Annotated in this window: 46 protein-coding genes, 2 tRNA genes and 1 riboswitch (2 of these 49 running past the window's edge); of the genes, 42 read left to right on the top strand and 6 right to left on the bottom strand. The window is 42.2% G+C overall.

Annotation, left to right across the window (positions count from 1 at the left end; genetic code table 11):
• The 7 genes from T541_RS0106665 to T541_RS19030 form a co-directional block, all read left to right on the top strand.
• Positions 1–508, top strand: the 3' portion of a protein-coding gene (locus tag T541_RS0106665; protein ID WP_034466312.1) for a hypothetical protein. It extends 131 nt beyond the left edge of the window; the window shows 508 of its 639 coding nt (coding positions 132–639); its start codon lies beyond the left edge, outside the window; its stop codon occupies positions 506–508.
• Between the two features lie 30 nt (positions 509–538).
• Positions 539–1,135, top strand: a complete 597-nt coding sequence (locus T541_RS0106660; RefSeq protein WP_026651960.1) for a hypothetical protein — start codon at positions 539–541, stop codon at positions 1,133–1,135.
• Between the two features lie 40 nt (positions 1,136–1,175).
• A complete protein-coding gene (locus T541_RS21090) occupies positions 1,176–1,970 on the top strand; it encodes a hypothetical protein (RefSeq protein ID WP_242840757.1) in 795 nt (264 codons plus the stop codon).
• A 108-nt stretch (positions 1,971–2,078) separates the two neighbouring features.
• On the top strand, positions 2,079–2,990 hold the full coding sequence (locus T541_RS0106650; protein WP_026651957.1) for a hypothetical protein: 912 nt from the start codon (positions 2,079–2,081) through the stop codon (positions 2,988–2,990).
• Positions 2,991–3,785: 795 nt separating this feature from the next.
• Positions 3,786–4,844: an SPFH domain-containing protein gene (locus T541_RS0106645; RefSeq protein WP_034466308.1), complete on the top strand. Its 1,059-nt coding sequence runs from the start codon at positions 3,786–3,788 to the stop codon at positions 4,842–4,844.
• 1 nt (position 4,845) lies between these two features.
• Entirely contained in the window at positions 4,846–5,043 is a 198-nt protein-coding gene (locus tag T541_RS0106640; RefSeq protein WP_026651955.1) for a PTS ascorbate transporter subunit IIC, read from the top strand.
• A 60-nt stretch (positions 5,044–5,103) separates the two neighbouring features.
• On the top strand, positions 5,104–6,099 hold the full coding sequence (locus T541_RS19030; protein ID WP_051538126.1) for a CPBP family intramembrane glutamic endopeptidase: 996 nt from the start codon (positions 5,104–5,106) through the stop codon (positions 6,097–6,099).
• 134 nt (positions 6,100–6,233) lie between these two features.
• On the opposite strand, the gene T541_RS19025 is transcribed toward T541_RS19030, so the two are convergent.
• Positions 6,234–6,728 carry a hypothetical protein gene (locus T541_RS19025; RefSeq protein ID WP_034466304.1) on the bottom strand — a complete coding sequence of 165 codons (495 nt, stop codon included), beginning with the start codon at positions 6,726–6,728 and terminating at the stop codon, positions 6,234–6,236.
• 98 nt (positions 6,729–6,826) lie between these two features.
• On the opposite strand from T541_RS19025, the gene T541_RS0106625 reads away from it, so the two are divergent.
• The 20 genes from T541_RS0106625 (at position 6,827) to T541_RS0106530 (ending at position 33,840) form a co-directional block, all read left to right on the top strand.
• Positions 6,827–7,813 carry a tRNA dihydrouridine synthase gene (locus tag T541_RS0106625; protein ID WP_026651954.1) on the top strand — a complete coding sequence of 329 codons (987 nt, stop codon included), beginning with the start codon at positions 6,827–6,829 and terminating at the stop codon, positions 7,811–7,813.
• 188 nt (positions 7,814–8,001) lie between these two features.
• Entirely contained in the window at positions 8,002–8,904 is a 903-nt protein-coding gene (epsC, locus tag T541_RS0106620) for a serine O-acetyltransferase EpsC (RefSeq protein ID WP_034466300.1), read from the top strand.
• A 245-nt stretch (positions 8,905–9,149) separates the two neighbouring features.
• Positions 9,150–10,451, top strand: coding sequence for a flagellar hook protein FlgE (locus T541_RS0106615; protein WP_026651952.1), 1,302 nt, complete (start codon positions 9,150–9,152; stop codon positions 10,449–10,451).
• 225 nt (positions 10,452–10,676) lie between these two features.
• Positions 10,677–10,769, top strand: a riboswitch (cyclic di-GMP riboswitch).
• A 272-nt stretch (positions 10,770–11,041) separates the two neighbouring features.
• Positions 11,042–11,809 carry a hypothetical protein gene (locus tag T541_RS21620; protein WP_051538125.1) on the top strand — a complete coding sequence of 256 codons (768 nt, stop codon included), beginning with the start codon at positions 11,042–11,044 and terminating at the stop codon, positions 11,807–11,809.
• Positions 11,802–12,380 carry a signal peptidase I gene (gene lepB / locus T541_RS0106605; protein WP_026651951.1) on the top strand — a complete coding sequence of 193 codons (579 nt, stop codon included), beginning with the start codon at positions 11,802–11,804 and terminating at the stop codon, positions 12,378–12,380. The genes T541_RS21620 and lepB overlap by 8 nt, the downstream gene beginning before the upstream one ends.
• A gap of 41 nt (positions 12,381–12,421) precedes the next feature.
• Positions 12,422–19,060, top strand: coding sequence for a SpaA isopeptide-forming pilin-related protein (locus T541_RS0106600; protein ID WP_026651950.1), 6,639 nt, complete (start codon positions 12,422–12,424; stop codon positions 19,058–19,060).
• A gap of 147 nt (positions 19,061–19,207) precedes the next feature.
• Complete coding sequence (locus tag T541_RS0106595) at positions 19,208–20,059, top strand: class C sortase (protein WP_026651949.1); 852 nt, start codon at positions 19,208–19,210, stop codon at positions 20,057–20,059.
• 41 nt (positions 20,060–20,100) lie between these two features.
• Positions 20,101–21,186: a Cna B-type domain-containing protein gene (locus T541_RS0106590; RefSeq protein ID WP_026651948.1), complete on the top strand. Its 1,086-nt coding sequence runs from the start codon at positions 20,101–20,103 to the stop codon at positions 21,184–21,186.
• Between the two features lie 57 nt (positions 21,187–21,243).
• A complete protein-coding gene (locus tag T541_RS20610; RefSeq protein WP_081779878.1) occupies positions 21,244–21,891 on the top strand; it encodes a sortase in 648 nt (215 codons plus the stop codon).
• 257 nt (positions 21,892–22,148) lie between these two features.
• Positions 22,149–22,922 carry an adaptor protein MecA gene (locus T541_RS0106580; protein ID WP_197025146.1) on the top strand — a complete coding sequence of 258 codons (774 nt, stop codon included), beginning with the start codon at positions 22,149–22,151 and terminating at the stop codon, positions 22,920–22,922.
• A gap of 146 nt (positions 22,923–23,068) precedes the next feature.
• Positions 23,069–23,770 carry an arginase family protein gene (locus tag T541_RS0106575; protein WP_197025145.1) on the top strand — a complete coding sequence of 234 codons (702 nt, stop codon included), beginning with the start codon at positions 23,069–23,071 and terminating at the stop codon, positions 23,768–23,770.
• Between the two features lie 32 nt (positions 23,771–23,802).
• Positions 23,803–24,135 carry a hypothetical protein gene (locus tag T541_RS0106570; protein WP_026651945.1) on the top strand — a complete coding sequence of 111 codons (333 nt, stop codon included), beginning with the start codon at positions 23,803–23,805 and terminating at the stop codon, positions 24,133–24,135.
• A gap of 60 nt (positions 24,136–24,195) precedes the next feature.
• Complete coding sequence (locus T541_RS0106565; protein ID WP_026651944.1) at positions 24,196–25,998, top strand: cache domain-containing sensor histidine kinase; 1,803 nt, start codon at positions 24,196–24,198, stop codon at positions 25,996–25,998.
• A 30-nt stretch (positions 25,999–26,028) separates the two neighbouring features.
• Positions 26,029–27,618: a response regulator transcription factor gene (locus T541_RS0106560; RefSeq protein ID WP_034466296.1), complete on the top strand. Its 1,590-nt coding sequence runs from the start codon at positions 26,029–26,031 to the stop codon at positions 27,616–27,618.
• Positions 27,619–28,448: 830 nt separating this feature from the next.
• Positions 28,449–28,898: a hypothetical protein gene (locus T541_RS0106555; protein WP_026651941.1), complete on the top strand. Its 450-nt coding sequence runs from the start codon at positions 28,449–28,451 to the stop codon at positions 28,896–28,898.
• A gap of 80 nt (positions 28,899–28,978) precedes the next feature.
• Positions 28,979–30,148 carry a sugar ABC transporter substrate-binding protein gene (locus tag T541_RS0106550; RefSeq protein WP_026651940.1) on the top strand — a complete coding sequence of 390 codons (1,170 nt, stop codon included), beginning with the start codon at positions 28,979–28,981 and terminating at the stop codon, positions 30,146–30,148.
• Between the two features lie 63 nt (positions 30,149–30,211).
• Positions 30,212–31,159 (top strand): ABC transporter permease, encoded by a 948-nt coding sequence (locus tag T541_RS0106545; RefSeq protein ID WP_026651939.1) that lies wholly within the window; start codon positions 30,212–30,214, stop codon positions 31,157–31,159.
• Between the two features lie 13 nt (positions 31,160–31,172).
• Positions 31,173–32,669 carry a sugar ABC transporter ATP-binding protein gene (locus tag T541_RS0106540; RefSeq protein ID WP_026651938.1) on the top strand — a complete coding sequence of 499 codons (1,497 nt, stop codon included), beginning with the start codon at positions 31,173–31,175 and terminating at the stop codon, positions 32,667–32,669.
• A 13-nt stretch (positions 32,670–32,682) separates the two neighbouring features.
• Positions 32,683–33,636 (top strand): ABC transporter permease, encoded by a 954-nt coding sequence (locus T541_RS0106535; RefSeq protein WP_026651937.1) that lies wholly within the window; start codon positions 32,683–32,685, stop codon positions 33,634–33,636.
• A 121-nt stretch (positions 33,637–33,757) separates the two neighbouring features.
• Positions 33,758–33,840 (top strand) — tRNA-Leu (locus T541_RS0106530).
• Between the two features lie 568 nt (positions 33,841–34,408).
• Here T541_RS0106530 and T541_RS0106520 read toward each other — a convergent pair.
• The 3 genes from T541_RS0106520 to T541_RS0106510 form a co-directional block, all read right to left on the bottom strand.
• Entirely contained in the window at positions 34,409–36,433 is a 2,025-nt protein-coding gene (locus tag T541_RS0106520; RefSeq protein WP_026651936.1) for a methyl-accepting chemotaxis protein, read from the bottom strand.
• Between the two features lie 157 nt (positions 36,434–36,590).
• On the bottom strand, positions 36,591–37,334 hold the full coding sequence (locus tag T541_RS0106515; RefSeq protein ID WP_026651935.1) for a transposase: 744 nt from the start codon (positions 37,332–37,334) through the stop codon (positions 36,591–36,593).
• Positions 37,335–37,551: 217 nt separating this feature from the next.
• Positions 37,552–37,636, bottom strand: a tRNA-Leu gene (locus tag T541_RS0106510).
• A gap of 294 nt (positions 37,637–37,930) precedes the next feature.
• Between T541_RS0106510 and rho the strand changes: the two genes are divergently transcribed.
• Positions 37,931–39,343 (top strand): transcription termination factor Rho, encoded by a 1,413-nt coding sequence (gene rho, locus T541_RS0106505; RefSeq protein WP_026651934.1) that lies wholly within the window; start codon positions 37,931–37,933, stop codon positions 39,341–39,343.
• 47 nt (positions 39,344–39,390) lie between these two features.
• Here rho and T541_RS0106500 read toward each other — a convergent pair whose 3' ends face one another.
• Positions 39,391–40,263, bottom strand: coding sequence for a PilZ domain-containing protein (locus T541_RS0106500; protein ID WP_026651933.1), 873 nt, complete (start codon positions 40,261–40,263; stop codon positions 39,391–39,393).
• A 138-nt stretch (positions 40,264–40,401) separates the two neighbouring features.
• Here T541_RS0106500 and T541_RS0106495 point away from each other — a divergent pair, with 138 nt between their 5' ends.
• The 9 genes from T541_RS0106495 (at position 40,402) to T541_RS0106450 (ending at position 51,743) form a co-directional block, all read left to right on the top strand.
• Positions 40,402–41,100, top strand: coding sequence for a YggS family pyridoxal phosphate-dependent enzyme (locus tag T541_RS0106495; protein WP_026651932.1), 699 nt, complete (start codon positions 40,402–40,404; stop codon positions 41,098–41,100).
• 90 nt (positions 41,101–41,190) lie between these two features.
• Positions 41,191–42,846 carry an EAL domain-containing protein gene (locus tag T541_RS0106490; protein WP_026651930.1) on the top strand — a complete coding sequence of 552 codons (1,656 nt, stop codon included), beginning with the start codon at positions 41,191–41,193 and terminating at the stop codon, positions 42,844–42,846.
• A 3-nt stretch (positions 42,847–42,849) separates the two neighbouring features.
• Complete coding sequence (locus T541_RS0106485; RefSeq protein ID WP_026651929.1) at positions 42,850–44,145, top strand: sensor domain-containing diguanylate cyclase; 1,296 nt, start codon at positions 42,850–42,852, stop codon at positions 44,143–44,145.
• Between the two features lie 23 nt (positions 44,146–44,168).
• A complete protein-coding gene (locus T541_RS0106480; RefSeq protein WP_026651928.1) occupies positions 44,169–44,441 on the top strand; it encodes a hypothetical protein in 273 nt (90 codons plus the stop codon).
• 113 nt (positions 44,442–44,554) lie between these two features.
• Positions 44,555–45,706: a GGDEF domain-containing protein gene (locus T541_RS0106475; RefSeq protein WP_026651927.1), complete on the top strand. Its 1,152-nt coding sequence runs from the start codon at positions 44,555–44,557 to the stop codon at positions 45,704–45,706.
• A 231-nt stretch (positions 45,707–45,937) separates the two neighbouring features.
• The gene (locus tag T541_RS19010; RefSeq protein WP_081779877.1) at positions 45,938–48,610 is read left to right on the top strand and encodes a right-handed parallel beta-helix repeat-containing protein; all 2,673 of its coding nucleotides are present in this window, start codon (positions 45,938–45,940) and stop codon (positions 48,608–48,610) included.
• A gap of 4 nt (positions 48,611–48,614) precedes the next feature.
• Positions 48,615–49,886, top strand: coding sequence for a hypothetical protein (locus T541_RS0106460; RefSeq protein ID WP_026651926.1), 1,272 nt, complete (start codon positions 48,615–48,617; stop codon positions 49,884–49,886).
• 1 nt (position 49,887) lies between these two features.
• Positions 49,888–50,553: a DUF6320 domain-containing protein gene (locus tag T541_RS0106455; protein ID WP_026651925.1), complete on the top strand. Its 666-nt coding sequence runs from the start codon at positions 49,888–49,890 to the stop codon at positions 50,551–50,553.
• On the top strand, positions 50,550–51,743 hold the full coding sequence (locus T541_RS0106450; RefSeq protein WP_026651924.1) for a pectin acetylesterase-family hydrolase: 1,194 nt from the start codon (positions 50,550–50,552) through the stop codon (positions 51,741–51,743). The genes T541_RS0106455 and T541_RS0106450 overlap by 4 nt, the downstream gene beginning before the upstream one ends.
• A gap of 36 nt (positions 51,744–51,779) precedes the next feature.
• On the opposite strand, the gene T541_RS21355 is transcribed toward T541_RS0106450, so the two are convergent.
• On the bottom strand, positions 51,780–51,950 hold the full coding sequence (locus tag T541_RS21355) for a hypothetical protein (protein ID WP_155839472.1): 171 nt from the start codon (positions 51,948–51,950) through the stop codon (positions 51,780–51,782).
• A 445-nt stretch (positions 51,951–52,395) separates the two neighbouring features.
• Between T541_RS21355 and T541_RS0106440 the strand changes: the two genes are divergently transcribed.
• The 5 genes from T541_RS0106440 to T541_RS0106420 form a co-directional block, all read left to right on the top strand.
• Complete coding sequence (locus tag T541_RS0106440; protein ID WP_026651923.1) at positions 52,396–53,283, top strand: hypothetical protein; 888 nt, start codon at positions 52,396–52,398, stop codon at positions 53,281–53,283.
• Positions 53,284–54,033: 750 nt separating this feature from the next.
• Complete coding sequence (locus T541_RS0106435; RefSeq protein ID WP_026651922.1) at positions 54,034–54,324, top strand: hypothetical protein; 291 nt, start codon at positions 54,034–54,036, stop codon at positions 54,322–54,324.
• Positions 54,325–54,566: 242 nt separating this feature from the next.
• On the top strand, positions 54,567–56,066 hold the full coding sequence (gene glpK / locus T541_RS0106430) for a glycerol kinase GlpK (RefSeq protein ID WP_026651921.1): 1,500 nt from the start codon (positions 54,567–54,569) through the stop codon (positions 56,064–56,066).
• A 60-nt stretch (positions 56,067–56,126) separates the two neighbouring features.
• A complete protein-coding gene (locus tag T541_RS0106425; RefSeq protein WP_026651920.1) occupies positions 56,127–57,575 on the top strand; it encodes an NAD(P)/FAD-dependent oxidoreductase in 1,449 nt (482 codons plus the stop codon).
• Positions 57,572–57,671: the beginning of an NAD(P)/FAD-dependent oxidoreductase gene (locus T541_RS0106420; RefSeq protein WP_026651918.1), read on the top strand. 1,169 nt of this gene lie beyond the right edge of the window; only the first 100 of its 1,269 coding nucleotides appear in the window; it begins with the start codon at positions 57,572–57,574; its stop codon lies beyond the right edge, outside the window. Before T541_RS0106425 ends, T541_RS0106420 begins: the two co-directional genes overlap by 4 nt.

Raw genomic sequence — 57,671 nt, 5'->3', positions numbered from 1 at the left:
TGTATACGAGAAGATGGCTGCCAAGGAGAACAGCAAGGAAGATGATTCTAAGGCAATCTATAAGAAATCAGCTACAGACAGAGCAGCTATTGTTCAGCAGATGAAAGCAGCGGAGGAACAGCAGAGAAAACAGTTGATGGCAATTGTTCAGAAGAGCCTGCAGGGACAGGTTGGGGCCTATGGCAAGGCTACAGGAAATAGCATGTGGCAGCAGCTCGCTGGCGGAAATATCAAGGTTGATGCAGCTACAAGAGCCCAAGCACAGAAAGATATTTCTGAAGACGGATACTACGGTGTAAAGCAGACATCCCAGAGACTGTTTGATTTTGCTGCAGCCCTTGCCGGAGATGATGTCGACAAGATGAAAGAGATGCAGAAAGCCATGGAAAAGGGATTCAAGCAGGCTACTAAGACCTGGGGACGTGAACTTCCGGCAATATGCAAAGAGACTATGAATGCGGCAAACAAGTTGTTTGAGGATTACTATCAGTCTAAAGAGATGGCTTGAGATGGCTTATTAGAATAATGGAGAACGCCTATGAATATAAACATGCAAGGGTTAAATCTTCTTAACAGACCTATGAGTAAAGCAACTCAGGACCGAATGGAAAGACAGGCCAAGCGTGATAATCAGATAGCTTTCTTTGAAAAACAGAAAGAAAACCTTAAGAATATGAAGACTAATTCTCTTGAGGATATCCAGAGAAAGCTCGATATGTTACAGCAGTATGATGATCAGATTGAAGCAGCTAAAGCCTCATATAACAACTCTCAGATGTTCCATATATTGGATGAGGCCAGAGAACGTGGTGAAAAGATTGCTGAAGAAGCTGAGAAGATGGCTCCAAAGACTCCGGAAGAACGTCGTGAAGAAATGATCGAGGAAGCAACCGGTATCGATAAGGATAAAGGTATTCTTTCTGAGGTCATGGATGAACTTGAGGATCAGATTGAAGAACTTACCGAAATGGCAGAGGACATGGCAGAGCTTAATGAAGAGAATCTTGAGGCGTTATCAGATGAAGAGCTTTCAGAAGCTGGCGCTGCTTCAATAGCACAGACAAAAGAACTAAATAACTTGCCAATTGACAAATCGGTGCCTGAAAAATACAGGCATGTTGATTACCACATATAAAGGGAAGGGATTCCGGGAAATAGCAAAGGAGGGTGGAAATATGTCAACGATCAGAGGATATTCACAGAGTAACTATTACGATAGCGCTGATAACGATTATAGCGCATATAACCAAAATGCCAGTTCATTTCTGGCTGGTTTAGGTATCAGTTCTGGAAATGGCAATAATAACGGCGTCATGGGAGGAATCAATCTTTTAGATTATGCAAGCATAAAGAACGGATCCTACAGAAAACTTGTTAAGGCCTATTATGCCAAGCAGAAAGCTGATGGTGCTTCATCAGGCAGGGATTCGTCTGCAAAACTCACTTCAATGGGAAGCATAGCAGGAACTCTGGCAAAGTCCGCAAGTGCTCTTATGAAGGACTCTCTTTGGGAAAAGAAACAGATCAAGACTAAAGATGAGAAGACGGGCGAAGAGACTACAAAAGAAGATATAGACCTGGATTCAATTACCAAGGCTGTAAAGTCATTTGTTGATAATTACAACAAAACTATTGAGAGTGCGGGTAATTCAAGCACCAAGGATGTTTTAAGAAATGCTGCATGGATGACCAAGACCACAAAGTCTACAGAAAGGCTTTTGGAACGAGTTGGTATATCTATAGGTGCTGATAATAAGCTGGAATTAGATGAAGATGCTCTTAAAAAGGCTGACATTAGCACTTTGAAGAGTGTATTTACAGGCTATAGCTCTTTTGCATCTAAGGTTTATGACAAGGCCCAGTCCATGACAAACGCAGCAGCAAGAGCAGGTGGCACGTATACTAGCACTGGAAACTACTCAGATGTATTGTCATCTATTTTGCCATCAAATATTGATAAAAAAGAGTGAGCGTGTATTGTGACAGGACTGTAAGGATATGTGTGATTTTAGCCGATATAATAATAGATAACTATTTTTGTAATTGATCATAGATCATGTACAAGGAGGTAGATGATTATGACAGGAATTAACACTACTTCTGCAAATAGACAGGTAAAAGACATTAGTCAGGAAATATATGCTGCAAAACTTCAGCGTGATGAGATACAGGCAAAGTCTGTAGATAAAGATGAAAACAGTGGCTTGCAGAATGCTATCGCGGAGAAACTAAGTGACAAATCTAACGTAAATACAGCTTTCTCTGATACGGCAGCAACCTTGTCTATTTCTGCTTTAGGTGCTGAAGAATTAGAAAGAATAAGAGATTCCTGGAATAACCATTCTGTCAGTGCTTTATATGAAGATGGCAAACCCGTAAGCAAAAATGCAGAAGGTATATATAAAATTGGCGGAGCAGCATTTAATGATGAGGAATTATCTGCTGCAAGAGATTTGATAACAGGTGTCGGAAGTCAGTTAAAGAATGGATATCTCAGTTACAGAGATTATGCAAAGATGGAAGTAGCGCAGAAGGTTGTTGATAAATATGCTTCCAATGGCTTTAATGAAGATCAGGCAAAAGCTATTAGCAAAGCCATGAAAGACTATAATAATAACCTGATCAGAACACAAGAGCGGCTACTGGCAAATAAGCAAACCAAGACTAATGATGATCCAGCATCCGGAAAGTACTTCGGCATTGAGGTTCATGTGCCAAATGAAGTTAGAAAATCATCTAATGAGTTTGCAAGCACAGATATAGCAACAAATCAGGAGCTTGTTGCTAGCATTCGTGACAACATCAGAAATACAGATTTTTCAGACAAAGAGGCGGTAAACAAATTAAAAGCCTCATATGATGAGTTGATGAGACCTGCTTATAGTTCACAATATCCAAAAAGCTATAAAGCTAATGTGGATGATGTGATATCAAAAGATATAAGCGATTTTCTTAAGCTTATTGAGTTTGAGGGTAAGTGGGAGAGATAACTAGGTTGACAATCAGACGGAAGATTTTCTATTAAGATATAGCTATTATTCAATATTCAAGATATAAAAGGGGCTGCAAGTAAAGCATAGCTTAAACTTGCAGCCATTCTATGTTGTTGACAATTATTTAGTGAGGCGTTTACTCATCAAGGTTTATATTCTCATGAATTCGCGTTTATGAATTCATGCGCGAGAATTCACATGTGACTTTTCGTCTTTATTTCTATTTTATTCAAAAAAGATGTTGTCAAATTCTATGACGACAGCCTGAATCCATTATTTCAGAAAAAAGCAGTAAGAATTAGCCCTGGCACGAGGGCGTGCTTGATTTCACGATGTTATTTTACGGCTAGATAGGTGAAATTAGAAATTAAGCAGTAAGCCGGCAAGTGGTCGATGGCCATTGAGTGAGAATCTATACTGCTAAAAATCGAAAAATCAAAATAGAGCCGTAGGGGAATTCTTTTTAGTACATCCCAAAATCTCAAAACGGAGAAAAAGCCGTAAACTTGAGGGGTATCCTGGAAATATGATTGGGAAGACAACCGGGAACGCGACAGCTAATAGAAAAACTAAATTCCACTTCTGATTGGTAAAGCCTCGGAAAGACTCATATTCTGCGGCTTTCTAGTGGATATTGACAAAATGATTATTAGTGATATCATAATGATATCAAATCAATTACACGCATGATAAAACCAAAAACAACAAACACACAACTAGCAATAGCGTGTAATCAAACACCAGGGCATAAGCCCATGGACATCACGGTTCAGTCAATGAGGAGGTATCATTATGAACGAGAACGTTAAAGAGAAAGTAATCAGTGGACATAAGAACGGTATGACAATGCTGCTTCTTGGAATAATACTTTATGTGGCAGCAACGCTGGGCGTTATATTTTCTGCAAGCATGATGGAGAGCGTAGATGGATTAGCGGGCACCATCATCTTTGTGCTTTGTCTCATCTACCTTTGCGTAGGCTGGCTCATCTTCCTTGGACTTAAGGTTCTTAAGCCAGGTGAAGCCCTTGTGCTTACTCTTTTTGGTAAATACATTGGAACCCTTAAGGGCGACGGATTCTTCTGGGTTAACCCATTCTGCACAGCCTTCAATCCAGCTGCAGAGACTAAGCTCGGACAGAGCGGAGACATTCACGAAGGCAAGAAGGGCGGCGTTTCATCCCTTCTTACAATCGAGGGAACAGGCGCGACTGCTAACCTTAAGGCTGGCGGCATTGATAAAAAGATCTCTCTTAAGGTAATGACACTTAGTAATTCCAAGCAGAAGGTCAATGATATCCTTGGAAATCCAGTAGAGATCGCAGTTGCAGTTATGTGGAAGGTTACAGACACAGCAAAGGCTGTATTTACAGTAGATAACTACAAAGAGTATCTTTCGCTTCAGTGTGACTCCGCAGTTAGAAACGTTGTTAAGCTTTATCCTTACGATGTAACTGAGAATGTGGATACAACAGGCGATGGCAAGGCAGATGACGGAAGCCTTCGCGGTTCAACAGAGACAGTTGCTAACAGGATCAAGGACGAGATTCAGTCTAAGGTTGAGAACGCAGGCATCGAGATTGTAGATGCAAGGATCACATATCTTGCCTACGCTCCAGAGATTGCAGCTGCTATGCTTCAGAGACAGCAGGCTTCAGCAGTTGTTGATGCTAGAAAGCTCATCGTAGACGGCGCTGTAGGAATGGTTGAAATGGCCCTTGAAAGACTTAATGAGAAGCAGCTTGTGGAACTAGATGAGGAGCGAAAGGCAGCTATGGTATCTAATCTCCTCGTAGTTCTTTGCGGTAATCACGACGCGCAGCCAATAGTTAACTCAGGAAGTCTCTACTAATATGGCAGAGAAGAAGCAGGTTCCGCTTCGTCTGAATGAGAAGTTATACAACGCTATTGCTGCCTGGGCTGAGGATGACTTCCGTTCAGTGAACGGACAGATAGAATATCTTTTAACTGAATGTGTCAAGCAGCGCAAGAAGGATGGGAAGTATGTGTCCCAGCATCTTGATGAGCCGCCTGAGTTCGATATCGAGTGATATACGCGTAATTATTTATAAGTACATGACATTTTAATAAGACAACAAGAGGTGACATTTATGAGTGATAATAATAGAACAGACAATATTCTAAATATGAATAATGTTGATAACAATAATCAGATTACAGACAGTGCTGACATTAAGAGTAAGAAAGCTACACTATTTAAGTATCTTGGCTGGTCCTTTGGTCTTGCCTGGGCAATGCAGCTCTTTATAGGCTATGCCAGCAGAACATCTACCGTAGGCGTTATCGACGCCAAGATAGTAATAGCACAGCTCTTCATGACGCTGATGATGTTCGTGCCACTACTATCCGTGATCCTGACTAAGCAGAAGCTTGGAAACATGGGCTGGAAGCCAAAGTTTAAAGGAAACATCGGTTATATTTTGTTTGCCTGGTTCATGCCAGCAATCCTTACAGCAATTGGTGCAGCCATCTATTTCCTGATCTTCCCAAGCCATCTGGATCTTACAGGTCAGGTGCTTGTGGACACCGCCGGATATGAGGCTCTTGAGCAGCTTGAGGCTCAGTGCGGAACATACCTTACATATATTGTGATATCTGGCGTAGCAGCCCTTACTTATGCTCCACTAATTAACATGATTCCTGCCGTTGGCGAAGAGGCCGGCTGGCGAGGCTACATGTATCCTGTGTTAAAAGAGCTATATGGTAAGAAAAAGGGTATTATCCTCGGAGGTATTATCTGGGGCATGTGGCACTGGCCACTGATGCTTCTCATAGGCTATGAATATGGAACAGCCTATAGAGGCTTCCCAACTGTGGGATGGGTTCTTTTTGCGATATATACAATAGCAATTGGTATTCTTTGCAACTATGTATATGAAAAGAGCCATTGCATCTGGATTCCAGCAATTCTTCACGGAGCAGTTAATGCTGCAGCCACTATTCCAGCAGCCATTACAACTTCAGAATCTGCGCCATATAGAATTCTGGGACCAGCTCCAATTGGACTGATAGCAGGCATTCCTATGATGATTGTGGCAGCTATTATCCTTTTCAAGACTACAAAGTCTGAGAACGATGCAGCTTGATATATCACATCCAAACCATAAGATAGTAGTTAGATGATGGTATTAGCATAATTAAAAGATTTGTATTAATATTTCTGCTACAAAAAAGGAGTCAAAGGAAAACGTTCCCTTGACTCCTTTAAGTTTAAATAATATCAGTTAGAACTTGTTGTTGCAGCCTCTGCAGCTGGTGCCTCAGCAGGAGCTTCTGTAGCAACTGAAGCCTCTGCAGCTGGTGCTTCAGCAGCAGGAGCTTCTGTAGCAGCCTGTGTAGCTGATGCATTGTTTGTTGTCTCTGTAGTTGTTGTAGCAGCTGTTGTCTCTGCGGTTGCCTCTACTGAAGCCTCTGAACTAGCTTCTGTAGCAGCCTCTGTTGTAGCTGTTGTAGCAGCCTCTGTGCTAACTTCTGTTGTTGAAGCATCAGCGCTTCCGTCTTCCATGTATCCGTAAGATGAAGCGTAAGCTGCAGCCTCTGATCCGTCCTCGCCGTTTGGCTTGATAACGTAAGGCTTAACTATTAAAGCAATGATTGCCACAAGTACAAGGCAAAAAACTACCTTTGCAATCTTTTTGATCTTTTTCTGTTTAGCGATTCTCTCCTTGCGGTGAGCCTTTTCTTTTTTGTAAGCGTCTACCTTTTCCTGACTCATATTACTATTCCCCATTTCTTAAAAAATATATTTGTGCTACAATCTCGCACAGGAATATATTATAAACATTAGTACACAAAAAGTCGAGAAGAAGTCTTATGAAATTTTATTTTGCCCCAATGGAGGGGATTACACAGTATCCACTTAGAAACACCCATAAAGAAATGTTCGGAGATTCCATAGACAAGTATTTTACTCCGTTCCTTACTGCCTCCAGCACCCATCACTTCAAGAACAGGGAAAAGAAGGATGCTCTACCTGAGAACAGTAGCTCTTTTGCCAATTATAAGGAAGAGATAGTTCCCCAGATAATGGCCGGGAACGCCGAGAACTTCATATGGGCCGCCCACGAAATGCACAAGCTTGGCTATAGCGAGGTTAATCTTAACCTTGGCTGCCCAGCTCCCACCGTGGTAAACAGGCGTAAGGGCGCAGGCCTTCTGCAGGATCCAACATATCTTGATGAGATGTTAAAAGAGATATTTACAGCCCTTTCAGAGGATGATATAGCTATTTCTTTAAAGACAAGGCTTGGCTTTACTGACGTGGCTGAAGCGGAGGCCCTCATGGGAATCTACGCTTCCTATCCGGTAAAAGAGCTAACAATCCATGCCAGAGTAAGAGAAGATTACTACAAGAATAGCGCAAGAATAGAGGCTTTCGATAGAGCCGTGGATATCTATAGAGAAAAGGGCGGAAAGGCAGACATTTGCTTTAACGGCAATATCTTTTCTAAGGAGGGTCTAGAGCGCTTCTCCAAGGAAAGCCGTGTATACAGTGAAGTCTCTGCTATCATGCTTGGAAGAGGTCTTTTATCTGATCCAGCCCTTGCAAGACAGTTAAAGGGAGGCGCGCCCCTGGATAAGGAAGAGCTTAAAAGCTACCTTAAAAGACTCTACGAAGAGTATGAGAAAATGATAAGCGAAGACAGGAACGTAATCTTCAAACTCCTTGAACACTGGGCTTTCTTGAATAGTAGATTTAAAGACAGTGATAAGTATATCAAGGCAATCAGAAAGGCCAGAAGCCGCGGAGAGTACATGGCTGCCGTAAGTAATCTGTTTGCCAAATGCGATTTCATGTAATTTTGCGGTAATGAATAATTGATTATATGGCATGTGTACAAATAAAATCATTAAACTAAGTAATAATACTACTTCTACATGTGCATAAATACGTGATATACTAATTGAAAATGTTTGATAAGTGAAGCTGCATTTGGCATGAAATAGTGTATGCTTAATTATTGCTTATTAGATTGGATGGGCTGGGGATGAAAAAAGAGTTTAATTGCGATAATAACAGAGATCATATTAAGAATGAAATAAAAGACATTGTGGACCTTATTCTTGATGACTACAGCAAGGGCAGAGATGTGGATAAGATGGACATCTTTAATCAGCCAGACAGAGACGCGGTTAAAGATATTGTTATCAAGCTTATAAGGATTCTTTTCCCTGGTTATTACAGAGATAAGGTTTATAAGAGCTATAACGACAACAACAGAATCGCCATTGTAATAGAGGATGTTATCTATAATCTGCAGAAGCAGGTGGCTATTGCCTTTAGACACAGTGAAGAGTACGCCAACGCTTCCGATGAAACCCTTGAATGTGGCGCCCGCAGAATAACACATGAATTCTTTAAAAAGATCCCACAGATAAGAGAATATGTTGATACTGATCTTCAGGCATGCTACGACGGAGATCCAGCTGCATATAGTAAGGAAGAGATTATTCTTTCTTATCCTGGGTTAACAGCATCAACGATAAATAGAATAGCACATGAACTTTATCTTCTTAAGGTGCCGCTTATTCCCCGCATGATGACTGAATATGCTCACAGTAAGACTGGAATTGACATTCATCCAGGTGCCACAATTGGCAAGTACTTCATGATCGATCACGGAACAGGCATCGTTATTGGAGAAACATCTGTTATTGGTGAGCACGTTAAGATCTATCAGGGTGTTACCATTGGTGGTCTTTCTACCAAGGGAGGACAGGCTCTTAAGGGAGTTAAGAGACATCCTACTATTCAGGATTACGTTACTATTTATTCCGGAGCATCAATTCTTGGTGGCGACACTATAATAGGAAAAGACTCAGTTATTGGAGCGAATGCATTTATCACAGCTTCAGTTCCAGAGGGCAGTAAAGTAAGCATGCAGAAGTAATTTAATAGGATTTTTCAAGGAGTCAAAGAGAATTATCTCTTTGACTTCTTTCATATAGAAAGAACTATATATATAACAGTTTAATAAACGCTAAAGTTTTTAATTTAATTGTCCGATAAAAACTATGACGGGAAGTATATGCCCGTATCTATCAGTCTATGACTGATTCAAGGGATTGAAGTTTTTAGTACACGGACGTACGCAAGCAAGATTTTTGGTAATACTTTTGTGGAGGTACGTGCACTATGATGAGATCACTTTGGTCAGGAGTCGCAGGTCTTAAAACCCACCAATTAGAAATGGATGTCATTGGTAACAACATTGCCAATGTTAATACTACTGCATATAAATCCCAGGCAACTGGATTCCAGGATGTTCTTTACCAGACAGTAAAGAATGGAACCGGTGCTGGAAATAACATGGGAGCAACCAATATTTCTCAGGTTGGTCTTGGAAGTAAGGTGGGCTCCATCTATACCAACATCGCTAAATCAGGATCAATGCAGACAACAGGAAATGCCTTCGATCTTATGATAACAGGCGATTCTTTCTTTATAATTACACCTGATGTTTCCAGCGGAATCATGAACTTTTCAAGAGATGGTTCTTTTACCATTGATGCCGAGGGTAATCTTGTAACCCAAAATAACGGTTATTACGTAATGGGTGTTTTGGGTGATACCCAGGTAAATGGCGCAGCTCAGGCACCACTTAGCCTCATTAATGAACAGACCAAGCATAGAGATGGAACAGCCACCAGCGAAGCATACTTTAAGGGCAATATCGATAGTTATGATACAGCCCTTAAAGAGGGTAAGGCTCTTAGAATCGAAGTCTTTGGAACAGACGGAGAGACATATACACTTAAGTTTAATTTAACAAGCACTGATGAGGATAACGTTTTCAATCTTGCTCTGTCCAACGTTCAGAACAAAGATGGAAAGATCTTTAAGTTTGAAGGAGATACAAGTTACAACCTTGTATATGATAAACACTCAGGAGATTTCCAGTCAGCTAATGGTGATACTTCAGGATATGTTAATTTAAACCTTGGAGGCGATGCTTCCGTTATCGGTCCATTACGAATGGATCTTAGGTACACCAGTAACTATGCTGGCACCATGGGAAGCCATTCTTCATCAATCTACGGATATAAAGGTGATGTACAGGGACTTAACAAGGGCTATGCCAACGGTGATATGAATGGCATTTCTTTCTCCACTGACGGATCAATACATGCCAGCTATTCAAACGGTGAGACTGTAAAGATTGCTCAGATAGCAGTTGCAGAGTTCAACAATGCCATGGGTCTTGAAAAGGTTGGAGATAATCTCTACGCAGCTTCTCTTAACTCAGGAGAACCAATGATCATGGATATCACTGAGGACGGCGGTTACATGTCATCTGGCGTTCTTGAGTCAAGTAACGTGGACCTTGCCAAGGAGTTCACAGATATGATTACCACCCAGAGAGGTTTCCAGGCTAATAGTAAGATCATTACTACATCCGATGAGATGTTACAAATACTAAGAGGCCTTAAATCATAAGTAATACCTAGGGAACTTCTTTAAGGAAACCTAAATACTGATAAAAATGTTTTTGAAATTTTGATACACTGAGCCAGACTGCGTTCTGGCTCATTTTTGTGGAAACTGTGTTTTTTTTGTGAAAAAGTAGTTGTATTCTTAGTTGCCATGGTATATATTTTCTTTACAAGGTTTATGGGTAATCTTAATTAAACGGGCTTGGAGTTAAAATTAGTTAGTTTAATAGGGATTGAAGGGCAAAGCTATCGAAAGATAGTGACGCAAAGCTAAAGGGCCTTATTCACAGTATTATATTGTGACAGGCAGCCAGTTGCTGGTGCGAGCAGATCGCACTATGAGAAATGGCCGTGTCTGTGTGTATTTTTATACCAGGCGGCTTTTTTATTGAAGTTTACAGTACAGTATTGAGTTCACGGATGAACAGATGACATTAAATTAAATATGTCACAGGTACAAGGACAGTAGATTATCGACGCAATTGACAAAACACTTACTTTGCAATCGCCCCTAAAGACTAGATGATAATAGGGTATTTTGCAGAGGATGTCTTTGCAAAATACTTTTTTTGTGCAGATTTTTAAGGGTGGAAAATGGCAGAAATAAATCTTAAGAAGTTAAGCAGAGCAGAGCTCCTGGAGATGATGATCCATTTCTCTGAAGAGACTGAAGCTGCTAAGAAGCATGAAGAAGAGTTAAAGGAAGAACTGGAAAAAGAAAAGCTTCAGATACAACGCGAAATGGCCGAGGAAAGAGCAGCGATGCTCAAGAGCTTTGATGAAGAAAAAGCTCAGATGAGAGCAAAATTTGCGGAACAGAAAGCAGAAATGCAGGCCAAATTCGATAAGGATATAACAGGTTTAAAGGCTAGGCTTTCTAGGGAGAAGGCAGAACTTCAGAATCAGGTTGATGATGCCCTCCTTAAGATAGAAAATTCACAGTCTCTTGCCGAGGCTTCAATCCAGCTCGGCGGAATCATGGAAGCAGCTCAGAAATCAGCAGATCTTTACGTCCAGACATTACAAAAGAAGGCCGAGCTTGAGTACCTTGATTTCAAGAAGGAACTTGAACAGGTCAGAGCTCAGATGATGACAGGCGCGCAGAACGCGGCTGCCTCACAGGGGGATTCTGCGGCTTCCACAGATGACACCGAGAAAAAAGAAGAGACAACAGTAAAGAAGACACGAACAACAAGAAAGAAAAAGACAGAAACTGCAGAGGAAACTGAAGATAAAAAAACTGCAGTAAAGAGAACAAGAAAGACAACTAAGAAGACTACAGAAGAAACAGAAGTTGAAGCTAAGGAGGAAGCTACTCCAAAGCGCACCAGAAGAAAAAAGAGTGAGAACGTAGATGAGTGATGTAAAGGTTACTAAGCCCTCTATTGATGAGCTCAGGAAAGAACTTAAAAGAGAGAACAGTAAAAAAGAATATAAAAAGGTTCTTAGAAACACCCTGATCGTAGTCATCGTAGTGGCTGCCCTGGCCGTACTTATATCAAGTTTCTTTGTAACAGTGCTTAAGGTTACAGGTGATAGCATGACACCTACACTGGAGACCGGTCAGATAGTAATAGCCAAGAACAGTACTTCATTTGAACCAGGCGATCTACTTGCTTTCTATTATAACAACAAGGTTCTTGTAAAAAGAGTTATAGGCTCTCCTGGAGACTGGATCAACATAGACGAAGCAGGAAACGTTACAGTTAACGGAGTTGTTCTAGAAGAAGAATATGTAACGGAAAAGAGCTTGGAACCTACCGATATAGAATTTCCATATCAGGTTCCTGAGAACAGATGGTTTGTTCTTGGAGATCACAGAAGTGTATCAATAGATTCAAGATCTAACGTAGTAGGTTGCGTAACTAAGGAGCAGCTGATTGGTAAGGTAGTATTTAGAGTATTCCCGTTAAACACATTTGGCGGATTATGATAAGAAGTTTCAAATAATAGTTTTAGATTGAGGTGTTGACCATGCGCAAAGTTGATGAGAATCGCGCAGAAAATTACATAAAGAAGCACAGCAGATACAAAAAATGGCTTGCTTTCGCTATGTGCATTTCTCTTTTTACAGGAACAGTTACACTGTACATCCTGAATAAACCAGCTACTGCTATGACAGAGGAAGGAGCTCAGGCCCTTGGCATTGTACTTGAGACCGCAGACAGCGACTTCGAGCAGGGACTTATTGAACAGATGCAGGCTGAAAAAGAGCAGCAGAATAACGATGACAACAACGGTGATGGCGACAATGGAGATAATTCTGGTGATAATCAGGGAGACTACGTATCTGGCGATGAAGGCGGAAACGGCGATGATGGAAATGCCGATGACGCTGGCGATACAGAGAATGGTTCCGGTGATTCAGAGGAAGGCAGCAAGGAGAACACAGCGGACAGTTCATCAGCCAGCACAACAGGTGCTTCTGATGAGGAAGAGGCTTCAGATGCAGCATCAAGCGCTAGCAGCGATGCAAGTAGCGATGCTTCCAGTGATGCAAGCAGCCTTGCTTCTACAGAGGATAAAAATCTCGAGGTTGTAAAAGAGGTTTCTCTTTCAGCAACAATCATCGATGAGTTCGGAGAAGAGATAGATCCAGACAAGTATTCAGACATTGAACTTCCAGAATTTGGGGAAGTCCTCGTTCTTGATGATGTAGATAATGCTCCATATGACAACGTTAAGGTTAAGACAGGTTCTTTCAAGACAGTTACTTATTCATATGTAAAGGCAACAGTTGACAGCAAGGTAATCACAGCTATCAAGAAAGAGACAGTGGAAGGCGTTTCTTCTAAGAATTCAGAAGAGGAAACAGACTCAGCTTCAGCAAGTGCTGAGAACACAAACGAGACAGAGACAAGCTTCGTTACAGTTTATTCTTACACAACTGACGGAGAGAACTATACAAGATTTGAAGAGGATACAGTTATCAAGTTTGTTTACTCCATGGGAGATCAGACTGAGTATGTATACTCTGACGGTGATGTTAGCATCACTGCCAAGCTTCAGATTCCTGGTGCTATTCCAGAGGATGCAGAGCTTGTAGTAACTAAGATCACAGCAGATACAAACGGATACAACTACGACGCTTATCTTGGCGCCCTTAATGATAATGCACAGGCAATTGCCGATGATGCAGGTTTTGATTCAGCAGCAGAGTACACAGATGAAAATACTCTTATGTATGACATCGCATTCATGTACGAAGGCGAAGAGGTTGAGCCAGCAGAGGGTGCAGTAAGCATCAGTATTGAATTTAAGGAAAAGCAGCTTACTAACGAGCTTTCAGTTTTATCAGAGGAAGAGATTGCAGTAGTTCACCTTCCTATCAAGGAAGAGGTAAAAGAGTCTTCTGAGATCACAAGTACTGTAGAGGCAACAGATATCACAGCAAGCGATATCGAGGTTAAGACCCTTACAGATGCTACATGTGAAGTTACTAGCACTGAGAAGATTGAATATAGCGTAGACAGCTTCTCAATTTTCGCAGTTACTGTATATCAGAACCACGAGGCTGGGACAGATACATTTGAGACAGTTCTCGGTGATGCAGTTAACTTTGGTATTGTTTCTAACTACCTTAACTTAAAAGAGTCAGAGACAAACTTTGCAACAATGAATCTTGTGGCTCAGGCCCAGGATGGTAATGACCTTACTAATATTGCTGAGCAGACATTTATTGCAGCAGCTATTTCACAGGGTTCATTCCAGCTTAAGGGATTCCCAGCATACTTTATTACTCCTGTTGAGTTCCAGCAGTTTGTATCACACTCTTCAGGTGCAACATACCTTAAGTTTGATTCAGGATATTCATTTGGTGAGCTCTACAACATAGTTGATGACATGATGAACTACATTAGGAGCGCATCCAAGGATCTTGCCAGCAGAAAAGACAATGCTTCATTAAAGTATGATGAAACTATAGGCAAGTATGTGGTTAATACAAGAGGTTATGGAGCTGGAACCTATTACGTAACACTTAATCAGAACGATATGAACAATATCAACGAAGCTGGAAAGCTTTGCATTTATAAGGATTCTGATCAGACAATCGTATTTAACGTAACAGCATCCGGAGCTATCCACAGACAGAAGTTCCTTGTAAGTGTTGACGGTGGCGAGCTTAAGGATACAGATACAATTTCAAACTCAAGCAGCTACAACCACATTACTCAGTCACTTATCTGGAACTATATAAATGCTAACGCAGTATACTGTGATGGCCCTCAGACAGGTGTATGCATCTCTGGACAGACAGATGCCAACTGGTACAACAATGCAACAAGTTCAGGATGGCTTGCATTCCCTGGTGTATTCATTGGATCAGGTGAGTGGCACAACACATACACAAATGTTAAGCAGATTAGTGGAACAGCTCAGTTCCAGGCTTATAAGAACATAAATGGTGAGGCTTCAACAGTTGATGGCTTCAAGTTCACTCTTTACAAGCAGGATTCTTCAGTAGAGGGTGGCTGGAAAGAAGTTGAGACAGTATTTAACGACAGCCAGACACCTCACAACGTTGTATTTACACCAATCACTTATGGTGGAAGCACTGGTAATACAAGTTCTAATTATCAGTACGTTTCTATTAACAGTGTTGGAGCAACAGAGAGCTTTGTTTATAAGATTGTTGAGACTCAGGGAACAACAGATACAGCAGGTAATGCTTATGTACCTGATACCACTGAGTACTATGCTAAGGTTACTGTTTCTATAGACAAGCAGAACAACCACACAAGCTCAACATATTACAGAGTAAGTACTCCTGAATACTACACAGATGAGGCTTGCACAACCCGTGTTAACATAGACGGAGACAACATTCCGGTATTTAACAACACCACTTATGAAGGTGTTCTTGGAATTGCTCTTAAGAAGTACTTAAATGGCGGAGATCCAGGAGAGCTTAAGTTTAACTTCACAGTAAGATACCTTAAGAGTGATGGAAAGCTTGCAATCCTTACTGAGAACCTTACTAATGATGGATCAAACATTTCTTATACCTTTGATTATGATGGTAACTTCATCACTAATATTAAGGAGAAGGATAAGGATGTACCAAATATTATCCTTGTAATTACTGAGAATGATATTACTGAAAAGAGTAGTGGTGTAACAACCAAGAAGGATAAGGATTACATCATTGTAAGAATCAAGAACCCAGGTAAAGACAATCAGTCAATCATGTACATGAAGTTTAAGGCTGAATCTGAGACTGGTAAGAATGATAACGATCAGAAACTTTTAACTAACATTGAAAATTCTGCTTTCTTTGAGACTTGCAAGGATGTTCTTGTAGATGCAGTAACAGGAAGCAGCAGAGCAAACCATGTAATCGCCAACCAGGACGAGATTGCTTTTTACAACACAGGTGGTGGAGATCTTCGTATCCACAAGATGGTTGTTAACGACTTTGGTTCAGGCTTTGTAAGAGATAATACAGGAACAGCTCTTTTATCAAACGTTATGTTCCGTATCACCAATAATGCAACTGGTAACTACATTGTATTTAAGGGCTTTACAGGACATGCCGGAGATAAGGGAGAGGCAGTTGAGTATGACGCTTCTCACAAGGATACAGGCAACAGATATACAGTTGTTTATAACCAGAGTGCACAGTGGACTATTATTGGTATTCCAGCTGGTACATATACAGTAGATGAGGTTGCAGATGGTCTTACACTTGAGTACAACCCATCAACCAACACAAGTACGCCTATTGAAGAGACAAACCTTTCTCGTGTTACAAAGTACGATGTAACTGTGGATAACGAGTCAGGTGAGGATAAATACGGATACGGCGGACAGAACCTTAGAGCAGTATTCTCAGTAGATATTCCTAATCACCTTGATCAGGGACCTAACTACGTTAAGGTTGGATCTGCAGAGGTTGGAAATACAACTCATACCCAGACAGTTCAGGTATGTAACTACTACAGCATTCCTGTTGGTCCTATCCAGATAACCAAGAACTTCTCTGGTGGAACATGGACTGATGATATGGAATTTACCTTCAAGATTGAGCCTGCTGGTTATACAGCAACTTCATCTGAAGGAAATGGTGTGACACTTAAGTCTCAGCCAATGCCTACAGTTACAAATGTAACCAGCACTTATGTTGAGAACAATGTGACTAAGCATACCTACGAGTCCCACGTTGAGGATACAGTAACACTTACTAAGGCAGATGCTACTTATGCAGATGGTAAGTACACAGCAGTTGCCAAGTTTGCTTCTATACCATTTAGATTTGAAGGAACTTATTACTACAAGATAACTGAGGTTAACACTGGAATAGACAGTGTAAGCTACGATACAACAGTGTACTACGTTAAGATCGTTGTATCCAAGAAATACACACAGTTCAATAAGACTTATACACGTGCTAACATGTCTAACCCAGAGAAGTACACATCAGATACAACACTTAGAGAAGACTTCTATTATCTTGGTGCTGACGTTTATTACTCAGATGATGAGAACTTTAACAACATCCTTGCTACTTGCGAGCTTCATCTTGGTGCAGATCCAGATACAGTTGATCTTGAAGCCAATGAGTTCATAGTAAGCTACAGCAAGGGCGGAGTTGAGAATGTTGCCTTTAACAACTCAATATCAGGTAACCTTTCAGTTTCAAAGGTTTGGCTTGATGCTAACGGCAATGAAGACTTCGATGGTCACACATCTCTGACACTTTACATCTGGCAGAGACCTGAGAACAGCTCAGAATGGACAGTTTACGGTTCAGTTCAGCTTTCAGGAGATAATAACTGGCAGCAGGAAGTTACTGGTCTTCCAGTATCAGATGAAAACGGAACTAAGTATGTTTACACCGTAAAAGAGACAGATGATTATGTTGCTACATATTCTGTCAGATATTACTACAACGGTGTTGAATATAACGCTAACTCACAGGATAAGATCACAGTTGGCGGTGAGAGTGTTAAGGATACAGGTTATGTAATGACTCTTGGAGGTGACGGAAAGAGCTACGGCGCTGTAAAGGTTACTAACAGAGCATTCAACACCAACATGCTTCCTTCTACTGGAGGAATTGGTGATAAGCCATTTACAACACTCGGTTTGTTACTTATTATCTTAGCTTTATTTGGCGGAGCTTTCGCCTATATAAATAAAGACAAAAACAACAAGATTCAAAAGGAGAGGACAATGAAAGGAATTAAGAAACTAATCATGGGACTCCTCGTATCAATCATGGTACTTGGAGCAAGCATCACAGCTTTCGCAGCAGACGGAAGCATCACAATTTCTAATGCCAGAAAAGGCCAGGAATACAATGCATACCGCGTATTTGATTTCGTGGTTGCAGAGGCTGAGGGCACAAATGCAGATGGCAAGTTTAACGGCGGTGTTTACAAGCTTGCAGCTAAGTTTGCTGAAAAGAATTTCACAAGCTCATACTTCACAGTAGGCGACAACGATATTCTTGATGTATCAGCAATCAAGACAGATGCTGACGCAGCAGCTTTCGGTCAGGAAGTTCTTGCATTTGCTAAGGCTAATGGCATTGAGCCTGATGGAACAGAAACAGCTACAGGCGAAGAGAAAGAGCAGAAAATTACAATCAATAATCTTGAGTATGGTTACTATGTAATCGATTCTTCACTTGGTGCAGTAGTTACTGTTGATACAACAGCTCCTTTCGCAGAAGTTAAGGATAAGCAGGACGTTCCTAACCTTGACAAGACTGTAACAGAGAATTCAACAGGCGAGACAAAGCTTTCAGAGAACAGCGCTCAGATCGGTGAGACAGTTCTTTTCACAATCGATGCTGATCTTAAGGCAAACGGTGAGAACTATGTGATCGTCGATAAGATGACAAAGGGTCTTACACTTGTTGAGGATTCATTTGAGTATTCATTCACAAACGGTGAGGTTGCTCACGATGCTCCAGTTGTAACAAAGAACGCTGATGGTTCAACAGAATTCAGCATTAAGTTCACAGCAGTTCCTACAAAGGATACAGTTTGCACAGTTACATATAAGGCAGTAGTTAACACAGACGCTGAGATCTACACAGGAACAAACAAGAACGAAGCTTACCTTAAGTATGGTAACGATTCAGAGACAACACACAAAGAGACACTTACAAAGACATACCCAATGGATCTTTTAAAGGTTGCTGAGGGAACAACAACTGTTCTTGATGGCGCTGAGTTCGAGATGTACAAGAACACAGATGGTTCAAAGCTTACATTCTCAGTTTCAGCTGATGGTTACACATACACAGTTGATCCTAATGGTTCAGAGACAATAATTAAGACACTTGCTGACAAGGCAATCAGAATCAATGGTCTTGATACAGAGACATATATCCTTGTTGAGACAAAGGCTCCAGCTGGATATAACCTTCTTGCTACAGATGCAACAGATTCAAAGGGAACAGAGTACCAGCACGCTAAGGCAGTTACAATTCCTGAGACATCAACAACTTCAGAGGCTTATGTTGCAAAGGTTGAGGATAGCACAGGATCACTTCTTCCTTCAACAGGTGGAATTGGTACAACAATCTTCTACATCGTTGGTGGTGTACTTGTAGTAGCAGCAATCGCTTTCTTCATTCTTCGTAGAAAAGCTGATGTTGAGTAATTAAGAATTATAGGTTTCAAAGTAGTTTAGTTTTTATTTGAATCTTGTTTCTTATCTATAGAAACCAACTGTATTTCCCGGAGGTTTCTCCGGGAAGTACAGATATGATTCAAAGAACCCTTTATGGATCCAATCTAGGAAAATGGGATGAATAAAAAGAAATTAAAAAAACAGATACCAAATATAATATTTGCCCTTATTTTTCTCGTTGGAATCAGCATTTTTTTGTATCCTTCAGTTAGTAACTATATCAACTCCAAACATCAGTCAAAAGCGATTTCTAACTATCAGGAAATGCTTGCATCAATTCCTGAAGAGGATTACACAGCATTTTGGCAGGCAGCTTATGAGTACAACGAAGAGCTGGCCCAGAAGCCACTTAACTTCTCTTTGACAGAGGAGGAACTTGAAAAGTACAACAGTATACTTGATCCTACAGGAACAGGTATAATGGGATATATTGAGATAGAGAACATAGGCGTCAGCCTTCCAATCTATCACGGAACAGAAGAGTCTGTTCTTCAGGTAGGTATTGGACACCTGGAAGGAACTTCATTCCCAACAGGAACAAACAATACACATGCAGTTTTATCAGGACACAGAGGCCTCCCATCCTCTAAGCTATTCAGTGATCTTGACCAGATGATAGTGGGAGATACATTTTTATTACACATATTGGACCAGACCTTTGCTTATCAGATAGATCAGATCAATATCGTTCTTCCTGAGGAAGTAAATTCACTGGCAATCGTTGATGACAAAGAATATGTCACGCTTGTGACCTGTACACCATACGGTGTTAACACTCACAGGCTCCTAGTAAGAGCAAAGCGTGTTGATTATAGTGAAGAGACTAAGCTGATAGTACCAGCGGACGCAACAAGATATAATACACTTCTTATTGTGCCATTTATTGCAGGACCTTTACTGGTACTTGCACTCATCATATATATAATAATGACTTCTAAGTTTGTTAAGAAGTTGCGAAAAAGGAAATAAGCAGTAATATAAAGCTGTAGGCTTTATACGAGGAAATATTTATGAACAAGACAAATATTATTCTAAAACGAATAATGATGGCGATTATGAGCTTTGCACTCATGATTACTGGATTCTCATTTACTTCTTTTGCAAGAGGTGAGATTGACCTTAACCAAAAGGGTGAGATGACAATCGTTTACCAGTATGAAGAGGATGCCAATACCACTAAGATCTTTTCCGGATTACAGGTGTATGCTTATAGAATTGCCAGCGTAACAAGTACTGGTGTGTATTCTCTTTTAACACCATATGACAGCTTCCCTGTTAAGGATCTTAATACAATTACAGATTCAGACCAGATGAGTGAAGCTTCTGACTGGTACAAGGTTAAGAATCTTGTAGAGGGCTATATCCTTTACAATAACGTTTCTCCTGACGCTACAGTTACAACTAACGAAAAGGGAGAGGCACATTTTACTAACTTAGAGCTTGGTATCTATCTTGTTAAGACTAATACAGTTGAAGAAGAGGATTGTACATATACTTTCAATTCTTTCCTCATCGCTGTTCCAGGTCTTGATGAGAATGATGAATGGGTCAACCCGGTATACACAGTAGCAGGTCGTGCTAAGTGTGAGAAAAAAGAAAAGATTAAGAACCACTACTTACTCAACAAGAGATGGTCAGATTCAGGATATGAGAACCAGAGACCTTCTTCTATTACAGTGGATATCTACAGAGATGGGGAGCTTTATCAGACAGTTACTCTTAGTTCAGATAATAACTGGACTTACGAGTGGGAATATGTTGGAAGCTATAAGTGGACCTTTGCTGAGCATATAGATGCAACACTTACTTACTCAGTATCACTTACAGAGAATGGTGGCGAGTATTTCATCACTAACTCTTACAATCCACCTGATACACCAGATACTCCAGATACACCAGATGAGCCACATGAGCCAGACGAACCAGGACTTCCAGATCTTCCAGATGTACTTGGAGCAATAAGGGATCTTCCAGCAGTACTTGGTGCAAGAAGACTTCCTCAGACAGGTCAGCTTTGGTGGCCACTTCCAATCCTTGTGATTGCAGGTCTTTTCCTTATCATCAAGGGCTTTAGGAAGAACATGAAGAACGCATAATGACTTGATTCATAATACCCCATGGAATGCTATTTCATGGGGTATAGGTATTAAAAGATGAAAAAATTTTCAGGATACATTTATATGATCGTGGGCGCAGCTCTTATCGTTATGGCTGCACTTTTGGTTAGGCACAACTTCAACGAAAGCGCTGAGGCAGGAGAATCTTCAGATCAGATGCTTGAAGGCGTTATCATGCAGATGCCAAGCGCAGTAATGGCGCAGGAAAGCGGTGATATGCCAGTGGTTGATGTGGATGGTCACAGCTTTGTAGGCACTGTTGAGATACCTTCTCTTGGACTCCTTCTCCCAATCCAGAGTGAGTGGGCAAGTGAGAACGCTAAGCTTTCAGTCTGCAGATATAAGGGCTCTGTATATGAGAATGACCTTATTATTGCAGGTCACAACTATTCAGAGCACTTTGGTAACCTCAATCAGCTTTCTACAGGAGATGAGGTTATTGTTACTGACATGAATGGAAAGAGCTTTTACTTCCAGGTAGCTAACATCGAGACCTTAGGTTCCTACGATGTAGAGGAAATGGAAGCTGGCGAATGGGATCTTACTCTTTTTACCTGTACAATAGGCGGAGCTAACCGTGTTACAGTTAGATGCGAGTCTACAGGTAAGGTCAGCGACACAGGTTCAACACCAGATGTCCTTGACGCGGCAGAGAAGAGTAAGCACATCCGTAAGACCAATTGATAGACAAGATAATAGATGATATTAATCATCAAAGAATATGATGTATTTTACGCAGAGTAGTCACACAGGCTACTCTGTTTTTCTTTATAAATCTATAAGAGTTGTGGTTCTTGATAAATAGCTCTTTTAGACCGATATATAAAATAGATATTAAGTATTAATAGAAATTTTACCCCTGTATTGTGGACGATATGCCCCATAAATACTATAATGGTGGTACAAAGGAAGAGTATATCCATGGAAAGGAGTTGATGCAGATGATCATAGTTAAAATGAATGAGACAACAGTAGAATGCAGTATAGCAGCATCAGAACTCCATGAGATTGGTTTGACTCCTGAGGCCGTTGTTAATGGCGCAGAGAATACAACATCCTTTTTTGCCCAGCTCAACAAGGAAGTAGGAGCTCAGCTTGATTATGACCCTGAGACTGAGGTCATGATGATGAGTAAGAACATGATGATGGACGGAAGCGTTCGCATCTTTGCCGTTAAGATGAGCAATGAAGACATCCAGAAGGCTACAGACAGGATCAGAGGAGCAGCAGAGACAGTTCTCAGACTCCTTACCCAGGAAAGGGTTGATGAGATCAAGTCTAAGACCGGAAGAGATAAAGGCGTTGCTCTTAATGAAGTGATCACCAACGTAACAGATACCATCAACAGGATGTACAACACAGATTATTCCGGCAATCAGCTTCCGCAGAACGAAGAGGTGAGCTATCAGCCTCTTACAGAGTATGCAAGCTACATGATGGAATTTGATGATCTGGATGATGCCAAGAGATTTAGTAAGGTTGTTCAGAAGCTTCCGATAGTTGATTCAGTTCTTTACAAGCATGGTAAGACCTATTACCTCATTGCAGGCCTTATGACCGCCGATGAGAGTATTATCTATGAAATGAGACGAGCTGGCGTTGAGTATTCCCAGATGCTTACTGTGAATGCTCCAGAGGCTATGTTTATAGAGGAGCACGGCGACGTGATCCTGGCAGAGGACGCAGTTATTCACCTTGCGGACCTTTCCAAATAACAAATATAGAATGGATGCTGCTTACATTGAAGGACAATTTTTCTGTATTTAATTTTTCAAAAGTTTATGATCATGAGAGCTTTTATCGAGACGGTAAAGGCTCTTTTAAATGCGTAAATATGACCGAAATAACAGGCACTAATTGTATGTGCGACGATAGTGCCATAGAACAGATAAAAGAGCTAATAAAGGCCCAGAACATAGCGCCAGAGGAGGTTCATTTTATTGACTCCGGCAACTACCACTACATGTCCAGTATCCTTACGGATATGGTAAAAGAGCCCTTCTCCTTAGTGGTGATAGATCATCATCCGGACATGCAAAGACCTATGTTTGGCGATATTTTATCCTGCGGAGGCTGGGTTTTAGAGGTTATGCGTAATAACCCTAATCTCAAGGAAGTCTATGTAATTGGCGCAGATAGTGAACTTATAGACAAGCTTGATGAGGAAGATAAGGCAGGAACCAGGTTCTATTCAAGGGACGACATATTTGCTGGTGACAGTGCTAATCCTGAGAATTCTGCGGATCCAGATGATTCTGCAGCGCTGTCACTGCCAGATACCGGATATCCCATCTATCTATCCCTTGATAAGGACGTTATTTGCAAGGAAGAACTTGATACCAACTGGGATCAGGGCGATATGACTATTAGCCAAGTCCTTACCCTGGTAAAAGAGCTACTTAAGAACAGAAAGGTCATCGGCTTTGATATTTGCGGAGAAATCTCTTTTGACCAGGAGGACTGTGACATAGAAAAGGCCCTGGAGGTTAACGACGACTTTAACAGGAAGATTGTCCAGATTGTCACAGATTTGTGTCAGACAGGGTTAAATGTGGTAGAATAAGCGTAATACCGATATGTAAATTGGAGGGCGAAATGGAAAAAAGATATAGGGATTACTTTAGGTATCTTGATAAGTTTGAACTTGATGTTATTTCCGAAGAAGAGGCTTCTTCAATAAGGGATGGTATCAGGCTTCAGCTTAATAGTCTTAATCTTGAGATGATCAGAGCGCTCATCATTGCTTTGGCGTTTCTTATCTGTACATGTATTTTCCTTTCAATTGGTCTTAGTAATATGAATGTGTTTGACCTTGTGTGCGCAGCAGTTATGGGGGTAATTGCGGCTGTTTCCAGTGTCAGATACAGGAACATGTCAGATACTTCTAACAAAATGAATCAGTACATCGACAAATTCTCTCGGATTTAATCAGGCAGCAGAATGCGGATTGGGAAGCCGCATTCGTAGCTGTATTGGGGACATTGGGGTATGAAAAAAATAAAGTGGACTATGCGCCAGGCCATTCTTGGGCTGGTAATCGGTTGTACTCTTTTTGCGATCATTACACAGACTGTGGTCTTTGAGGTTATCTCAAGGCAGCAGATCCGCAAAGAGAGTCTTCTTAACAACGACGAAACTCTTCAGCGTATCGAAACAGAAATCAATTCTTATGTTCTTGGAATAATAGTGAAAATGCAGACCATCTACAATGAAACGGAGATGGTCTCTGACATGCGCTATTGCGGGAACAATCGTAAAAAACTCCTGGATTATTACTGGACCGCCTGGCATCTTGCGGAGCGCCGCTTTGATTCCTCGGATCAGCTCCTTGCCATGTATATCTATGACAACAGCGACAAGCTGGTGAGTTCTTGGAGAAAGCAGCCCTATAACTATCCCCATGATCTTTATGATACTCAGCAGTATGTGAATGTTTCCCATCTTCAGAGTTATCTTAAATCCGATGACTACGCAGTTATGCTTTCTGGCTATCACAATGAGGAGGCGGATCAGGATGTTATCAGGTTTGTGCTTAAGCTTCACACCTACGATGACGACAGGTCCCAGTTTGGCTATCTTATCTGTGATTACAGCACCCAGAATATTTCAGACATTATGAGTAAGTACATCTCCTCAAGAGATGTTTATGTGTGGCTGCAGCCCAAGGGTGATTCTCCAATTGCCCAGGTTGGCAACACCACCAAGGAAGAGAGTAAGATCTTTTCACAGCTGACAAAAGAAATAGCCACATCCTCAGAGGCGTTCCCAGAGCTGGGAGATGAGTACGGCTCTTTTTACCTTAATAGCAAAAGCTCTGAGAAGTACAACGTGCATATTGTGATGCTGACGCCTCAGTCACTGATGATGCACACCCAGAGCGCACTTGCCAGAATGCTTATCATCATTGCAGTGTTTATTATTCTGGTAACGCTCCTTCTGGGAACTCTGATTTCAAGCTTTATCTACAGACCTGTTGAGCAGCTAAGCCACACCATTATTGACATTAAGAACGGTGATACAGACCAAAGAGCCAGCACAAGCGGCTGGAGCGAAGAACTTAAGGTCATGGGTGATGAGTTTAATGAGATGCTTGATCAGATAGGCCAGATGGTGGAGGAGGAGTATGAGGCTAAGGTGCTGATGGAAAGGACTCAGTACAAGGTGCTGCAGTCCCAGATCAATCCTCACTTTTTGTACAATACTTTGGATACTATGAGCGGCATTGCGGCTTCCCAGGACTGTAACCTTGTAAGTGGTCTTTGCCAGTCACTTTCTGCTATATTCAGGTATAGCCTTGATATCTCTGACACCCAGTCCACCCTGCAGCAGGAAATGGCACACGTCAGGAACTACCTGTATGTTATGGATGTCCGTAACGGCAACACCATTAAATACAACTATTTGATCGATTCAGATACATTAAATGACAATATTCCCCGCATTACACTGCAGCCTATTGTGGAAAATGCGCTTCAGCACGGCCTTAGGAACACCAGAAGGAAGGATAAAGAGCTCACAATAAGGGCTTACCACGAAGATGACAACCTGGTGATCGTCATTGAGGATAACGGCGTTGGCTTTGATGCCCAGGCCATGAACGAACAGCTTAAGAATGCAGATATTGGCAGAATCGAGATGGGGCGTTCAATTGGAGTCATGAACGTAAATGCAAGAGTTAAGAGTGTTTACGGAGATGGCTACGGAATTCACTTTGAAAGTAGCCCTGGGGAGGGCACAAAGGCAGTGATCTTACTTCCAATAGTAAGAGAAGAGGATGCCTTGATCAGCTAAAAACAGTACATATCAGTCTTGGAGGGAATTATGGGAGCAAAGTACAAAGTATTGTCAGCAGACGACGAATTATGGAGTCGTGAAAATATAAGAAGAATGATATCCTGGGAGGATTATTCAATTGATTTCCTTGAGCCTGCCTGCGATGGCGAGGAGGTTCTTGAAAGAATACCCAAGGAAAAGCCGGATATTGTCATAACGGATATCAACATGCCCTTTGTGAGCGGCCTTGAGCTTCTTGATAAGATTCATAATGATTATCCTGACATCATAACCCTGGCAGTCAGCGGCTATGACGATTTTATGAAGGTTAAGGGTGTGTTCATGGCAGGAGGCATAGACTATCTTCTTAAGCCAGTGGGAAGGGAACAGCTGGCCCATTCCCTTAGTAAGGCTCTTAAGACCCTGGAGACAAGGCAGGAGAAAAGAGCTAACGAAGAAGACGTTAAGCTGCGTGAAAGCTATGTATCATCCTTTCTTGAAGACGATGAGTTTTCGTCAATCTTAAATGGTAAGCTCTTTAGGCCTGGCAAGGAATCCCATGTTCCAAGCACCAAGGTCTTTTCAGAGATATCCACAATCCTGGTTAAGTTCCACGACGTGGAGATCCTTAAGCAGAGCTGTGATAAGGACGTACTTAGAATGTCCTACGACATGAAGACTAAGTTAAGGAGCCTCCTGGATCAGGAGGAGGCTGTGGTCTTTAACTATACGGACAAGGTCAATGAATTCATTATTGAACTTAATGCCACCCCTGCAAGGCTAAGACTTATTGCAGACCGGATTTTGGAGGCCTTTCCGATTGAAAAGCAGGGACCAGTCACCATAGTTATTCATGAAAAGGCCAGCTCCCTTGATGACATCGCAACGGTTTATAGAGAGATGATCGCAGAGCTGGTAACAAGGCCCTTTGGAGCAAGGCACAGCATCATAGTCTGCAACGGCGCAGGGAGAAGTGGCAGGATTCCTGAGCGTTTCACAGATAGAATTGAGTCCATGATCTCTGACAGCCTTAAAAAGCAGGATGCAGCCCAGGCAGGAAATGTGATCATGGAAATGGCGGGGCTAAATAAGTGCGACAGCGCTTCCTGGAGCCTCCTGGAAGTGACCCAGTTTACTACCGGTGTTATAAATGCCATAGCAGAGGCAGATAAGACCAGCGATGGTAGAACCTATGAAGAGGTTCAGGACGGCCTTAACTATGGCCTTAGAACCCTTAATAAGTCTGTGATCCTTGAGAACATAGAGCTGGCTCTTGAGCTCTTTTCAGGGGCAGCAGTTAAGGACAACAATTCCATAAATGAACAGGTTGAAAGTGCCCATGACTACATCACTCAGCACTACATGGAGCACCTTTCCCTATCAGACCTGGCTCAGCAATTCTTTGTTGAGCCCAGCTATCTGTCCAGGAAGTTCTCCCAGAAGTACGGCGAGACCGTAACTACCTTTATAACCAGACAGCGCATGGATAGGGCAAAAGACCTAATGAAAGACGAAAACAACAAGCTGGAAGTCATTTCCTTTGAAGTCGGCTACGATGACTACAACTATTTCAGCCGCGTCTTCAGGCGCTTTGAGGGGGTGAGCCCCAGCGAGTACAGGAAGAGCATCCTGGGATAAGTGAATCTGCGTTACCACAGGTAGGGATGCCAGCTAAGACTCCGGCCCAGCTACCCACAGGCTCTACTTTGTGATGGTTCACTCGCCGCAATTTAAGGCTTTCCAAAAGGTGTTTCTTAATCCTGCGAATTAAAACTCTGCTAGGCTCTAAGATTTTTAAAGGCAGGGTGTTTTGATACTGGCGAGTATAGGCAACAAAAGTGCCATTTTCTAATGCTCCCAAAGCAGGCTTTCCCGCGCATGCGAACGATTGTCTGAAGCAGGGCGAAAAGATTATATTACATGGCAAGCCCGCAGATGCGGGCATTGTGGCAAAAGAAAAATGCGATTTTCCAAGCTCTTTGAGTTTGAAAAATCGCATTTATTTTTTGCCCATGGAGCAAAGCTCCAATTGCCATGTAATATAATCCGCCCTGCAAGTATTTATCGTGCAGCATGCGCATTGAAAGAAAGCCTGCGGGAGCATCTGAGAAAATGTGCACTTTTTTGTAATGAGCCAGATCAAAATCACCTGCCGTAAAAATCTAAGAGCCCAGCCTCAGACAGTTAATTCGCAAGCAGGATTTTGGAAACACTTTTGGAAAGCTCTTAAATAAGGGCTCGCTCTTACATCACAAAGTAGAGCCTGTGGGTAGCTGGGCCGGAGTCTTAGACTGGCACCCTATGGGTGGTAACGCAGATTTGCACTGTTTTTCATTTTTTTCAAAATTGTGATAGTGAGTTTTTCTAAATTGTGCTAATGCTCTAAAAACCTAATTGATACAATAGCTTCGTAAAGAGGAAGTAGGGACTTCTTCTTGCGAAGCTTTTTGTTTTGGGAGGGGAATCTTTTGTTAATCCATAGTAAAAAACTTAAATGCATAATGATGGCCGCGGTTGTGGCGGCGACTATACTGACTGGCTGTGGAAAGGCAGGGTCAGCCCAGATAAATACTGAGGATGGAGTAACCAATATCCTTGATTATGTGTCTGTTGAGTTTAGCGGCAAGAACGGGGAAGGCACAGCCTGGGTAAACGTTGACTACGACGGAATGGAAACTGAAATGGTGGGAGGAAAGGACAAGATAAAAGAGCTGGATGATATGAGCGATCTGGCTACGCTGTCCAAGTACATTAACGCTGTATCCTCTATTTCTTTTAGCATCGATAAGAACGAGGGCCTTTCAAACGGAGATCAGGTGATAGTATCTGTATCCTATGACAGTTCAGCAGCAGAGTCGGCCGGCGTTACCTTCGGAGATCAGAACAGCAAGACCTTCGAAGTGAAGGGACTTAAATAAGGTTACTAATTCGATCCGCGGATGGCTCGGGTCGGTAAAAATATTCATTTCTTTTATTTCCAAAGGAGGGTTACAAATCTATGAAAAAGAGCTTTAAAAGGTTGGGAACACTGCTCATGGCAGGCGTTATGGCGGCATCCCTTGTAACAGGTTGTGGAAAAGCAGCAGGTGGCGGCGAGAGTGCTGGTGCTGCTGGCGGAACAGATAAGATCAAGATCGGCGTATCTATCTGGAGTTCTACAGATGTTCTTGGAAGCCAGTGTAAAAAGATCGTTGATAAGGCAGCTAAGGCTAACGGCGTAGAAGTTCAGTACGTTGACCAGGCTCACGTTTCTGAGCAGGTTACAGCATCTGTTGAGCAGCTTTGCGCAGCTGGATGTCAGGGAATCATCATCTGTAACTCAGCTGATTCAGAGATGACTTCAGCCATCAACACATGTACAGAGCACGGCGTTTATATAGCACAGTTCTTCCGTATCATCTCTCAGGAGAACAGCCCTGAAGTATACCAGACAGCTTGTAACTCCAAGTATTATGTTGGCGCAGTTCATGAAGACGAAGTAACAAACGGATATACACTGGTTAACCTTCTTCTTGAAAACGGCGATAGAACCATCGGACTTGAGGCTTGGACCGTTGGTGATGCTACATTCCAGCTTAGATGGAAGGGCTACCTTCAGGCTATCGATGAGTGGAACGCATCTCACCCAGATGATCAGGCAACAATCACAGAGCCTGTATACGCTAACACTTCTTCAGAAGAAGGCGCTGCAGCAGCTATGTCACTTTACAACTCTAACCCTGGTATGGACGCTCTTATCGTAGCAGGCGGCGGTGGAGATCCACTTGTTGGTTCTATCGGAGCTTTCGCTAACGAAGGTCTTACAGGCAAGATCGACGTTGTATCAACTGACTTCCTTGATGACCTTGCAGATCAGCTTAAGTCAGGCGGAATGTTTGCTGAGTCAGGCGGACACTTCTGCGATCCTCTCTTTGCATTCTACCTTGTTCTTAACGCAGTTAAGGGCAATTATGTAAAAGAGGAAGGCACATTTGGTTATGAGATTCTCTTCCCATATCTGTATGTATCATCTCCTGATGACTATGCAAACTACGAGAAGTACTTTGTAAACGACGATCCATATACAGATGAAGAGCTTGCTGAGATGGCTTCTTACAGCTTCGAAGATCTTAATAAGGCAGCTTCTAATCTTTCAATCAATGACGTTATTTCCCGTCACAGCAATTAATAAAAATACTAAACATGCTATCCCTGCCATCCAGGGGTAGCATGCTTTATCCGGGAGGAGTATATGAGCAGGTTTCAAAAATTCAGACAAAGCCATTGGTACGGTCTTATTCTTCTGGCTCTGATAGCTTTTTTGTTTTGGGGAATATTCAAGATCCTCACACCAGAGACCTTTGGTGATTTTGACAAATTGCAGACTTATTTAAAGACAGCTCTTTATTATGCGGTAGGAGGATGTGGCCTGTACTTTATCTGCGTTATGGGCCCATTTGATATGAGTGTTGGCGCAAACATCGTGCTTTCATCGGTGCTTGCAGTAAATATGAGCGAACGTTTCGGATATGCTGGCCTTCTCTTGGCGCCTATCATCAGCGGCGTGCTGGTGGGTCTCATAAACGGACTTGTATATATAAAGCTAAGAATCTCATCACTTATTGTAACAGCGGGATTATCCCTTGTTTATGAGGCTTTATCTATTTTTGCCACCAACGGAAAAGAGGCTATTCTGGCTCCTTCCTACAGAGCCTTCGGAGATTACCCGGGAAACCTTATCCTGGCCCTCCTTGCCTTCTTCCTTTGCGGCTTTATCCTTAAGTATACCAAGATCGGAACCTATACCTATGCAATCGGCTCCAACGAGGTTGTAGCTAAGAACATGGGAGTAAACGTAGATAAATACAAGGTTGTAGCCTTTGTACTCTGCGGATTCTTCGTAGGAGTTGAGGCTATCCTTACAATTTCCTATGGAACCTCCATGACAAGTGCTTCAAACCTTGCTTCCATGGCCCGCAACTTCCCACCACTTATGGGAACCTTCTTCGGACTGGCCTTTAAGAAGTACGGACATCCTGTTATCGCCATTGTGGTAGGAGAGTTCATAATTCAGCTCCTGTTCCAGGGGTTCGTTGCTCTTGGTGCACCTACTACAGTGCAGAACATCGTGACAGGCATAGTTCTTTTAGCAATCGTAACAATGACCATTAAGCCGATCAAGGGCGCAGTTGTTAAGTAAAGGAGGGGGAAACATGAGTGAAGTACTGCTGCATGCAGAAAAAATCGACAAAAACTTCAGTGCTACACATGCTATCGACCATGTGACTCTCGACTTTTACAAGGGCGAGATCCATGCGCTGATTGGGGAGAACGGCTCTGGTAAGTCCACCTTCACATCCTGTCTTACAGGAATTTACCACAAGGACACAGGAACCTTTACCCTTAACGGAAAAGAGATAAATGCAAAAAATCAGGTGGATGGCAACTATCAGGGTGTAGCCATCATTGTTCAGGAGATTGGAACCCTGTCAGGCCTTACTGTAGCTGAGAATATCTTTTTGGGAAAAGAAAATGAGTTTACCAAGCTCCATGTTAAGAACACCAAGGCTATGAACAAGAAGGCCCAGGAGCTTCTTAATTCCTACGGCTTTGACTACATTAAGGCAACGGACATCATTGATAAATACAACTTTGAGGACAGAAAGCTCATTGAGATAGTTAAGGCTACCCACTTTAAGCCCCAGGTGCTGGTGGTGGATGAGACCACAACAGCCCTTGGTGAGAAGGGTAGAAAAGAGCTGTTTAATGTAATGAGACAGACCCGTGACGATGGAAGATGTGTTATCTTCATATCCCATGACCTTGACGAAGTTATTGAGCAGTCCGATAACATCAGCGTTCTTCGAGACGGCGTTCTGATAGATACAGTTAAGAGCAGCGATGTAAGCACAGACGATCTTAAAAAGCTTATGGTTGGCCGTGAGATGAGTAATAACTACTATAGAACCGACTACGGGGAAGAGATTTCTTCTGAGGTTGTTCTCAAGGCCCAGAATGTGACAGTTCCTGGGGAGATTAAGGACTTTAACCTTGAACTTCACAAAGGAGAGATCATCGGAATCGGAGGCCTTTCTGAATGCGGAATGCACGAGGTAGGCAAGGCCTTGTTTGGCGCCTCCTATGACCGGGAGGGCAAAGTTCTTTTAGCAAATGGAAATGAGATTAACGACATCAAGACGGCAATTGATAACAGCATTGCCTACGCCTCCAAGGATAGAGACAACGAGTCCCTTGTGATCAACGATACGATCCAGGACAACATCTGCCTTCCATCCCTTGAGGACCTTAAAAGAAATCACATTCTCCACGCCAAGGATGAAAAGGCCTTTGCTGAGAAGTTTGCCAAGCAGATGAGTACCAAGATGGAGGGAGTTCACCAGTTTATGTCAGCTCTTTCTGGCGGAAACAAGCAGAAGGTGGTGCTGGCAAGGTGGATCGGCAAGGATTCAGATATCATTATTCTGGATTCTCCCACAAGAGGTATCGATGTAAAGGTTAAGGCGGATATCTATCAAATGATGGATACCATGAGAAAGAATGGCAAGTCCATAATCATGATCTCTGAAGAAATCGCAGAACTTCTTGGTATGGCTGATCGCATCATTATTATGAAAGATGGAATCACTAATGGCGAGTTCAAAAGATCTGAAGACCTAAAGGATACAGATCTTATTGCCAAGATGGTTTAAGGGGAGGTTTGTTATGGAAAATGAGAAAATTCAAAAGGTCCCATTTATGGACAGGCCTATAGTCAGAAATGTGATGCCCTTTGCGGGATTTATATTCATAGTTCTTTTGTTTACCGTCCTTACAGGGGGACAGCTCTTTACAATTAGTAATCTTAAGCTCCTGTTATCACAGTCCTACGTGCTCATCATCGCCTGTGTTGGAGTGTTCATGGTAATGACCATGGGAGGCCTTGATTTCTCCCAAGGCTCAATGCTTGGTGTATGCTCAGTAGTGATCTGCTTCTTGTCCAACTACAACATATTCCTGGCAATTGTGTGCGGAGTACTTACAGGCGGAGTAATCGGCCTTGTTAATGGATTCTTTAACGTAAAGCGCAAGATCACATCATTTATTGTTACCATCTGTAACATGTATCTGCTGCGCGGAATGGTGGCCTATGCTACCACCAAGAGCCCTGTTTATGGCGTATCCAACATCACAACCTATAACTCAATGCCATTTAACCTTTCCTTTACCATCATTATACTGGTGGTGGCCTTTGTGGTGTTCCAGTACACAGGCCTTGGCAACAGGCTTAAGGCAATCGGAGCAGGAGAGACAGCAGCCAGATTTGCCGGTGTAAGGGTAGAAAGAACTAAGATGCTGATCTACATGGTGGCAGGCATGATAACCGGTCTGGCAGCCTTTATCAACAGCATCAAGGTAGGCTCTGTTACATCTACGGCAGGTAATCAGCTGGAGACCCAGATCATGATAGCTCTTGTACTTGGCGGAATGCCGGTTAACGGCGGAGCCAAGGTTAAGTTCTACAACATTATCCTGGGTGCTCTTACCTACAAGATCCTGATGGCGGGCCTTGTTATGCTTGGAATTGAACCAAAGACTCAGCAGCTCATCACCGGAATTGTGTTCCTTGTGATGGTGGCAGTATTTGCTGATAGGGAGACGGGTATGATCGTTAAATAAAAAGAAATGGCACTTCACTTTGGGGATTGTGAAGTGCCATATTTTTGAGAAACAATCGATATTTATAGCCGCCAAACCTTGACATTCTTACGAAAAAACCTTATCATTATCTACGTTGCTTGCAGAAGTGGCGGAATGGCAGACGCGCATGGTTCAGGTCCATGTGTTGGCAACAACATGAGGGTTCAAGTCCCTTCTTCTGCACGAGGAAAAAGAAAGAGAGATAGTCGTTTGACTATCTCTCTTTCTTTTTATTCGCGCAGAAGCGCGAATCGAACCCCTCGTTGAAAAGCAAACGAGAGGGTTCTGGGATTCACACTAGACTCGAAAAGACCTCGTCAAGTGTTCATCCATGGCTCGCACTAAGCTCGAAAGGACCTCGCTAAGTGCTCTGCTCAAAGTTCCTTCTCCCTGCTACCACTTTGTCTACAGTCTTGTGGGAGCTTTGAAAAAGGCTCCCATTTCTGATTCTTAACCAGAATATATTGTAGCCATTTCATTACGTGGTAGTCTGCTAAAAGTTCCTCCTTGTTTACACATTTTAGTAAAAAACACAGAAAATTCATGGATTCTGTGATTTGAAAGCCTTTGAGATGTGGTAAAATCCAAAGTTGCAGGCATTATGTCATGGTTGTCATTGATGCAATTAAGCAAATGTTCGTATGCTTTCAAAGGAACCAAATGGCTTGAAAACCAGGAAAAATCAGATGATTAAATGAAGAGTGATTGAGGATAAAAAAAGAGATGGTCGAATGACCATCTCTTTTTATTTTTATTCTGCTGGTTCAGTTGGTTGTTCTCCAGAGTCTGTTTTGAAAAATTTGATTTCTTCGTTGAGTTTTTCTGCGATTTCTTTGAGGTTGTTAGCTGATCCGGCGAGGGTAGTAACGGTTGCGGAGAGTTCCTGCATGGAAGCTCCGGTCTCCTCTGAAGAAGCAGCATTCTCTTCGGAAATAGCTGAGAGAGCACTCATGGTATCAACAACTGCGTTCTTGGAGTTATCACAGGTGTCAGCGCCTTCTGAGATAAGCTGTACGCCTCCAACTGTATTTCCGATATCTTCAAGCATACCGTTTACTGCATCCAGTGTTTCGCCAAGGGCGATCTGCTGATCGTTGTTACCCTGCTTAACATCTTCAGCAGCGGTAACGGCTGCATCTGACTGTTCAAGAAGCTGTTCCATCTCTTTCTTGATGTCATCAGCCATCTGCTTGGAATCTTCAGCCAGCTTACCGATTTCTTCAGCAACTACTGCAAAGCCCTTACCAGCTTCGCCTGCTCTTGCTGCCTCGATAGAAGCGTTAAGAGAAAGGAGATTGGTCTGGGTTGCGATAGAGGTAATACCCTCAACCTTTTCACTAATATTGTTAACAGCATCCTTAGTAGCTTGGATTGTATTTGAAATGTCATCAATCTTGGCTGTCATCTCAGAAGATGACTCCTTCAGTGAGTGAAGGGAATTACTTGATACCTCTGAAGCTTCCTTCATCTTCTGAGCTATATCAGAAAGATTTCCTGTTGAATTCTGTACGTCAGCAACGGCATCACCGATTCTTCCAACGTTTTCAGAAGCGGACTGGATCTCATCAGCCTGCTGTGTGGCACCGGATGCGATTTCCTGAACTGCATTTGATACGTCCTCTGCAGTCTGGGAAATCTGATCAGCCATGTCGGAGAGTTCCTCTGATGAAACACCAACTTCACCAGCGGATTCCTTGATATTTGCTACGATTCCATCAAGGGTTCCAATAACTGAGTTGGTTGCCTTTGAAATGGAGCCGAACTCATCCTTTCTGGCGTCATGTTTTTTAACCTTTACAAAGCGTCCATCTGACAGAGCATCCAGGGATTTCTCTACAGCAAGGATAGGATCTGTAAAGCTCTTTGCCATAAGAACTGAGATTATGCTGGCAATTATTAAAAGAATTATGCCAACAACAATAACTATTGTTGCAGATTTTCTTGCTGCAGATAAAATTTCTGATTCACTTGTAGCTGTAACAACTACGAAACCAGATGTTGGCTCTTTTACGTAAGCCATATAATTGGTTCCAAAGGACTTGGAAGCGTTCTTATAGAAGCCCTCATCAAGTCCTGATGTATAGAATTCAGAGGATGAAACATCTACTTCATCGTGCTCGCCTTCAGCAATAATGTACTGGGAGTGAGCAGCAACCATACCAGTTCTATCAACTACGAAGGCGTTATCTGACTCTTTTTCCAGAATCTCGTGGAAATTATTAAGATCGTAGTTTCTGTGAACGATTCCGATTACTGTATCGCCATCCTTAACTGGGCAGGCAAAGGTAACCATTCTTCGGCCATTGGACTTACTTATGGTAATGTTGGATACATAATTATTACCGGCCATGGCTTCCTTAAAGTATTCACGTTCAGAAACATCGATGAAGTCGCCTTTTCCTCTGGCAACCTGCATACCTGTTGCATCTGTAACGGAGGTGTTCTCTCCATCATTCATAACAGCATCGCATTCCTGAAGTGTAGCCTGAACAGCATCATATGGAATATCGTTTCCCTTTACATAATTGATGATAGTAGGGTTTCCTGCGATACTCTGGATCATACGCATGTTGGTGTCTACAGAGTTAACGAACAGACTCTGTACATACCATGCCTGCCATTCAAGATTGCTCTGAGCATCTGACATGGCTTTGTTTGTGCTTGTCACATAGCTTACTATGATTGCTACAGCAAGTGGAACGATTACTACAGCAAGCATGATGGCAATCAGCCTAGTTTTTACACTGTCAAAAAATCCAACTTTATTCTGTTTCATCTTGAGCCTCCGTACATTAAACAAAAGCAAATCAACGTACAATACTTCAATATAGATTATACAATAGAGGACTTGGATAATTATTCAAATATACTAAAAATTAATAATAATTTTATGAAATACCGTGGAGTCATTGGGGACGGTTCTATTTGACTCCTTAATTACCGGCTTTTTGAACTATGTTTCTTCCCAATCCTGTCAATCGTTCGATTTGACGTACTGATAACCCGCATTTTTTCAATTTAACCAGCGCTTCGTCTCTATTTCTTTTGTCTAAGGTTTGTAAATCTGTTACCGCAGATTTACCAAGACATTTTGCAAATACTTCTTTTGCCCATTCATCATCATGTTTGCCATCGTTGTATTCAAGACATTCTTCATCGGATTCACTGGCTATATATTTTGCGTATTGCGTGCTATCACCCAAAAGATCTTTTATAACTGACAGATCCATGAAATCTGGTGCTCTATCATAAAGAGCATAACTGCTCCACGGATAATCCCTTGTTGCACAAATTGATGCTTTCTCCGGATTTTGCAGGATGTAACGGAAAACGGTTAAAAGATATTTTTCATCTTCAACTGGTTCACTCTTGTATCTGTCTTGGAAAAGGTGCCCAACTCTATCATATTTCTTGTTAAAATACCCAGAATAACTGACGCCTATTTTTTTCATTAAGAGAATAATCGATGATGATTCGCCATGGACTAGCATGTGTACATGATTAGCCATAAGACAATAGGCACATACTTTTACGTCTGTTTCTTTACAATAACGCTCAAGCCTGTTCAGATAGTGCTTATAATCGTGAGTATCTTCAAATAATAAATGTCTTCCTATTCCGCGTACAATGACGTGCATGTAGCCGGAATCACTCATAAGTCTTGCCACACGTGGCATAGTTGTACCTCCGTTAGTTAATGAATTAAAATCTTGGAAATCAATCAAGTGGAAAACCTACTTGAATCCCAGAAATGGGATAAATGAATTTCAGATAGATGGTAATATATCATCAGTTGGATTTATTGTAAATAGGTAAAATACTAAGTCAGTTAGAACCGTCCCAAATGACTGCAACAAAAAAAGGAACCAGCACTTAGCTGATTCCTTGAAATCGTGCGGAAGATGGGACTTGAACCCACACGACATAACCAGTCACAAGATCCTTAGTCTTGCTCGTCTGCCAATTCCGACACTTCCGCGAACCGTCATCACTTCGTGACGACTTATCTATAATAACAAGAAAGTGTATCCACGTCAACAAGAAATTTTAAAAAATTTCAAAAAAAATAGTACTTGCATTTTTTTTTGAAATGGTTTAATGTATCCATATCTGAAATTTAACATTTATTTTTTTCTTGCAAACAAGGCACGTTAGTGCAGTCGTTTGGTTATTCCCAAGATGACTAAGTAAAGATGTATTGACTTAATAATGATGAGAATACAGAAGAACTACGAATATTATTTTGGTGCAGGAAGCACAGAAATGGAGATTTATGAGAGAAAGATACGAAACACTTAAATTAGCTGACCTTAGAGATATTGCGAAGAAGAGAGGAATTAAGGGCGCATCTGCACTTAAGAAATCTGAGATAATTGATCTTATGTGTGAGATGGATGAGCAGGAAGCAAAGAGTAAGCCTGCTGCAGAGGAAAAGCCTAAGCCAGTCAAGAAGAAAACAATAGTTGTAAAGGCAATATCTCATCATGAAGACAGGCCAGACAGAGTTGAAAAGATAGAGAAACAGGAAATCTACGAAGTAGAAGAGGAAGACAGAGAAGAGGAAGATACTGCAAACGGAATCCTTGAAGTTATGCAGGACGGATACGGCTTCATCAGATGCGAGAACTACCTCCCTGGTGAGAATGACGTATATGTTGCACCTTCTCTTATTAGAAAGTTTAACCTTAAGACTGGTGATATCCTTGTTGGAGCATGCAGAGCCAAAAAGGAATCAGATAAGTTCGCAGCCTTAGAGAGACTTGATACAGTCAATGGCTACAAGCCAGAGGTTGCTATGGGAAGATGGAACTTCGAGAACATGACACCTATTTTCCCTAACTCAAGAATCAGACTTGAGCAGCCAGGATGCTCGGTTGCTATGAGAATCATGGATCTTATCAGCCCAATCGGTAAGGGACAGAGAGGTATGATTGTTTCTCCTCCTAAGGCAGGTAAGACAACACTTCTTAAGGAAGTTGCCAAGTCAGTTCTTAAGAACAACAACGGCAATATGCACCTCATCATCCTTCTTATTGATGAAAGACCTGAGGAAGTAACAGATATCAAAGAGTCTATCGAGGGACCAAACGCAGAGGTTATCTATTCAACCTTTGATGAGCTCCCAGAGCACCACAAGAGAGTAGCAGAGATGGTTATCGAGCGTGCTAAGCGTCTTGTTGAGCATGGTAAGGACGTTGTTATCCTTCTTGACTCTATCACAAGACTTACACGTGCCTACAACATCGTTGTTCCTCCTTCAGGAAGAACACTTTCAGGTGGTCTTGATCCTGCAGCTCTTCATATGCCAAAGAGATTCTTTGGTGCTGCCAGAAACATGAGAGAGGGCGGATCACTTACAATCCTTGCTACAGCTCTTATTGAGACAGGATCTAAGATGGACGATGTTATCTACGAGGAATTCAAGGGAACAGGTAACATGGAAATGGTTCTTGACAGAAAGCTTCAGGAAAAGAGAATCTTCCCTGCTATCAATATTCCTAAGTCCAGCACAAGAAGAGAGGATCTCCTTCTTAATGCTGAAGAGCTTTCGGCAATCAACGCTCTTAGAAAAGGCTTTAACGGCATGAAGGCAGATGAAGCTGTAGATCAGTGCATCAACCTCTTTGCAAAGACACGCAACAACGTAGAGTTTGTAAGAATGGTTGAGAAGCAGACACGCTTCTAATTTATAGAAATAATAAAGGCCACTGGGATTTCCCAGTGACCTTTTATTTAAATATCTCTAAGATCAAGCAGGTTCTCAATTTCCTTGGCCTGCTGAGCCATCTTTTCTTCTTTATTCTTTTGGCGAAGAGTCTTGCGCTCGATGTGCTCTAAGTTAGCCGGATCCAATGGATTTTCTGAAACCCTTGATCCACGGGGCTTTTCTGGAATGAGCTGCTTGGCAATATCCTCTTCAACCTCCATGATCTGCTGAGTTTCAGATACTTCAGGATTAAGATTAACCTCTGGTACCGCTTCAATAGGAGGATACTTCTCGTTCTTCTTGGCACTAAGAAGACTGATGAGATCCACGTTCAGGTTAGAGATGGAGCATCCGATAGCCGGTCTTTCTTTTACGGTAAAAAATCTTACGACGGTGGTAGTCAGTTCGTAGCTGTGGAGCGTAGCCCCATATCTGAACTTAACATCAATCTGGTCTCCGATCTTAACCTTGGTACTTGGGTCAATTATAAGTGAAATTCCTCTTAGAGAAACATCGTGAACTATGCAGTTCTTAAGATTAAGGGTGTTGCCGTTTACAGCAAAAAGACCAAGCTTTTCAATGGCAAATCTCTCAGCCTTTCTGGAGTTCTCAGGCTCTAGCTTGGAGGAACATCTGATAAGGTGGAAATTACCATATCTTGTTTTAACAGGGGCAATAGAAGTGGACATAAACTTATACACGCGGCCGTCTCTCTTGTTGCGAATCTCAACCTGAGAAGGTTCAAGGAGCTGCATGTATTTACCAAAGTATTCCATTGGCTTAACAAGAAGCCCGGCTGATACCCCAAATATCGCCTGGGTCATAAGGACTATTCCGTGGCCAGATATGGAAGCAAAGATCTTAACCTCTGAACCATTTGAAATGTCGTTGACGTTCATATTGTTTCCCCTCAATTACAAGTAATCGTCCCAAATAAGAAAATCTCATATCCACTACATTATATTATACGACATAGATGGGATAAAGTGTTATAATCAATTAGGCAAAGCGCCTATTTTATGCATTGGAGACATTACATGATAAGAGAAAACCTTGAAATAGTAGAAAAGAACATTGTAGCAGCCTGCGAAAAGGCTGGTAGAGACCGTAGTAGCGTAACACTTATTGCAGTCAGTAAGACTAAGCCCGTTAGCGACATTAGACAGGCAATGGACTGCGGAATAACTGTATTTGGTGAGAACAAGGTTCAGGAGATCAAGGATAAGACTGAAGAGATCAAGGAGCCTCTTAACTGGCACATGATAGGTCACCTTCAGGCCAATAAGGTTAAGTATCTTCCTGGAAGAGTCTGCATGATCCACTCTGTTGATAACAAGAAGCTGGCAGATGAGGTCGAGAAGCAGTGTGCCAAGGCAGATATCGTCATGGACGTTCTTATTGAGGTCAACATGGCAGATGAGGAGACTAAGTTTGGCCTTTCTAAGGATGAGGTAATCCCTTTTGTAAAAGAGATAGCAGATAACAAGCACATGCGTATCAGAGGTCTTATGACCATAGCCCCTTACACAGAGGATCCTGAGAGTAACAGAGTTTATTTTAAGGGATTAAGGGAGCTTAAGGATGAGATAAATGCCCTTGACATTCCAAATGTAAAAATGGATCAGCTCTCCATGGGAATGACTGGCGACTATCAGGTCGCAATTGAGGAGGGAGCTACATTTGTAAGGGTTGGAACCGGTATATTCGGCGAACGAAATTACGCAAATATTAAATAAATATAAACGAATTTACACTAATTATGCCAGAGAGTATAATAAATTTATACTCTGTGGCATTTTTTATTTTTCTGTGTTTTCGAGGTAAAAATGGATAAAATTGCGCTGGTTGGGAAAATTTTTGAGGCCTTTGCCAATTCTTCGGACAACAGATATGTCTTTTTGTGTGATATGCAAAAGGATTATTCAAGATGGTCTAAGCAGGCAGTAGAGCGCTTTGGACTTCCTTCTGAATTCATGGAAGGTGCCGGAGATATCTGGACTGAGCATATTCATCCCGACGATAAAGAGGCCTATATCAAATCTATAGAAGATATTTTTAGTGGAAAGAGCGAATCTCACGAGCTTCTCTATAGGGCCATGGATAAGGAAGGTAAGTACGTTCCCTGTATGTGTAAGGGATACGTTATCAAGGATGAGGAAGGGAATAATCTTTACTTTGCAGGAACCATAGAAGATTACGGCATTGCCAAGGATATTGACCCCAACACAGGAGTATATTCCAAGGCTAAGCTTATGAGCTGCCTTAAGTCCTACCAGGAAGATAATCAAAAATATTCCATTTTAGTGTTCAAAATCTGTGAAATTGACGAAATAAACAATGTATATGGTTATGAATATGGCAACTTCCTGATAAGGGTTATGGCTACCAAGGCAGTTACTTATCTGGATACTTGTGACATCTTTTACCTGGGCGGAGCAAGATTTGCCATTGTTTCAGTGGAGGAGAAGACTCCCGGTCTTAAAAAGATCTATGAAGAGCTTAAAAACTACGCAAAGAGAGATGTGTTCGTGGATAATAACCATATCACGCTGATCCTTGCCGGCGCCTGCACTGATGTTAATAACACCAAATCCGACGTATCAGCTGTTTACTCTAATGCCATCATGGCTCTCAACGAGTCCAATAATGAGAATTATGGTGAGCTGGTGGTATTTAATGTTACCAGAAGGGGATCTAAATTTGAGAGAATCGCTATCATCAATGCCCTTCGAAATAGTATCATCGATGACTTTAAGGGATTTTACCTGCGCTATCAGCCTGTGGTTGATGCTAAGAATGAGCAGATTGTGGGAGTAGAGGCCCTTATAAGATGGAACAGGTTTCCATACGGCGAGGTGTCTCCAAGAGACTTTATTGAATGGCTTGAAAAAGATCCTCTTTTCTATGAGCTGGGTCTTTGGGTAATAAAGACAGCTCTTTCTGACTATAAGAAATACGTACTTCCGATAAATCAATATACCAAGATAAGTGTTAACCTTTCATATGTTCAGCTTAAGAGAAAAGAGTTTAGAACTGACCTTGATAAAATTCTTAAGGAACTGGATTTTCCAGCTGAGAATCTTGTTATTGAGCTTACAGAAAGGTGCAGACTCTTAGATACCAGCTTTCTTAACAATGAGATCAATTACTTTAGGACCAAGGGTATTGAAGTTTATATGGATGACTACGGAAAGGGATCTGCATCTGTTGAGAATATAATTAAGCTCCAGCTTGATGGAGTTAAGATTGATAAGGCATTTTTGGATGAGCTTCTTGTAAGTGAGAAGGCAAGGACCATGGTAAGATCCATAATAAACGCCATGAGAGAAATTGGTGTTCACAGTACAGTGGAGGGTATTGAAGAAAGAAGAGTCGCTGACCTTGTAAGCAGTTATGGTGCTACATATCTCCAGGGATTTATGTACGCCACACCACTTACTATAGATGAGTTAAAAGAGAACCCACTTTTGAACAGGAAATAGTCTATGGACAAGTTTGATCCAGAGCTTCTTGCTCAGATTGCAGACAACTTCATCGGCGGTTTTTGCGTATTTTCGTATAACTCTGATACTAAGGCTGTTGATTTGAAATATGTCAACGACGGCTTCTTTAGAATGCTGTCAGTAAGCAAACCGGCAGGAATGATGCTGATCAACAATGCTGCCAAGGTTATTATTCCAGATGACCTGCCTCTTATGAGGCAGTGGCTTAAGGATGTTATAGCAGATAATGGCTCTGCCGAGGAAGAAATAAGATTTGTTACTCTGGATGGACAGCTTTCCTGGCTTTCCCTTAGAGGCAATCTCTATGAAAGGAATGGCAAGGATAACACGATTGTCTGCACTCTTCTTGATATTACAGAGCGCAAGATGATCGAGGAAGAATTTAGAAATCAATATGAGTTTATGAATAAGCTCATGGATATTGGTGTTAACTTCGACTACAACGTCAGAACCGATGTATGTGAGATGAGAGCCGGTAAAGACTGGATCCATGAAGGTAATTTCCTGGTGGATCACTATCTTGAAAAGGTGGAAAATTCTGGTATCTATCCTGAAGATATGGATCTTTTTATAGGAAATATAAAAAGAGCTATGAAAAAGCCTATTCAGGATACCTTTGAATACAGGGCTGTTGCTCCATTTACCAAGAGTGATGACTATAAGTGGTACAAATGTAATATTATGAGCATCATGGGTCAGGAGGGCTATGTAAGCCATGTTCTTGGCCTTGTATCAGACATAAATGATCAAAAGCTTGAGGAGATTGAACTTAAGCTAAGAGCTGACAAGGATTCCCTTACAGGACTTCTTAATAAGGGAGCAACGACAGAGCTTATCAACAAGTATATTGAAGATCTGTCTGCTAATTCCAAGAAGGGAGCACTTATTCTTCTTGATGTGGATGACTTTAAGAATATCAATGATACTTACGGTCATATGACAGGTGATGATGTTCTGGCAGCTATTGGTAAGACACTCCTTAAGAACTTTAAAGGAATGGATGTGGTTGGAAGAATTGGTGGCGACGAATTCATGATATTCATGGGTGATATCAAGGATATCAAGGATGCGGAGTCCATGGCAGAAAAGCTTCAGAAGGATGTTAAGAACCAGTGCGCCAGGGAAGAAGCCAGAAACATTTTATCTATCTCCATGGGAATAGCTGAATTTCCAGCCCATGGTAAGGACTACGAATCGCTATATGCTACGGCTGATCAGGCATTGTATCAGTCCAAGGGCGCAGGAAAGGCCAGATATAGCGTATACATTCCAGAATAAAGTAAGAAAAACGGGGATTATTTATGGATAGAACTCAACCGCTTTCTAAAAATGTTACCATAGATGAGCTTAACCACCTGATTGATACAGGGCATGTGTTTGTCACTCCCTTTGGCATCAACAGGACAGCTTATATTGTGGTTAACCATAAGCCCTTCATGGTCATTGCTACAGATATATCGATCCGCGGCGTTCAGCTAAGCGGAGCCTGGTATACCTGGGAGGATCTTGAAGCCATGGGAGGGGTCTACGATTCAGAATTTGAAGCCTTGAAAGCTATCGCTGGCGGAGCCTAAATACTCCTCCGGCGATAATTTATTAATATTATATAAACTCTCGCCAATACTGTTCCATAGCCTAAAAATTGTGATAAAATTTATCTTACTTGAATGTTTGGGAGGCTACTATTTTGGGGTATGTCTTTTACTATATAGAAGCCTATGCGGCTTGTATATTTCTATTATGCATAGTTCAATTTAAAATCTTCAAAGGCGTTAATAAGCAGTTATCTCAGGTTTACTTAGGTAAGCTTGTTACTGTATTGATTTTTTACTTCTTTGCGGAGATTTTCTGGGCTCTTGTGGATGGCTCTGTGATTCCAAGTACCAGGTCTATGCTGTATATTTCCAATATATTTACATATGTGCTGCTTAGTATTGCTGCTTATCTGTGGTTTGTTATTTCTGAGATCCTTCAGAATGTTAAATATATTGAGAATGACAGTAACAGGCTAGTGTTAAGTCTTCCTGCCTGGATTTCCAGTATCTTGTGTATAAGCGCCTACAGAACAGGTCTTGTATATTATGTTGATGAGAACAACATTCTTCAGAACGGTAGATTATACGTTATTCTCGTTATTGTACCTTTCGGATATCTTATAGCCGCTTCTATCAAGGCTCTTTACAGAGGCTTTAGTAAAGAGAAATACGCTGAGCGCAACATCTATTTCATGATCGGCGTTTTTCCTGTAACTCCTATTATCTTCGGTGTTTTACAGGCTCTGTACTGGAGAATACCATTTATGTGCTATGGAGCTGTTGTGGCGGTTTACTACATGTACATTACAAGCCTTGAGAATCTGATCTCCTTAGATCCTCTTACTCAGGTCAACAACAGGAATCAGATGCTTAAATACCTGGTAAGTAAAGTCAAAGACCAGGAAAATGGAATGAGCCTGTTTCTTTTGATCGTTGATGTGGATAAGCTTAAGAATATCAATGAGACCTACGGACACAAGGAAGGAGACAGAGCGCTGGTAAGAGTTGCCGATGCTATCAAGAGTGTATGCCAGGGACCAAGAGGCAGATGCTTTGTTGCAAGGTATGGCGGCGATGAATTTGTGGTTGTGGCTGAAATGGCCTACAGAGCAGAGGCCACATGGCTTTCAGATCAGATAAGAAATGCCGTTAAGAAGGCAGCAGAGGATACTCTTGATAAGTACAATCTGTCAGTAAGTGTTGGAATAGCGCAGTATGACTATGAATCACCAATTCCGCTTCAGTCATTTATCGCAAGGGCTGACTCGGACCTATACAAACAGAAAAAGGTAAACGTGGTCTAAAAGAGATTTGAGACCACGTTTATTATTATGCCTGCAAGGATAAAGGCAGCTAGGATAGCTATAGCATATATAAACTTCATTCTGGCCATCTTGGCACCTCCAAATTTGATAGGAACAGTATACTATTGCAAGGGTCCTTATTCAATAAGCCCTGCAATAATTATGGTATAATTTAAATGAGCGTATTTTTGTCCATATCAGTAGTTGAAGCTAAAGCAGATAGGAGGGAGTATGCAACTTTATGTATCAGGGGATGTTCTAAGAAGCGGCGATGGATCCATCGGGCATCCATTTAAGTATATTCAGGAGGCTGCATCTGTTGCAAAGCCAGGTGATACCGTCTATGTGGCGCCTGGTATCTACAGGGAGAGAGTAACTCCCTGCATTTCCGGAACAGAAGATAAGAGAATAAGCTTTATTAGTACCGCAAGGGGCGAAGCTGTTATTACAGGAGCTGAGGAGCTTAAGGGCTGGGAAGTCTTTGAAAATGTCTTTAGAGTCCAGATTCCTAACAGCTTTTTTGGCGACTTTAACCCCTTTAAGGAGCATGTATGCGGGGATTGGCTTGATGGTACCAGCGATGATAACCATCTTGGCGAAGTCTATATAGATGGAAGGGCCATGACTGAGGTCTTTGACCTGGCTTCCTGCATTCATCCAAATAGAGATAACAGGTCCTGGGATCCAGAGTTTAGTACCATGGTGTGGTATACAGCCCAGGATAACAATAATACAGTTATTTATGCCAACTTCCAGGGCAAGGACCCTAACAGAGAAAACGTTGAGATCTCAGTTAGAAAGACCTGCTTCTTCCCTGAGGCAAACGGCATAGATTATATTACAGTGTCTGGCTTTACCTTAAGGCAGGCTGCCACCAACTGGGCACCACCAACAGCTTTCCAGGAGGGACTTATTGGCCCTAACTGGTCAAAGGGCTGGATAATCGAGGATTGCGACATCTGTCAGTCTAAGTGTAGTGGTATTTCCCTTGGAAAGTACTTCCAGAAGGGCAGTAATAACAAGTGGACCACCACCTGGGTAAAGGATGGAACCCAGACTCAGAGAGATGCCGTGTGCCAGGCTGTCAACGAAGGCTGGGACAAGGACAGTGTTGGCTCCCACATAGTAAGGCGCTGTGATATCCACGACTGCGGTCAGACAGGTATCGTAGGCCATATGGGCGGTGCCTTCAGTCTTATCGAGGATAATCACATTCATCATATCGGAATTAAGCACAATATCACCGGGGCAGAGGTTGCTGGAATCAAGCTCCATGCTGCCATCGATACTGTTATAAGGCGCAATCACATTGATCACTGTAACAGAGGTATCTGGCTTGACTGGGAGGCTCAGGGTAGCCGCATCAGCCAGAACTTCCTCCACGACAATGTTCCACCTCTTAACACAGTGCTGGAGTCACCTTTATCCCTTGGTGAGGACATCTTTATCGAGGTTTCCCATGGCCCAACACTGGTGGATCACAACCTGCTATTGTCAGATCTGGCTGCAAGGCTCAGTACCCAGGGCATTGCCTTTGTGCACAATTTTATAGCCGGCTCTTTTACCTATGTGGGAACCGGAACGGATAATGGGGGAAAAGAACTGTCAACTGACAGATACACTCCTTACCACCTGCCACATTCCACTAAGATAGCGGGCTTTATGACTATCCTTCACGGAGATGCCAGATTCTATAACAATATTTTCGTTCAAAGGGCAGTAAGACAGGACCTTCTGGATTATTGTGTCCAGAGAAACGCAGATACTGTGGATAAGAACAACTTTATCTGTGGAACAATTCCATATAATAACTATCCTTCTGCAGCTGAGTACTTCTCAAGGTTTAAGAAGGGTGCAGTTCAAAGGGAAGGCTCCAATGACATGTATTATCAGCATCTTCCTGTTTACTTTGGAGGAAATGCCTATTACAACGGGGCAAGGTGCTGTGATAATGAGCCAATGGCCCATGTGGACAAGGATCACAAGATAAGCCTTTACTTAGATGATCAGGATGGAAGATATACTCTTCACACCAATCTATATGAGTTCCTTCCTAGGAATTTCACACAGCCTATCAGCACAGGTCTTTTAGGTACTGCCTTTGAGCCTGAACAGGCCTTTGAAAATCCTGATGGAAGCTATATCATGTTTGATAAGGATTACTTTGGCCGCAAGCGCGGAATTCACCCGGCTTCCGGACCTTTTGAGGAGTGCGGAACTGACAGATTTACCGTTCAGACTCCGGGCTTTGGCAAGTACAGAGTAAGTCAGAAGGGTAGTGGCCGACTTGAAGATCTGGAAAAAGACAGCTCTTTTGAACAGGAAGAGGACGAGAAGCCAGAGAACCCTACAATTCCGAACTTCACTATAGATGAGGATGACTTCGAGGTTAAGGAAGAGGACATTGTGGCATCTATAAATGCCAATGTTCTTCTGACGGGTTGTGACAATGCTGGAATTTCCTTCCCATTTGAGGGAGAGCTTTTCCAGGTAAGTGATATGTTTGTTAAGGGCAACGAAGTCTGGCTTTATGATAATATAAATGAGAGGCTTGTGGAGCTGGATTGCGAGTACGGCATTTACCACAGGCTTAAGAAATGGTCGGTTGGAGCTATGCAGTCTCTGGATGTCAATGACAATCCTAATTGCGAGGGCCTTGTACGCACAGCAGGCACTCTTTTGTGCATTCTTAGTAAGAGCATGACCCATGACCCTGCTGATACCTGCGAATCCATTCAGGATAAGGTCAACACCGGCATAGAGCCTAAGGGCATCAAGATGAGATTTACACCTAAGTATCTCAAATTCATTAGAAATAAAAAGTTCATATCCCTGGAGGATGTTATCTACCGCATGAACAAAGGGGCCATGGACATAGTAACTGAAAGATTGGAGCATTTATAATTTTATGGAGAGAAAAGCAAACTGGTACAAGCTTGATAATGCAGCCAAGATTGTTCCATCAACAGCAAAGGGAGCTAATACCAGGGTCTTCAGGATTACCTGCGAACTAAAGGAGGTCATTGATCCAGATCTTTTGCAGTTGGCTCTGGATGAGACTATTGAGGAGTTCCCATTTTTTAACTGTGTTCTTCACAGGGGGATTTTCTGGTATTACTTAGAGGACAGTGACCTTAAGGCCAAGGTGGAGCTGGAGAATACGCCGGCATGCCTTCCCCTTTATATCAAGGGCCACAAGAGCCTTCTTTACAGGGTTAATTATTTTAATAACAGGATCAATCTGGAGATGTTCCACGTTCTTGCGGATGGAACCGGAGCCTTCATGTTCTTTAAGAACCTGGTGACCAGGTATCTTGTGCTTAAACATGATCTGGATGTGGATATCAAGCCTTCAGACGACTTCTCCATTGAGGAAAAGAATGTGGATGCCTTCAGGGATTTCTATTCCAAGCAAAAGGGCCTTAAGCAGCTCAATGAGATGAAATCCAAAAAGGCATATCAGGTGGCTGGCGAGATTGATGATAACCTGTTGCCACATCTCATTGAGGGAACAGTATCTTCCTCCAAATTCCTTAATCTTGCCCACGATTACAATACAACTGTGGGAGTTCTTTGCGTAGCTCTTTATATCAAGGCCGTTATCCAGGGCATGAACAGACTTCAGGCCAAAAGACCTGTTGTCGTAAGTGTTCCTGTCAACCTTCGCCAGTTCTTTAAGAGCGGCACAGCCAGGAACTTTTTTGGAGTTATCAATATTGATTACAATGCAGCAGACTATGACGGCAAACTGGAATCCATAATCAGCAAGGTTGATAAGGATTTCAAAGAAAAGCTTTCACCGGAGAATATCGAGAAGACCATGAATTCCTACGCGGCCCTTGAGCACAATCTGGCCATAGGAATGGTTCCTCTTCCTATCAAGGATCTGGTAATTGGCTATTTTGACCGCTCCGCCAAGGATGGTGTCACCAGCTCCATGTCTAACCTTGGACAGATCAAGATGCCTGAGGAGGTGTCAGAGTACATTGACAGGTTCAGTGCCTTCATGACCGCTTCATCGCAGCAGATCTGCGTTTGTTCTTATAAGGACAAGATGGTATTTGGCGAAGTTTCTCCTTACAAGACCCACAAGGTTATGCTGAATTTCTTCAGATGCCTTACGGAGCTTGGAATAGAGGTGGAGCTTGGCACTAACGATTACGATAAGGAGCTTGATTAAGATGCAGATTTGTCCTAAATGCAAGGTTAATATAAGAGGAGAAAAGAGCTGTTGTCCTCTTTGTCAGAGTCAGCTTAAGAAGGTAGAGGGCGAGCTTTCACCAGCATTTCCCACTCTTAAAAAGAAAAAGATCAGTAATATCACCTTTATTAAGGTGTGTACCTTTTTGTTTGTGGCACTGGAGATTATCTTCTTTGCCCTCCATTACGTGACACAAAGACAGTTTTCTTTCTTCCCAATCATGATACTGGGAACACTGGTGGTATGGCTTACACTCATTACCACGATTTATCTTAAGAATAACATGATCAAGGTTATTACCTGGGAGGTTATCGTAGCCATCATAGTTGATGTGTATATCGACAAGGCCACAGGCTTTAACGGCTGGAGCCTTCACTGGATGGTGCCTGCAACACTGGTTGCCCTGGCTATTGCCACCATCACCATTGCTAAGATGCTTAAGCTAAGACTTGATGAGTATATTCTTTATATTGTTTTTGACCTTTTGATGGCTCTTTCCCAGATGATCTTCATAAGACTGGGTCAGAACAGATTCATTTATCCTGCAGTATTTAGCATTACCTTTTATCTTATCCTTACGGCAGCCCTGGTGATCTTTAGATTTAGAGACCTTAAGAACGCTACCCAGAAGATGTTTAATGTATGAGTATTAAGAACAGATTAAATAAACATAATTTTAAAAGAGGCGTGGTTTTCGCATCCAAGGTGGGAGACTTTGTGGAGAACTCCATCGGAAAGGCCATGGAGGACGAAAGCAGAAAGGCACCGGACCTTCCTAAGAACCCAGAGAAGCTTACCTGGTACAGAGTGCCCTTAGAAAAGGGCCTTTCAGGAGATGGCTCTGAGTACTACATCTATGTTAAGCTTGGAGACCCTGATAAGCTCTGCATCTTTTTCTCAGGTGGGGGAGTTGCCTACAACGAGTACACAGCAGCAAGACCTGTTACAGGCGGCAAGGTTGCGGCCCACATGCCCAACTACTACTGGAATAACCTTCGTCCCTTTACCCAGATCATGAATATCAACGTTGGCATCACGGACCTTAATCCTGACAGGAATCCCTTTGCTGGCTATAGCTTTGTGGTAATAACCTATGCCACAGGAGATTTCCACGTTGGTAACAACGACTATGAGTACACTTCGGAAGAGGGCAACAATGAGATCCTTCATTTCCACGGATATGTGAATTTCCTTGAGAGTATGAAGGTGGCAAAAGAGCTATTTCCTAACCCTAAGACTCTTTTAATTGCAGGTAACAGCGCCGGAGCCTTTGCAGTTCCTGCCCTTGCCGGTGAGATTGTGGATAACTATTATCCAAAGACAAAAAATGTGACTTTGTTTTCCGATTCAGGACAGCTCTTTTACAAGCACTGGAGAAAGACCGCCAAGAGTATCTGGAAGACTAAGGAGAGCATATATAAGCCAATCCATTCTGAGAATATAACTCTGGACTGGTATAAGAGCCTGTATGAGCAGTATGGAAACAGGTTTAAATATCTGTATTCCAGCTCCATATACGACTATCTGTTAAGTGCCTATTACAACGATATCATTCGTAAGAAATATGCCACGGATCAGGATGTACAGAAGGAGTTCTATGTTCAATTGCAGGGCTTTGTTAAGGAGCTTAAGGCCCTTACTCCTGAGTTTGGAATGTTTATTGATGATTGGAAGATTCCTATTATTACCATGGGCGGAACCGTTCATACCAGCGTAAGAGAGCCTCATTTTGCTTTCTTTACCCAGGACGGGATCGGCATGAGCAAGTGGCTTATGGATGCTGTGGAGGGAAGGGTCTACGATGTAGGAATGGACCTACTTAAGAAGAAAAAATAACCTGCAACTATAAGGTTGCAGGTTAGTAAGTCGTTTTCAATCTATGAAGCAATCTTCAATCTGAGCTTCATAATCAGCGCGAAGCTCTTCAGGAATATCGTACTCGTCAAGAGCCTCTGCAACAGACCAGTGCTCATTAGCCATTGAACGAAGGATGTTGCGTATAACTCTTGAATCAAGAGCCTGTAATGCAGCAACGTTATTCATATTCTCATACCCTCCTCACATTGAAAACACATTTCATAAAACACATGACAATAAGTAATGAAATTAAGATATAATTAATTCAAAATTACATTTACTCTTATCACTACAATATATTGTAGTCCAAAAAAAATCTGATACAAGTATTGACATTTTTGATGAAACTATTTTTGTTGAATATGCACAGAAAATGAGGAGAAATTTCATGCATATAACATTATTTGTTTTGATCATAGCCATCATATGTTTGATACTATCTCTGGGAGTAGTGGGACTAATCCCCTCTGTTTTCGTGTTTTGTCTGAGTATTTATTTCCTTTTACAGGAGAAGTCTATAAATATAGTAAGAGCTATGGCAATCTCCGCCGTGGGAATAATTCTTCCCGTTATTATGTACTTTAATAGCTATGGTTTTAGCGGCCCCTATGTGAAGGAGCAAAAGCTACGAATGATTCCACAGATAATTTACGATAACTATGAAAGACTGGGATTTGATATGTCTTTTATGGTTAAGAAGGATAGTGGCGGCGCTTTGGCAAGTGGAACTATGGGCGGCGCATCTGGTTATGGAATGTATGAAAGTGCAGACCAGGCGGGATCTGTAGCCACAAACCCTGATGATGCCATTTATTATGTAACTGACGGAGTGGCTTCTTCCCTTGTTTCCTACGAGGGAGACATCTTTGAAAATATAGAAAATGAAGACACGGTGGAGGCAACTTCCACCAGTACCTACATAGGAGCTTCCGACGATGATATGCCTTCCTACGGTGGACTTCCTGTGGGGACTATGATTCTTGCCCAGTATTTCAGGGAGGATGATCACAACTGTAACCCGGTTCTGGTTCTAAGAAATAAGACCGGGAACCTTTGCAGATACGAGTGCAAGTTCATAGCCAGAGATGAAAACGGCGAAGAACTGGCTATTTCCCAGAATACAGTGGAGGTTGTTAAGGACGGTGACTGCTTCGTGTTTGAGGGAAGATTTGATAAGAACGAACTGGGGGGAAAGCTCCCTGCCATGTACGAGTTTTCTATTACAAAGAGAAAGCCCTATGAGGAGGATGCCTCAGATCAGGTGGCAGTATACACAAGGGTTAGTGGCAACAGCGCTATTGTAACAGCAGATAACACAGGAGATACCAAGGTAAAGGTTGATACCTACGTTCTTTTCTTTGATAAGGACGAACTTGTGGATTGTATCTGGCTCATTCCCCAGAACACAGGTGATGTCTGCGTGGCGCCCTTCACAACAGCCAATATACAGGGCGATGCCTACTACCATTTCGACAGAGTAGAAACCTACTACACAGCCTACAGGGCAGTGGGAGATTGAGGTTGCCATTTACAGGGAATTGCGAAACCATCGGCTTTGCCGCTCAGGTTCTGTTTTGTGTTGGTTCGCTCGCCGCAATTTAAGGCTTTCCAAAAGGTGTTTCTAAATCCTGCGAATTAAAACTCAGTCAGGCTCTAAGATTTTTAAAGGCAGGGTGTTTTGATACTGGCGAGTATAGGCAACAAAAGTGCCATTTTCTAATGCTCCCAGGTCAGGCTTTCACGCGCATGCGAACGATTGTCTGAAGCAGGGCGAAAAGATTATATTACATGGCAAGAGCGCAAAGCGCTCATTACGGCAAAAAAGAAACGAGATTTCCAAGCTCATGGAGTTTGGAAATTCTCGTTTTTTATTTTGCCTATGGAGCAAAGCTCCAATTGCCATGCAATATAATCCGCCCTGCAAGTAATTATCGTGCAGCATGCGCATTGAAAGAAAGCCTGCGGGAGCATCTGAGAAAATGCGCATCTTTTTTGTAACGAGCCAGATCAAAATCACCTGCCGTAAAAAACTAAGAGCCTGACCTCAGACAGTTAATTCGCAAGCAGGATTTTTGAAACACTTTTGGAAAGCTCTTAAATAGAGGCTCGCTCTTACAACACAAAACAGAACCTGAGCGGCAAAGCCGATGGTTATAATATAATACTGTGAATGGTAACATCCTCGTTGTCTGTGGTGACGATATGGGATATAATAAATATATGAAAAAGCGACTGCGAGTCCAGAGGGCTTGTGGGAAAGGAAGGATATATGTCACAGAGCAGAGAAGACTTAATTCATTCATTAGCATCCTCCATGGGAATGGGGGAATCTCAGAAAGCTCATATTTCTTCTAGTAAATACAATGTTGATACAGGCGTTATGTACTGTAACGGCCATGTTATCAACAAGAATCAGATAGAGCAGGCTCGCATATATTTCACCACCCAGTATCGTAAGCTTGCGGAAAAGGATGACGAGGGAGCCAAGGAACTGTCTACCATGTATGAGGTTGCTATGGAGGCAATCACCATGATGATGGGCATTGACAATGGTAACTAAGAATAGAGAATAAATCATTTTGGAAAAAGCATTAGAGCATATCCACAAGAATTGGAGTCATTTTTTGTTAATTTCTACAAAAAATGGCTCTTGTTGTATCTATAGTATTGCAATTTGCACAAGAGGGTAATATGATAATCCTAGAGAGGGAAACTAAATTAAATAATAAAGTTTTCTGAATGGAGCTTAGTTATATGCTCTTTTTTGTTTTGGGATTATTTTTAGGGAAGGTGGAACTAGGTATGGCAAAGTATGTAATGGCTTTAGATGCAGGAACAACCAGCAACAGATGTATCCTGTTTAACGAGAAGGGCGAGGTGGTTTCCTGTGCACAGAAGGAATTTACTCAGTTCTTTCCACAGCCAGGCTGGGTAGAGCACGACGCCAATGAGATCTGGCAGACTCAGCTTTCTGTTGCTAGAGAAGCCATGAAGAAGGTGGAGGCAAGTTACAGTGACATCGCTGCTATTGGTATTACCAATCAGCGAGAGACAGTAATCGTATGGGACAGGAAAACGGGGCAGCCTGTCAGCCACGCTATTGTATGGCAGTGTCGTAGAACAGCAGATTATGCTGCTAAGAAAATGGAAGAGGAACCAGGAATTATTGAGAAATTCCAGAAGAAGACAGGACTTAAATTTGATCCTTATTTCTCAGGAACTAAGATCCGCTGGATTCTTGAAAATGTTGAAGGGGTTAGAGAAAGAGCAGAGAATGGGGAACTTTGCTTTGGTACAGTAGATTCATGGCTTATCTATAAGCTCACTAAGGGAGCTGTCCATGTAACAGATTATTCCAACGCATCAAGAACACTTCTTTTTAACATCAACACTTTGGAGTGGGATGAGGAGCTATGCAAGATCTTAGAGGTTCCTATGTCTATGCTTCCAGAGGTTAAGCCAAGCAGCTGTGTTTATGGCGAGACAGATTCCGAGTTCTTTGGTGGTCCTATCAAGATCGCCGGAGCAGCAGGTGATCAGCAGGCAGCTTTGTTTGGACAGACCTGCTTTACTGAAGGGGAAGCTAAGAACACCTATGGAACTGGCTGCTTTATGCTGATGAATACTGGTGATAAGCCTATCTTTTCACAGAATGACCTTCTGACAACCATTGCCTGGGGTCTTGATGGCAAGGTTGAGTATGCGCTTGAGGGTTCTGTATTCGTTGCAGGTGCAGCGATTCAGTGGCTTAGAGATGAGCTTAAGGTCATCGATTCATCTCCAGATTCAGAGTATTTCGCAACTCAGGTTAAGGATACAAACGGATGCTATGTAGTGCCTGCCTTTACAGGTCTTGGAGCTCCATACTGGGATCCATACGCAAGAGGAGCCATCATCGGACTTACACGAGGCGTTAACAAGTATCACATTATCCGTGCAACATTAGAGTCCCTGGCATTCCAGACCTATGACGTACTTCACGCCATGGAGCTTGATACAGGCAAGAAGATAACTACTCTTAAGGTTGACGGTGGCGCTTCCAAGAACAACTTCCTTATGCAGTTCCAGTCAGATATTCTGGATACAAAGGTACTTAGACCTAGCTGCGTAGAGACTACAGCCATGGGAGCTGCTTACCTTGCAGGTCTTGCTGTTGGCTACTGGAAGAGTAAAGATGACGTTATTAACAACTGGTCAGTAGATAAGGCATTTACTTCAGAAATGTCAGGTATTCAGAGGGAAAAAGAACTTAAGGGCTGGAAGAAAGCCGTTAATTCAACCTTAGGATGGGCTAAGGATTAATCTTTTTTAGAGAATTGGGTATAGATAGTAACTAGATATAACGGGAAAGAGGAGATTGCAATGACAGATGTAATTATTATCGGTGCTGGTGTATCAGGCTCTGCAGTTGCCAGAGAGCTGTCCAAATATGACATTAGCACCTGCGTACTTGAAAAGTGCGAGGATGTATGTGAAGGCACATCAAAGGCCAACTCAGCCATCGTTCATGCGGGGTTTGATGCTGAGGAAGGCTCTCTTATGGCCAAGCTCAATGTTCGCGGCAATGAGATGATGGATCAGCTTTCCAAGGATCTGGACATTCCATTTAAGAGAAACGGATCCATGGTCGTATGTGTCCACAAGGATGCCCTGGATGGTCTTAAGGAGCTCTATGACAGAGGCGTTGCTAACGGCGTTAAGGGACTTAAGATCCTTTCAAGAGAGGAAGCTCTTGAGATGGAGCCTAATCTTTCAGATAACGTAGAGGGTGCTTTATATGCTCCAACTGGCGGAATCATCTGTCCATTCGAGCTTACCATTGCCATGGCAGAAAATGCCAACATGAACGGTGTAGAATTCCGCTTCAACACAGAGGTTGAAGATATCAAAAAGGGCGACGACGGCTTCTGGCATATCAGGACCAATAACGGCGAATACGTATCACGCTATGTTGTTAACGCAGCTGGTGTATATGCTGATAAGATCCACAACATGGTCAGCGCTGACAAGATGCACATCATTGAAAGACGCGGTGACTACTGCCTTCTTGATAAAGAGGTTGGCGGATATGTATCACATACAATTTTCCCACAGCCAACTAAGTACGGTAAGGGCGTTTTAGTAACACCTACTGTTCACGGCAACCTTCTTGTGGGCCCAACAGCCATCGACATCGAGAACAAAGAGGGAACAGCCACAACAGCTATGGGACTTAACGAGGTTACAGCCAAGGCTTCAGAGAATGTTAAGAACCTTCCTATGAGGAACGTTATTACTTCCTTTGCAGGACTTCGTGCTCACCTTGAAAGACATGAGTTTGTAATTGAGGAAGTTAAGGATGCACCTTGCTTTATCGATGTTGCTGGAATTGAGTCTCCAGGTCTTTCAGCATCTCCAGCTATCGGCGAGATGGTTGGCAACATGTTAAAAGAGAAAATGGGACTTAAGGAAAAGGCTGACTGGATCGGAACAAGAAAGGGTGTAATCAAGACAGAAGGTCTTTCTATCGAAGAGAGAAATGAACTTATAAAGAAGAATCCAGCCTATGGAACCATCGTCTGCAGATGCGAGTCTGTAACAGAGGGTGAGATCCTTGATGCTATCCATCGTCCACTTGGCGCAAGAAGTCTTGACGGCGTTAAGAGAAGGACAAGAGCTGGAATGGGAAGATGTCAGGCAGGCTTCTGTTCCCCAAGAACTATGGAAATCCTTCACAGAGAGCTTGGAATTCCATATGAGAAGATAACCAAGAGTGGCGGTAATTCAGCCATCGTACTTGAGAGAACTAAAGGGGAGGTAAGCATGTCATGAAGAGTGTAGATATAGTAATTGTAGGTGGTGGCCCAGCAGGTCTTGCTGCTGCAGTAGCTGCCAAGGAAGCTGGCAATGACAGCATACTTATCCTTG

Origin of the sequence: Butyrivibrio proteoclasticus P6B7 (genome assembly GCF_000622085.1) — a bacterium.
Classification (GTDB): domain Bacteria; phylum Bacillota; class Clostridia; order Lachnospirales; family Lachnospiraceae; genus Butyrivibrio; species Butyrivibrio proteoclasticus_A.
This window is presented reverse-complemented; position numbering and strand designations above follow the sequence as displayed.

What these genes read in the sequence shown, in the direction of transcription:
- T541_RS0106640 (WP_026651955.1), top strand. Translation starts at nt 4,846, where the DNA reads ATGGCAGAGAAGAAGCAGGTTCCGCTTCGTCTGAATGAGAAGTTATAC.
- T541_RS21355 (WP_155839472.1), bottom strand. Translation starts at nt 51,950, where the DNA reads ATGAATAACGTTGCTGCATTACAGGCTCTTGATTCAAGAGTTATACGC.
- T541_RS19010 (WP_081779877.1), top strand. Translation starts at nt 45,938, where the DNA reads ATGCAACTTTATGTATCAGGGGATGTTCTAAGAAGCGGCGATGGATCC.
- epsC (WP_034466300.1), top strand. Translation starts at nt 8,002, where the DNA reads ATGAAAAAAGAGTTTAATTGCGATAATAACAGAGATCATATTAAGAAT.
- T541_RS0106590 (WP_026651948.1), top strand. Translation starts at nt 20,101, where the DNA reads ATGAACAAGACAAATATTATTCTAAAACGAATAATGATGGCGATTATG.
- T541_RS0106495 (WP_026651932.1), top strand. Translation starts at nt 40,402, where the DNA reads ATGATAAGAGAAAACCTTGAAATAGTAGAAAAGAACATTGTAGCAGCC.
- T541_RS0106485 (WP_026651929.1), top strand. Translation starts at nt 42,850, where the DNA reads ATGGACAAGTTTGATCCAGAGCTTCTTGCTCAGATTGCAGACAACTTC.
- T541_RS0106440 (WP_026651923.1), top strand. Translation starts at nt 52,396, where the DNA reads ATGATTCCACAGATAATTTACGATAACTATGAAAGACTGGGATTTGAT.
- T541_RS0106455 (WP_026651925.1), top strand. Translation starts at nt 49,888, where the DNA reads ATGCAGATTTGTCCTAAATGCAAGGTTAATATAAGAGGAGAAAAGAGC.
- T541_RS0106595 (WP_026651949.1), top strand. Translation starts at nt 19,208, where the DNA reads ATGAATAAAAAGAAATTAAAAAAACAGATACCAAATATAATATTTGCC.
- T541_RS20610 (WP_081779878.1), top strand. Translation starts at nt 21,244, where the DNA reads ATGAAAAAATTTTCAGGATACATTTATATGATCGTGGGCGCAGCTCTT.
- T541_RS0106625 (WP_026651954.1), top strand. Translation starts at nt 6,827, where the DNA reads ATGAAATTTTATTTTGCCCCAATGGAGGGGATTACACAGTATCCACTT.
- T541_RS0106660 (WP_026651960.1), top strand. Translation starts at nt 539, where the DNA reads ATGAATATAAACATGCAAGGGTTAAATCTTCTTAACAGACCTATGAGT.
- T541_RS0106565 (WP_026651944.1), top strand. Translation starts at nt 24,196, where the DNA reads ATGAAAAAAATAAAGTGGACTATGCGCCAGGCCATTCTTGGGCTGGTA.
- T541_RS0106580 (WP_197025146.1), top strand. Translation starts at nt 22,149, where the DNA reads ATGATCATAGTTAAAATGAATGAGACAACAGTAGAATGCAGTATAGCA.
- T541_RS0106570 (WP_026651945.1), top strand. Translation starts at nt 23,803, where the DNA reads ATGGAAAAAAGATATAGGGATTACTTTAGGTATCTTGATAAGTTTGAA.
- glpK (WP_026651921.1), top strand. Translation starts at nt 54,567, where the DNA reads ATGGCAAAGTATGTAATGGCTTTAGATGCAGGAACAACCAGCAACAGA.
- T541_RS0106560 (WP_034466296.1), top strand. Translation starts at nt 26,029, where the DNA reads ATGGGAGCAAAGTACAAAGTATTGTCAGCAGACGACGAATTATGGAGT.
- T541_RS0106435 (WP_026651922.1), top strand. Translation starts at nt 54,034, where the DNA reads ATGTCACAGAGCAGAGAAGACTTAATTCATTCATTAGCATCCTCCATG.
- T541_RS0106450 (WP_026651924.1), top strand. Translation starts at nt 50,550, where the DNA reads ATGAGTATTAAGAACAGATTAAATAAACATAATTTTAAAAGAGGCGTG.
- T541_RS21620 (WP_051538125.1), top strand. Translation starts at nt 11,042, where the DNA reads ATGGCAGAAATAAATCTTAAGAAGTTAAGCAGAGCAGAGCTCCTGGAG.
- T541_RS21090 (WP_242840757.1), top strand. Translation starts at nt 1,176, where the DNA reads ATGTCAACGATCAGAGGATATTCACAGAGTAACTATTACGATAGCGCT.
- T541_RS0106545 (WP_026651939.1), top strand. Translation starts at nt 30,212, where the DNA reads ATGAGCAGGTTTCAAAAATTCAGACAAAGCCATTGGTACGGTCTTATT.
- T541_RS0106500 (WP_026651933.1), bottom strand. Translation starts at nt 40,263, where the DNA reads ATGAACGTCAACGACATTTCAAATGGTTCAGAGGTTAAGATCTTTGCT.
- T541_RS0106645 (WP_034466308.1), top strand. Translation starts at nt 3,786, where the DNA reads ATGAACGAGAACGTTAAAGAGAAAGTAATCAGTGGACATAAGAACGGT.
- T541_RS0106425 (WP_026651920.1), top strand. Translation starts at nt 56,127, where the DNA reads ATGACAGATGTAATTATTATCGGTGCTGGTGTATCAGGCTCTGCAGTT.
- T541_RS0106515 (WP_026651935.1), bottom strand. Translation starts at nt 37,334, where the DNA reads ATGCCACGTGTGGCAAGACTTATGAGTGATTCCGGCTACATGCACGTC.
- T541_RS0106480 (WP_026651928.1), top strand. Translation starts at nt 44,169, where the DNA reads ATGGATAGAACTCAACCGCTTTCTAAAAATGTTACCATAGATGAGCTT.
- T541_RS0106550 (WP_026651940.1), top strand. Translation starts at nt 28,979, where the DNA reads ATGAAAAAGAGCTTTAAAAGGTTGGGAACACTGCTCATGGCAGGCGTT.
- T541_RS0106460 (WP_026651926.1), top strand. Translation starts at nt 48,615, where the DNA reads ATGGAGAGAAAAGCAAACTGGTACAAGCTTGATAATGCAGCCAAGATT.
- rho (WP_026651934.1), top strand. Translation starts at nt 37,931, where the DNA reads ATGAGAGAAAGATACGAAACACTTAAATTAGCTGACCTTAGAGATATT.
- T541_RS0106520 (WP_026651936.1), bottom strand. Translation starts at nt 36,433, where the DNA reads ATGAAACAGAATAAAGTTGGATTTTTTGACAGTGTAAAAACTAGGCTG.
- T541_RS19030 (WP_051538126.1), top strand. Translation starts at nt 5,104, where the DNA reads ATGAGTGATAATAATAGAACAGACAATATTCTAAATATGAATAATGTT.
- T541_RS0106540 (WP_026651938.1), top strand. Translation starts at nt 31,173, where the DNA reads ATGAGTGAAGTACTGCTGCATGCAGAAAAAATCGACAAAAACTTCAGT.
- lepB (WP_026651951.1), top strand. Translation starts at nt 11,802, where the DNA reads ATGAGTGATGTAAAGGTTACTAAGCCCTCTATTGATGAGCTCAGGAAA.
- T541_RS0106600 (WP_026651950.1), top strand. Translation starts at nt 12,422, where the DNA reads ATGCGCAAAGTTGATGAGAATCGCGCAGAAAATTACATAAAGAAGCAC.
- T541_RS19025 (WP_034466304.1), bottom strand. Translation starts at nt 6,728, where the DNA reads ATGAGTCAGGAAAAGGTAGACGCTTACAAAAAAGAAAAGGCTCACCGC.
- T541_RS0106535 (WP_026651937.1), top strand. Translation starts at nt 32,683, where the DNA reads ATGGAAAATGAGAAAATTCAAAAGGTCCCATTTATGGACAGGCCTATA.
- T541_RS0106615 (WP_026651952.1), top strand. Translation starts at nt 9,150, where the DNA reads ATGATGAGATCACTTTGGTCAGGAGTCGCAGGTCTTAAAACCCACCAA.
- T541_RS0106575 (WP_197025145.1), top strand. Translation starts at nt 23,069, where the DNA reads ATGTGCGACGATAGTGCCATAGAACAGATAAAAGAGCTAATAAAGGCC.
- T541_RS0106650 (WP_026651957.1), top strand. Translation starts at nt 2,079, where the DNA reads ATGACAGGAATTAACACTACTTCTGCAAATAGACAGGTAAAAGACATT.
- T541_RS0106490 (WP_026651930.1), top strand. Translation starts at nt 41,191, where the DNA reads ATGGATAAAATTGCGCTGGTTGGGAAAATTTTTGAGGCCTTTGCCAAT.